We start from the raw sequence: 56,222 nt of genomic DNA, 5'->3' as shown, positions 1-56,222 counted from the left end.
GGCTCCCCGTACGACACCAGCGGCCTCAGGCGCGCCGGGCGGGAGAGCGCCCGCCAGGTCGGCGGGTCGATCTGGTCGGTGGGAGGCAGCCCGTTCGCCTTCTGGAAGGCCCACACGGCCGCACGCAGCGCGGGATGGTACTCGTCGCCGACCTCTCCCGGCCCGAATCCCAGCCGGTCGAGGCGCCGGTGGACCTCCTGCACCTGGGCGCTCCTGTCGCCGGGGCGCAGGAGGGGGAACCGTGACAGCGGGGTGTGCTCGGCACGGGGTACCGGAGAGCGCTCATGAGGAACGGGCATCCCGGAGGGCCGCGACGACATGACACCGGTGTTCACGACACCGAATGGCAGGCACGCGGTGAGCACGAGGGCCGAGTTCGCGACCAGGAAACACTTGATGGTTCTCCGCATTTTTTGACGCCTATCCGCTCTCGGGCGAAATCCGTTAGAAGGAATACGAGTACGTGCGATCCTCTATCGCCGCGCGCACCAGACCGACGGCCTCCTGGGCGCACCCCCAGGAGAAACTGAATCCGGCTCCGCCGTGCGCGAAGTTGTAGACGACCTGTTCCTCGTCGTCCCACTCAAGGCAGACGTTCTCATTCCTGAACGGCCGCAGCCCCACCCGTACCGGCTCGTCGGGATCCAGCCTGGCGTGTCGCAGCGCGGGCATGAAGGCGAGGCATCGCTCGTACATCTCCCGCACGGGGGCGTGGTTCTCCAGATTGATTCCGGTGTCCCACTCGTCCTTTTCCGCCAGGCCCCCGAGAACGAGGAGTCCCGGATTGCGCGGCACGATGAAGACGATGTCCTGCTCGTCCTTGTTCTCCTCTTCGTGGGAGACGCAGTGGGCCTCGCGGATCCGGCGTCCGCGGAGCCCGTCGTTGCGGACGCGTACCAGCGCGCCGCGCAGCGGGTACATGCCGATGCCGCGCAGCCCGGCGGTGCCGAGACCCGCGCAGCAGACGATCAGCTCGGCGTCGAAGCGGTCGAGCAGTTCCTCCCGCCGCTCGGCCAGCAGTCCCTCGACCCGGTACCGCTCGACCCGCACGCCGTGGATCTTGACCTGCCGCATCAGCCACGCCATGTACTGGTCGGTGTCGATCATGGGCGCCATGTGCGAGTACGCGTCGACCACGCCGTAGTCGGGGCTGACGCCGTTGCGTTCGGCGAGCGACCGGTCGCGGACGAAGCCGCGCACCTTCCCCGCGAGTTCCTGCATCTTGTGGAGATCGTGCGGGCTCTCCTCGACGGGGTGCTTGAAATAGAAGTTGGATCTTCGCATCGCCACCCCGGGGACCTTGGCCCGAGCCAGCTTCTCGAACATCTCGTACGAGGTGACGCACCACTCCTTGGAGCGGGCGAGCGAGATCTGGTCGTGGTGGTAGCCGCACACCGCGGGTGGCCACTCCCACAGCGCGCCCGCGACGACCGAGACGATGTCGGGGGCGAATCTCTCCGCGACGACGGTGACGCGGAACCCCTCCCTGGCCAGGCACAGCGCACTGGTCAACCCGCTTACCCCGGCCCCGACGACAAGTATTTTCTCTGAATTCGCGCGCACCTGGGAACGCCTTCTTTCCGGATCCATCCAGCTCGATCACTCTTCGACGTGACCGGCCGCGGGAGGCCGTCACGACGAACGCCGAAACCCCTCCACAGTAAATCGGGCACCGGCGAATCCCGGAATGGCGGCGAACCGGCATGGGAGAGGACCGGCTCCGGGTCGATGGGAAACCATTACCGATCGTGGAAATAACCTGGATCGAAGGTGGAAAAGCCGCACTCGACCTGAATGCTCCGATGACGAACCTTTGATCGCGTGCCAGATTTTCATCACCAATCCACTGAACGACCCGGGCGAATATTGACACCTCCTTAGTCCGGTCCCGGGTGTCACGACGGGCTGATCGAGGGCACAGCGGGGTGAATTGCCGATTTTGCTCTTGGACTCGCCTATATGCCCCCGGTGGGATTGTTGAGGGCAGGTGGAGGGTCGAGTCTCACTTGTTGTATAACGTGACTACTAAACACCCGTCAGTACCGACATATACCGATGTGTACGCACGCTCCGGTTCACCGCCCGCGGGACGCCCCTCCCCCGGTCACCGGGAAAGGATGTGACAGAGTCACCCCGTGGCGACAGGATGGGACCTCATGACCGACACCCGTGTTGACCCCGCCTTCATCGCCGACGAGAGCACCATGCTGCACTCCTGGCTGGACTGGCACCGGGAGACCCTCGCCGTGAAGTGCGCCGGGCTCTCGGACGAGCAGCTCCGCGTCCGTTCCGCCGAGCCGTCCACGCTCTCCCTGCTCGGCCTGGTCCGTCACATGGCCGAGGTGGAGCGCAACTGGTTCCGCAACATCCTCGACGGCGAGGGCGTCGCCCCGTTCTACTACTCCGACGACGATCCCGACGGCGACTTCGACACCCTGGAGACGAGCACGGCCGAGCAGGCGTTCGCCCGCTGGCGGGGCGAGGTCGCGCACGCGCGCGAGCTGTCCGCCGGGCTCTCCCTGGACACCATCGGCAAGACGCAGCGCCGCGACCATGACGTCTCGCTGCGCTGGATCCTCGTCCACATGATCGAGGAGTACGCCCGGCACAACGGCCACGCCGACATCATCCGCCAGCGGATCGACGGGGTCACCGGGGAGTAGCGCCGCCCGGCCGGGACGGATGCCCCCGTGGAAACCGGGCCGGCCAAGAGGACGACCCGGTCAGCTCGGGGCAGGGGTCTCCGAGAGGGTCTCGGCGATCACCCGGTCGAGGTTGGCCAGGTTCGCCGGACGGGCGATGGCGGCCTCGGCGAACCGGCCGAGAAGCCGGGCGAAGACCTCGCGGTCCGGCTCGTCCCAGTCGGCCATCAGGCCGTCCAGGTAGGCGCGCCGGTGACGGACCACCACCTCCAGCACGCGGCGGCCCCGCTCGCTCAGCACGAGCCGGGCCCGCCTGGCATCCACGGCCGACTCCTCGCGCTCCACGAACCCCGCGCAGACCGCGTCGTTGACCAGCCTGCTGGCGGTGGACGGATCGACGCCCAGCTGCTCGGCGACGGCGCCTACGGTCACCTCGGGCACGTCCAGGCTCAGCTTGTGCACGGCGTGCACGACCATCACGTTCGACATGTGCACCGGCCGCCGTGGCTCGGTGGCCCTGCGCGCGCGCAGTGGCCGCGACCAGATCCGGCGCAGCCGGAACAGGGCCACGTCGATCACCGCTCCGGGTGTCCCCTCGTTCACGGCGCCACCCTAGCCGCTGCGGGCGGGTGCGCCGCGTGTCCCGGCCCCTCCCCGGGCCGGCGGCGGAGGGACCGGTGCGTACGGGAGACGGTCAGCCGGACAGGCGGACCGGGTTGACCAGGTCGGCGTACATCAGCAGGCCCGCCATGATGATCATCAGGAAGGCGATCGCGTAGGTGAGGGGAAGCGCCTTGGCGATGTCGACGTGGCCGGGCGCGGGGCGGCGGGCGACGCGGGCGAAGCCGCGCTTGACGCCCTCCCACAGGCCGCCCGCGATGTGGCCGCCGTCCAGGGGAAGCAGCGGGATCAGGTTGAACAGGCCGATCGCCAGGTTGAAGCCCGCCAGCAGGTTGATGAAGACGACGATCTTGTTTTCCAGCGGGATCGAGGCGGCGGCGATCTCGCCGCCGATGCGGCTCACGCCGATGACACCGATCGGGCCGTTCCTGTCGCGCTCGTCACCGGAGAAGGCGGCGTGCCAGACGCCCACCATCTTCTCGGGGAACCTGAGCAGCGAGGCGGCGGTGGCCGAGGTGAGGTCCCCCATGTGCGCGGCCACGGCGCCGAGGCTCTGCTGCTCGATGACGATCTTCGGGCTCACCCCGAGGTATCCGACACCCTTTTCGATCTTGCCGGGCTCGTCCAGCGACTCGCGGTCCTGGGCGATGAGACTGGCGTTGACGGTCAGCTCCTGACCGGCCCGCCTGATGCCCAGCGCGATCGGACCGGCGCCGTGGTCGCGGATGGCTCGCGTCGCGGCGTCCCAGCTCGCGGCGGGCCTGCCCGCCACGGAGACGATGACGTCCCCCGGCCTCAGCCCCGCCGCGCTCGCCGGGCTGGGCTTGTCGGCCGCGGTGCACTTGGGGTCCTTGGCATACTCGGCGGCGGTCTTCACGCACTGCGGGATCGAGGCGATCTCGGTCTTCTGGGTGGGGACGCCGAACCCCATGAGCACGATGCCGAACAGGATGAACGCCAGCACGAAGTTCATCGCCGGACCGCCGGACATGATGATGACCTTCTGCCACCAGGGCTTGTTGTAGAACACCCGGTTCTCGTCGCCCGACCGTACGTCCTCCAGGGCCACGTCGCGGGCGTTCTCGATCAGGCCCTGCCAGGGGCCGGTGGAGACCGAGCGCACCTTGCCGGGGGCGTCGGTGGGCCGGGGCGGCAGCATGCCGATCATGCGGATGTAGCCGCCGAGGGGAAGCCACTTGATGCCGTACTCGGTGTCGCCCCTGTGCCGCGACCACATCGTCGGGCCGAAACCGACCATGTACTGGGTGACCTTGACGCCGAACAGCTTGGCCGGCACCAGGTGGCCGATCTCGTGCAATCCGATCGACACCATCAGCCCCACGAGGAAGACGACGATCCCGACCACGAAGAGCCAGTCCACAGGTTCATACCCCCATCGCGGTTTCACCGACAATGCCCCATAAGAGGTTAGCCCAAGTATCCGGCCCCCACACCGCCGCGAAAAGCGGTGTTCCCGGCCGCGCTCCCGATCGGGTCGTTCACCCGCCCTTCGCCGATTGAAAACACTCCGTTGACATTCAGCGATCGCACGAACACCCTTTGGTGAAGGTGAGGCGAGAGAGGAGCGTTTTGATCGGGATCCTGGTTGCCGAGCATCTTCCGCTGGTCCGGCGCGGGCTGGTGGCGACGCTGGAGAACGAGAACGACATGGAGGTGGTGGCCGACGTCTCCACCGGAGAGGACGTGCTTCCCGCCGTCCTGCGGCACACGCCGGAGACGGCGGTCATCGGTCTGGGCCTGCCGGACGCCTGCGGTTTCACCACCGCGCTCCGGCTGCACGAGGAGGCTCCCGGCTGCCGGGTCCTCCTGCTGTCGCGCGACCCCAGCCCGGGTCAGGTCCGCCGGGCCTTCGCCGTCCACGCGCTCGGGTTCATGAGCCTGGAGGTCGGCCCCGAACAGCTGGCCGACGGCGTCCGCCAGGTGGCGGCCGGCCGCCGCGCGGTCGACTCCGAGCTCGCGGTGGCGGCGCTGAGGGCGGCGGAGAACCCGCTGACCCGCCGGGAGCTCGACGTGCTCCGGCTGGTCGCGCAGGGGGCGAGGTCCGGCGAGATCGCCGACCGGCTGTTCCTCTCCGTGGGAACGGTCCGAAACCACCTGTCGCGGATCATGTGCAAGACCCAGGCGCGCAACCGTCTCGACGCCGTACGCATCGCCGGCGACTCCGGGTGGCTCTGACCGCCGGAGAAGCCGGGCCGTTCACCGGGGGCTATGACCGCCGAAGGAAACCTGGCCGTTCACGGGTGACTCCGACCGCCGAGGGGAGCCCGGCCGTTCAGGGGCGCCAGATGAGGATGAGGGCGCAGTCGTCGTTGTGGCCCGACGACATGGAGGCGACCAGGTTGCGGGCGCCGTCGCGGAACCCCGAGGGCATCAGGCGCTCGGCCTCTCCCAGCAGGCGGTCGAGGCCGGCGTCGATGTCGCGCCCCGGCTGCTCGATCAGGCCGTCGGTGTAGAGCATGAGCGCGTCGCCCTTGCGCAGCATCCCCTGGTCGGCCTCGCAGTGCAGGTCGGGCACGACGCCGAGGACGACGCCCTTGGCCGTGGAGACCCGCCACGTCCCGGTGCCCGACTCGAACTTGACCACCGGGGGGTGACCGGCCGAGGTGATGACGTACTCGCCCGTCGCGAGGTTGAGCCGGAGGTGGACCGCCGTGACGAAGCCCTCGGCCTCGCGCTGGCGGTGCAGGTAGGTGTTGCAGGCGGGCAGGAAGTCGGTGACCGAGCCGAGCAGCCCGCCGAAGGTGCCCGACAGCAGCAGCGCCCTGGTGCCCGCGTCGACACCCTTGCCGGACACGTCGACCAGGGCGAGCTCCATCGTGTCGCCCTCGCGCATGGAGACCAGGAAGTCGCCGCCGAACGAGGAGCCTCCGGCCTGTTTGAGAACGACCTTGGAGCCCCACCCCTTGGACAGCGGGGGCAGGTCGCTCTGGCTCTTGAGACGGTCGCGCAGCTCCAGCAGCATCGCGTCGCCGCGCAGGCCCTGCACACCGAGTTTGCCCCGGGTGCGGGCCATCAGCGCGGCCAGCACCGCGGTGAAGCCGAAGGTGACCAGCAGACCGGGACCGATGTATCCCACCCCCCGCACCACGGCCACGTAGGTCAGGGAGACCGCCACCGCGCACAGCAGCTTGACGAGACTGTTCAGCCTGAGCTGGAGCCCCGCCACGAGGGTGATCGGGATCATGAGCGCCGGGGAGAACCACTCCATGGAGACCCTCGCGGCCAGCCCGCCGATCAGCAGGGTGAGCAGGATGAGGGTGACGAGCAGGTTCCGGTCGCGCGCCAGGGGGCCGCGCCGCAGGAAGCGCACGATGGGAACGAGCAGGGGAACGCGGACCAGGAACGCACGGAGCGCCGGAGGAAGCAGCGGCACCGGACGAGAACTCATGATGCGCTCGACTGTATCTGGCTATCCCCCCTTTGGGCAGCCCACTTGACCAACGCCTTGATCATTAAGCAGGGATATTAGATGGCCGGAACCGTTTGTCCCCTACTACCGTTTGGAGGATGACTCTCAGCCTGCGTCCGATCAGCGAAACCGAATGGCCCGCCTGGAACACCCTGGACGAAGAGGCGTTCGGCACCGCCGTCCCGGAGCATCGGCAGGAGATCTTCAGGCGCAACGTCGAGTTCGACCGCTCGCTCGGCGTGTTCGACGGCGACCTGCTCGTGGGCACCGCCGCGACGTACAGCTTCAGCATGAACGTGCCGGGCGGCCCGATTCCGGTCGGCGGCGTCACCGCGGTCGGCGTGCTGCCCTCGCACCGCCGCCGGGGCATCCTCTCCTCGCTGATGACACGCCAGCTGTCCGACCTCCACGAGCGGGGCGAGGCCGTCGCCGCGCTCTACGCGGCCGAGGCCGCGATCTACGGGCGCTACGGCTACGGCAGGGCCGCCGACTGCCTGGTCTTCCGGATCCCCACCGCGAGCGCGGCCTTCACCCGGCACGCCCCGGTCGATCCCGCCCTGCGGCTGCGCGTCGTCAGGCCCGCGGACGCCAGGTCCGTCTTCGAGAAGATCTACGAGTCGGCGTTCGAGGAGCGTCCGGGACTGTACGCCCGCCCGCCCGCGCGCTGGGACGGGGTGCTGACCGACCGGGAGTCCGACCAGGACGGCGCCGGTCCGCTGCGCGCCGTTGTCGCCGAGGACGACGGCGGCCCGCGCGGCTACGCGCTCTTCCGGATCAGGGCCGCCTTCGACGACCACGACCTTCCCACCGGCGAGCTGCGGCTCAAGGAGCTGTTCGGCCTCGACCCCGCCGCCTACGCGCTGCTCTGGCGGCACGTCCTGGACCGCGACCTGGTCTCGCACGTCTTCGCCCAGAGCCGGCCCTCGGACGACCCGCTGATCCACCTGCTCGCCGAGCCGCGCCAGCTCCACGCGCTCTGGCTGGACGACCTGTGGATCCGCGTCGTGGACGTCGACCGGGCCCTCGTCGCCCGCCGCTACAGCGCGCCGGTGGACGTGGTGATCGAGGTCGAGGACACCGTGTGCCCGTGGAACGCGCGCCGCTGGCGGCTGACGGCCGACGCCTCCGGTGCCCGCTGCGTGCCCTCGGACGACCCCGCCGACCTGGCCCTGCCCGTCTCCGTGCTGGGCGCCGCCTACCTGGGCGGGCGGCCGCTGGCGGCACTGCTGGCGGCGGGCGTGGTGCGGGAGTCGCGCGCGGGGGCCCTGCGGGAGCTGTCCGCGGCCATGTCCTGGGGCCCCGCCCCCTGGGCCGGCCTGGTCTTCTGACGGCTCCTCCGGGCGCGGCGACCGCCCCGGTCCCCCGCTCTCCCCTGGCGGCCGGAGCCGGTCACCCGAGGAGGGCCGGGGCCGGACGGGAGCCGCCGGAGCGGGTTATGGTGGCGGGCATGGCACTGCAGAGCTTGCAGATCACCGCGATCACCGCGATGCGGGCGCGAGACGTCTCACGCCCGTCGCGGGAGCAGCAGGAGGCCGCGGACCGCCGCCCCCTGCGCGACGAGACGCCCCGCAAGGAGCCCGCGCGCAACGGGACGCGCCGCGGCGAACCGGCGCGCGGGGAGCGCGACCGGTGACGACTACGGCAGCGGCGGGAGCTGGCCGATGGTCTCGTACGAGGTGAGCTGCGCGATCCTGCGGTTGTGCCGCTCGGCCCCGGAGTAGGAGGTGCCGAGGAAGGTCTCGACGAACCGGATCGCCTCCTCCGTCTCGTGCATCCGCGAGCCGATGCTGACGACGTTGGCGTTGTTGTGCTCGCGGGCGAGCCTGGCGGTCTCCTCGCTCCAGGCCAGGGCGGCGCGGACGCCGCGCACCTTGTTGGCGGCGATCTGCTCGCCGTTGCCCGAGCCGCCGATGACGACGCCCAGGCTGCCCGGGTCGCCCACGACGCCCTCGGCCGCGCGCAGCACGAACGGCGGGTAGTCGTCCTCCGCGTCGTAGACGAAGGGACCGCAGTCCTCGACCTCGTGGCCGTGCTCCTTCAGCCAGGAGACGACGTGGTTCTTGAGCTCATAGCCGGCATGGTCGGCACCGATGTAGACGCGCACCCGCCCAGTTTCGCAGGTGTGCGCGGGCGGCTCCACCCGGCCCCCGGCTAGAGTAACAGCCGAAGTACTCATGGAACCCTTACAAGAGAGAGCCCCCACATGCGTGACATCCGAGTGGTCGGTGACCCTGTCCTGCGCACACCCGCCGAGCCGATCACCGACTTCGACCGCGACCTGCGGCGCATGATCGACGAGATGTTCACCGTGATGTACGCCGCGCGGGGCGTCGGCCTGGCCGGTCCGCAGATCGGCGTGTCGAAGCGGATCTTCGTCTACGACTGCAGCAACCGCAAGGGCCATGTGATCAACCCGGAGCTGACCGTGGACGACGACGCCGAGGTCCTCGACGAGGAGGGCTGCCTGTCCGTCCCCGACCGAGGGACCGGCAACCCGATCTACGCCAGGACGCCCCGGGCCGCGGGGGTCACCGTGAGCGGCCTGGACCGGCTGGGGCGGCCGATCCGGGTCAGGGCCCGCGGCACGCTGGCCCGCTGCTTCCAGCACGAGACCGACCACCTCGACGGCAGGCTCTACGTGGACAGGCTGGCCAGGGACGCCGCGAGGAAGGTCCTGCTCCAGGCGCCCTGACCCCCGTGGCCGCCGGGCGGCCGTCAGAACTGGACGGCTTTGATCTCCAGATACTCCTCCAGCCCGAACTCGCCCAGCTCGCGGCCGAGGCCCGACTGCTTGTAGCCGCCGAAGGGCGCCCGCGGGTTGAACCGGCCGCCGTTGACCGCCACCTGGCCGGTGCGCAGCCGCCGGGCGACCGCGACGGCCCGCTGCTCGTCGCCCGCCCACACCGCGCCCGCCAGGCCGTACGGCGTGCCGTTGGCGATGTCGACCGCCTCGTCCTCACCCCGGAGGTAGGGGATGATCGTGAGGACCGGGCCGAAGATCTCCTCCTGCTCGATCACCATCCCCGGCTCCACCCCGGCGAACACCGTGGGCTCGACGTAGAAGCCGCGTTCCAGGGGCCGGTCGGCGCCTCCGGCGACCAGCCGGGCGCCCTCCTCCTGGCCCCGGTTGATGTAGCGGACGACCCGATCGCGCTGGGCCGCGGACACGAGGGGACCGAGCCTGGTCGCCTCGTCGAAGGGGTCGCCGACGGTGTATCCCCCGGCGGCCTCGACGGCGAGGCGGACGGCCTCGTCGTACCGGTCGCGGTGGACGATCATGCGGGTCCATGCCGAACAGGTCTGGCCGGAGTTGACGAAGGCGTTGGCCACCGTCGCCTTGACCGCCGCCTTCAGGTCGGCGTCCGGCAGGATCAGGCTGGCGGACTTGCCGCCGAGTTCCAGGGCCACCCGTTTGATCGTCTCGGCCGCGAGCGCGGCGACCCGGCGCCCGGCCCCGGTGGAGCCGGTGAACGACACCATGTCCACGTCGGGATGGGCGGCCAGGGCCTCGCCCACCACCGGCCCGTAGCCGCTGACCAGGTTGAGGACCCCGGCGGGCAGCCTGACCTCGTCGAAGATCCCGGCGAGCGCGAAGGCCGCGAGCGGCGCCACCTCGCTGGGCTTCAGCACGACCGTGCAGCCCGCGGCGAGCGCGGCGCCCACCTTGCAGACGACCTGGTGGAGCGGGTAGTTCCAGGGGGTGATGGCGGCGACCACCCCGACCGGCTCCCTGAAGACGCGGGAGTTGCCGACCTGCCCGCCCTCGAAGTCGTAGGTGCCGGCCAGCTGGGCGTAGGAGGCCAGCACCCCGGCCGGCATCAGCGTCTGCACCCTCATCGCCATGCCGTACGGGGCGCCCATGTCCGTGGCGATGATCCTGGCGATCTGGTCGGAGCGCTCTCGTATCAGGTCGGCGGCCGCGGCGAGGATCCTGCCCCGCTCGGCGGGGGCCGTCGCCGACCAGGAGGGGAAGGCCTCGCGGGCGGCGGCCACGGCGGCCTCGACGTCGGCGGGCGCCCCGGCGGGAACCCTGTCGATCAGCTCCTCGGTCGCGGGATTGACCACGTCGACGCTCTCGCCCGACGCGGACGCCCGCCAGGCTCCGTCCAGATAAAGGTGACGCATGCTCTCATCCTGGCGTGCGTGCCGCTGTTACGCGAGGGCGAGCGGGGCGTGGCTCCCGTACAGAGATGATCTTTGTACGGGAGCACTACGGGTGGACGCGGCGGGGCCGGGCCGTCCGGCGCGGTCGCGCGCGACGGGCGGCACCGGCGGGCGGAGACCGGCGAGGAACGGCTCAGTCGAAGATCGGCGGCCGGGTCCTGGAGCGCTTGAGCTCGAAGAAGCCGTCGGTGCCCGCCACCAGGCGCACGCCGTCCCAGAGTTTGCCCGCCTCCTCACCCTTGGGGGCCGGCGAGATGACCGGGCCGAAGAAGGCGACGCCCTCGACGGAGATCACCGGGGTGCCGACCTCCTGGCCGACCCGGTCGATGCCGTCGTTGTGCGAGGCGCGCAGGGCCTCGTCGAACTCCGTCGAGTCCATCGCGTCGGCGAACGCGCGGTCGAGCCCCGCGGCCTCCAGCGCCTCCTCGACGGTCTCGCGGAGCCTGTCGAGCTCCTTGACCCTGCCCCGGTTGTGGAAACGGGTGCCCAGCTCGGTGTAGAGGCGGCCCACCGTCTCGGAGTCGTACTTCTCCTGCACGGCGGTGACCACCCGGACCGGTCCGATGGCCTTGGCGATCATCTCGCGGTAGCTCTCGGGGACGTCCTTGTCCTCGTTCAGCACGTTGAGGCTCATGATGTGCCAGCGTGGCTCGATCGGCCGCACCTTCTCCACCTCCAGCAACCAGCGAGAGGTCATCCACGCGAATGGGCAGAAGGGATCGAACCAGAGATCAACGGGGGTTCGCTCAGTCATCTTCGTTCCGCTTCCTGGTCGTGAGGCTGCTTCGGTAGCGACAACCCGGACGGCGGAGTTCCCTATTCCACAGGTGGATTAATACCTTGACATGCCTCTTTATTCTCAAATCTGGGTATCGGTCCGCAGGCTGAGGCGAAGCGGCGCTGTGCGGCCTTACGTGGCAGGATTCAGTCACCCCTTAGCAATGGAGCGGGGGAAGTTGTGAAGAGGGAGCGGTAGTGGCAGGCAATCTGACCCGTGACGAGGCGCGCGAGCGCGCACGGCTGCTCAGCGTGCGGTCCTATACGGTGGAGCTCGACCTGACCGAGGGTGAGGAGCGCTTCGAGAGCGTCACCACGGTCCGCTTCACCAGCACCCGGCCGGGTGCGGGGACGTTCGTCGACCTGGCCGGCGCGAAGGTGCGCAAGGCCGTCCTGAACGGCGTCGAGCTGGACGTGAGCGGCTACGACCCGGAGACCGGGCGGCTGCCGCTGCCGGGCCTGGCCGAGACCAACGAGCTGCGCGTGGACGCCGACTGTTCCTACAGCCGCACCGGCGAGGGCCTGCACCGCTTCGTCGATCCGGTCGACAAGAGCGTCTACCTGCACAGCCAGTTCGAGACGGCCGACGCGCACCGGATGTACGCGTGCTTCGACCAGCCCGACCTCAAGGCCACCTTCGAGCTGACCGTGCTCGCGCCGTCCCACTGGGAGGTCATCTCCAACGCGGCGCCCGACACCTCCGAGGAGCTGGCCGAGCACCACGGCAAGCACGGCGCGCAGCAGGCGGCCAGGCGCTGGCACTTCCCGCCCTCCCCGGTGATGTCGACCTACATCACCGCGCTGTGCGCCGGGCCGTACCACAAGGTGACCTCCGAGCACGACGGCATCCCGCTGGGGCTGTACTGCCGGGCCTCGCTCGCCGAGCACCTCGACGCGGACAACCTCTTCGAGGTGACCAGGCAGGGCTTCGACTTCTTCCACCGCGTCTTCGGCGTCCGCTACCCGTTCGGGAAGTACGACCAGCTCTTCGTCCCCGAGTTCAACGCCGGGGCGATGGAGAACGCGGGCTGCGTGACCTTCCTGGAGGACTACGTCTTCCGCTCGCGCGTCACGGACGCGGTGATCGAGCGCCGCGCCGAGACGATCCTGCACGAGATGGCGCACATGTGGTTCGGTGACCTGGTCACCATGCGCTGGTGGGACGACCTGTGGCTGAACGAGTCGTTCGCCACCTACGCCTCGGTGCTCTGCCAGGCCGAGGCCACCCGCTGGGGCCAGGGCGCCTGGACGACCTTCGCCAACGTCGAGAAGGCCTGGGCCTACCGCCAGGACCAGCTGCCCTCGACCCACCCGATCGCCGCCGACATCGTCGACATGCACGCGGTCGAGGTCAACTTCGACGGGATCACGTACGCCAAGGGCGCCTCGGTCCTCAAGCAGCTCGTCGCCTACGTGGGGCTGGACAACTTCCTGGCCGGGGTCCGCGCCTACTTCAACGAGCACGCCTGGGGCAACACCACGCTCGCGGACCTGCTCGGCGCGCTGGAGCGCACCTCGGGGCGCGACCTGTCCTCCTGGTCGAAGGAGTGGCTGGAGACCTCCTGGGTCAACACGCTGCGCCCGTCGTTCACCGTCGACCCCGAGGGCCGTTTCCTGGAGTTCGACGTGCTCCAGGAGGCCCCGGCCGACTACCCGACGCTGCGCTCGCACCGCGTCGCCATCGGCCTGTACTCCGTGCGGGACGGCGAGCTGGTCCGCGTCAAGCGGGTCGAGCTGGACGTCGTCGGCGCGCGCACGGCCGTGGCCGAGCTGGTCGGCGAGGTCCAGCCGGACCTGATCCTGATCAACGACGACGACCTGACGTACGCCAAGGTCAGGCTCGACGAGCGGTCGCTGCGGACCGTGACGGAGGGCGGCATCGGCAGGTTCACCGAGTCCCTGCCCCGCGCGCTGTGCTGGTCGGCCGCCTGGGACATGACCCGCGACGCCGAGATGTCCACCCGCGACTACCTCACCCTGGTCATCTCCAACATCGAGTCGGTCACGGACATCACGGTCGCCCAGACCGTGCTCCGCCAGGCCCGCCTGGCCGTCCAGCAGTACGCCGACCCCGCCTGGCGCCCCGAGGGCCTGGCCCGGCTCGCCGCCGCGCTGCGCCGCCTGGTCACCTCGGCCGAGCCCGGCTCCGACCACCAGCTCGCCTACCTGAACGCGCTGTCGGCCGTGGCCGCCTCCACCGAGGACCTGGCGTTCCTGAAGGGGCTGCTGGACGGCGAGACGGTGCTCGACGGCCTCGTCGTCGACACCGACCTGCGCTGGACGCTGACCGGCGCCCTGGTCTCCGGCGGCCTGCTCGGCGAGGAGGACGTCGCCCAGGAGCTGCTGCGCGACGCCACCGCGACGGGCGAGCGCTCCGCCGCGCTCTGCCGCGCCGGGATCCCGACGGCCCAGGGCAAGGCGAACGCCTGGGCCGCGATCGTCGAGGGCAAGCTGAGCGGCGCGCTGCTCCGCTCGACGCTCGTCGGTTTCATGGACCCGCGCCACCCGGACCTGCTGGAGCCGTACGGGGAGAGGTACTTCGAGGAGATCGGCAGGATCTGGAAGTCCTGGACCTCCGACAGCGCCCAGAACTTCGCGAACGGCTGCTACCCGGCGCTGAACATCTCCCCCGGGACGGTCGCCAGGACCCAGGACCTCATCTCGTCCACCCAGCCGCCGCAGGCCCTCAAGCGCCTGCTGCTCGAAGGCGCCGACGGCATCGGCCGCGCCCTGCGCGCCCAGGCCAAGGACGCCTCGGCGGGCTGACCCCGCCTCACGCGAACGTGCCGGGTCTCCGGGCCTCTCAAGAGGCTCGGAGACCCGGCACGCGGACGCCCCTCGCCGTCACAGCGAGGGGCGTGTCTCCCGGTCTCCCCGAGGCGACGCTTTAAGTGGTTTCCGGTAAACACTGATAGAAATAGTCGTCAAGCGTGGGAAGCGTCCCGCGTCTCGCTGTGCGTGGACACCGGTCCCGTCGTTCATGGGTCATGAGAGGGTAAATCACGTGGAATCGGCGCGTGACCTGCTCGTCTCCCTGGCCCGGAGATACGCCTTCGGCGATGTCGGCGCCCTCGCCTCGGGCGTCGTGGCGGACGCGGCCAACATCGAGGCGGCGTGCGAGTTCGGCCAGCGGCTGCTCTCGCTCGACGCGGAGGACTTCGCCGCCGAAGCGCGGGCCGTGCCGAGTGACCTGCGGCGGCGGGCGCGGGCCTGCACGATGCCGCAGACGCCCCGCGAGCAGCCGCGCGGCGCGCTGGAGTCACTGCGGCCCGCGTACGGGCTGCTGCTGGAGGTCATCGCGGTCAGGTGGCACCGCCGCGAGCTGAGCCCCATGGTCGCCGCCGTGCACATCGCCAGCGAGTATCTCCCGCTGCTCGCCTTCGAACCGGTGCTCGGCAACGCCGGGGACCCGGCGCGCTGGCCGGAGGGGCTCACCGCGCCGGGCAGCAGGTTCGGGGTGATCGGCGACCGCGACTGCGACCACACGAGGGCCGAGCAGTCGGCCGTGAACCGGACCCTGCGGGTGGCCGGGGAGCCCGCCGAGGGGTGGCGCGCCTACTTCGACCGCCAGCACAGCCAGGTGGCCGGGGCGCTGGCCACCTGCGTGGCCGAGTGCCGCAACCCCTGCACCGCGATGGACTGGGTAAAGCCGGACCGCCGCGACGACCTCGCGCTGCGTTCCCGGGTGGCCCTGGCCTTCTCGGAGACCCCGCTGGTGCGGTTGCGCCACGCGGCCCCGGTGGGCCACGGGTTCGGCGTGCCCTCCCCCGAGGAGGTCACCGAGGCCTGGGAGCGCAGCCGATCCGTCCTGGCCAAGAACGGCGTGGGCGGCGAGGCGTCCGACGACGACGGCTTCCCACTGCCGGGGTTGCCGGCCCTGTTCTCCGCCGTCGCGGGCGCCCCGGTAAAGCCCTCGACGCTGCTGGCGGACATCAGCACGTACCTGGTGAAGCTTCTCCAGCCCTGACCGGGCGGGCCCGGAGACTCAGAGCCGGCCGTCGACGAACACCGACAGCGCGCAGCAGGCGACGGAGACCGTCATGAGCAGGACACCCCGGCGGACGAAGCGCCGCTTGGCGTCCCCGAGGGCGTTGAGCCTCCTGATCTCCAGGACGAGCAGGTCGACCCCCGCGCTCGATCCCACCTCGTACCCCAGCCGGGGGTCCGGTCCCGGCGTCGGGTCCCCGGCGAACCCGCCGGGGTAGAAGCGGCGCCGCTCCAGGGCCCTGGCCGCGAGCCCGGCGGTACGGCGCCAGAGGGCTCCGGCGAGCACGAGGATCCCCATCAGCCAGAAGAACATGCTCGTCCACCAGAGCCACTCGACCTTGCTGGACAGCTCGCCGGGCCTCCAGTGGCCGTTCAGCAGGCCGACGACGACGACGCCGGCGGCGGCCCCCGTCGTGAACAGCAGGATGGCCGCCGTCTCGTCCTCCCCGCGGACCCTCCGGCGGGCGTCCGCGAGCGTCGCCTGGACGTAGTCGAGGATCCTGCCGGGCTCCCGTTCCGCCGTGAACCTCCTGCGGGAGCGACCCCGCAGCGCGTCCCACCTGATCCTCAGCACGAGCCGATTATCCGGGAAAACCACCCTCGTCCCGCCCGGAAGGACCGCCTGCGCGATCATTCTGTCCGGCGGGGCCGGGCAGGATCATCGGCGGCGCGACGCCTGGTCCGCGAGCAGCAGGACCCCGGTGACCAGCCCGCCCACCAGGTCACCCAGGCCGAACATCGCGGCCATCGACGTCGCGGCCACGCGGCACTCGGCGTCGGGCAGCCACTTCCCGGCCAGGGAGCCCGTGACGATCTCCAGGGCTTTGCCCCGCTGGTCCACGAAGACGAGCACGGCCCTGTCGGCGTCGGCCCCCAGCGCGGCGTGCAGCCGCTCGGAGAAGTGGCGGCGCGGCCCGATCGCCGGACCGAGGTAGGCGGCGAAGCGCAGGCCGGTACGCCGTTCCGCCGTCCGCAGGGCCTCGCGGACATCGTCCCCCTGTGTCGAGGTCAGGGTGAGCATCTCCGTCACCTCGCCTTCACCGGTTCGGCGATGGTCTCGCGACTCATCGACCGAGGTCACCAGGCCGCCGACGCCCCGCCGGTGTGCCGTCCGGGCTCGGAGGTCTCCGCGAGCGAGACCCAGTCGACCTCCGGCGCCGGGGGCCGGGCCGGACGCCGCTCGGTGAGCACCAGGACCGAGTCGGTGATCCCCCGCTCGCTGCCCAACGGGCCACCCAGCCAGACCGCGCCCGCCGAGGTGCTCCTCGCGGCGTGGTCGCGCATCCTGCCGGGCATCGTCACGAGCAGGACGATGAGCACGAACAGACCGCCGGAGACTCCGACGAGAAAGCCGAAGACCTCGATCGCACTGTCCACACCTCAAAAGTAACCCGGCGCCGACCACCCGTCGAGGGCTACCGGGCGGCGGGCCCGCGCTCGCCCCGGAAACCCCCTTCTGGCGGCCTCGATCCGCGACGACGCGGAGATCAGGGGACCCTCGCCGCCGAACCCCCGGGTCGGCATCACGCCGATCGGCAGACCCTCGGCGCTCCGGTGCGGCGGGAGGTTCACCGCCGGCCGGCCGCTCCATGGCGTTAAGATCGTGAACGTGGGTCACGCCCCGCGCGGCAGGCGCAGAACACCCGGTCGTCCAGAACGAAAAGCCCTAGGCTACCCGGTTCATAGCAGCGCCAAGCGGGTGACGGCGGTCACAAAAGTATGAGATACGCAATACTAGGCACCCCCAAGGACGTCAGCTACCGTGAGTTACGTGGATTCCGGTCAGGTACCAGAAGACGGTAACACTACGTCACCGATTTGGGTCAGTGACCGACAGGCCGAGGACCGGCCGACGTCTCGACCCGCCGCGCCAGCGTCTACGTACGCACCCGTCGAGCGCGCCTCGCTGCGCGGCCTGCTCGACCACCCGAAGTACCGCCATCTGCGCCGGCGCGCCCTCATCGCGGTCGGCGTCGGCGTGCTCGCGGGCATCCTGCTGGCCAGCTGGCCGCTGGGCTTCACCGCCGCCGTGGTGGCCGCGATCGTCGACACGGTGCTGCGCGCCCGCTCCAACTCCTCGGTGCCCGCCTGGCGGCGCGCCTCGGTCGCGGAGCGGCGCACGGAGATGCAGCTGAAGCGGCTGGAGCGCGGGGGTTACCGCACCCTGCACGCCCGTGCGATCCCCGGCAGCGAGGCCCAGATCGACCATCTGGTCGTGGGCCCCACCGGCGTCTACGCGGTCGACTCCGAGAAGTGGGACAAGCGCCTGCCGGTCCGCGTCCAGTCGCACCGCAAGCTCTTCCACGGCCCGTTCAGCCAGAAGCCCCGCCTCGACGAGGCCCGCTGGGAGGCCTCCCAGGCCGGAGAGCTGATCGGCGCCGAGCTGGGCCGCGAGGTCACGATCGTGCCGTCCCTGGCGATCTACGGCCCGGCCATCCCCTGGAAGGTCCTCAACGTCCGCGAGGTCGACGTATTCGACGGCAGTCGTGTCCGTAAATGGATCACCAAGCGGGAACGCTCACTCACCGACGCCGAGATCGACAGGATCTTCGAGGCCGCCGAGCAGGTGCTGCCCGCCCGCTACCCGGAGAACTGATTCCGGACGTCCCGCAGGCCCGTTCTCGCACGACCGCTTCTCTCCCGCCGGGACCGACGGGAGTCAGCCCCGCTCCGGCGCCCCGGCCCGGCGACTCCCGTCTCCCCCTTCCCGCTCTCCCCTTCCGCGCGGGCGCCCGTCGCGGGCGACGCGTCGGGTGACCGAGGCGGGTGGCCGGGGAGCCGCCCCGGGTGCCGCTCGCCCCGGGTTCGCCGGGCGCGGAGACCTTGGTAGTGTCGGAGAACACCCTGGGCCCGTATCGGGCCCGCCGGCCGCCGCCCCGGTGCCCACCCCGTGCCCCGTCGGCGTCCCGGAACCGTCCCGACGACCTGCGCGTGACCTGCGCGGCGCCTCGCCGCCCCCCGCCTCGTCACCGCCGCGTCACCTCGTCCGGTACGCCGATCGTGCCCGTGCGCTGTTCACGGAACGTGTGGTCACGAGCCGGATGTCTCGCGGCATGGACAGGCGTCTCACGCACCGGGCGGTAGCCGTACCATTTGTAGACACGGTTTCGATGATGGGAGAAGCCTCATGCCCGCCCTCAGGTCGCGTACGGTCACTCACGGCAGGAACATGGCCGGGGCCCGGGCCCTGCTCCGGGCGACGGGTGTGGCCGGTGAGGACTTCGGGAAACCGATCATCGCCGTGGCCAACAGCTTCACCCAGTTCGTTCCCGGGCACGTCCACCTCCGTGAGGTCGGCGACGTCGTCGCCGGCGCGATCCGCGAGGCGGGCGCGATCCCGCGCGAGTTCAACACGATCGCGGTCGACGACGGCATCGCGATGGGCCACGGCGGCATGCTCTACTCGCTGCCCAGCCGGGAGCTGATCGCGGACGCGGTCGAGTACATGGTCAACGCGCACTGCGCCGACGCCCTGATCTGCGTCTCCAACTGCGACAAGATCACCCCGGGCATGCTGCTCGCCGCCTTCAGGCTCAACATCCCCACGGTCTTCGTCTCCGGCGGGCCGATGGAGGCGGGCAAGACCCCCAACGGCAAGCTCGACCTGATCGACCCGATGATCGCCGCCGCCAACGACGCCGTCTCCGACGCCGAGCTGCTGGAGATGGAGGAGAACGCCTGCCCGACCTGCGGTTCGTGCAGCGGGATGTTCACCGCCAACTCGATGAACTGCCTGGCCGAGGCCATCGGCCTCGCGCTCCCCGGCAACGGCACGATCCTCGCCACCCACAAGGCGCGCAGGAAGCTGTTCGAGGACGCCGGGCGCCAGCTGGTGGAGATCACCCGCCGCTACTACGAGCAGGACGACGAGACGGTCCTGCCGCGTGCCATCGCGACCAAGGACGCGTTCGAGAACGCCATGGCGCTGGACGTGGCGATGGGCGGCTCGACCAACACGATCCTGCACATCCTGGCCGCGGCCCGCGAGGCCCGGGTCGACTTCGGGCTGAAGGAGATCAACGAGATCTCGCTGCGGGTGCCCTGCCTGTGCAAGGTCGCCCCCGCCACGGCGAAGTACCACGTCGAGGACGTCCACCGCGCGGGCGGCATCCCGGCGATCCTGGGCGAGCTCGACCGGGCGGGCCTGATCCACCGCGACGCGTACACCGTCAACGGCGGCACCCTGGGCGACTACCTCGACGGCTGGGACCCCCGGTCGCCGCAGGTGCTGCCCGAGGCGCTGGAGCTGTGGCACGCGGCCCCCGGCAACGTCCGTACCGTGAAGCCCTTCTCCCAGGGCGCCCGCTGGGAGGAGCTGGACCTCGACCGGTCCGAGGGCTGCGTCCGCGACGCCGAGCACGCCTACACCCGCGACGGCGGCCTCGCCGTCCTGTACGGCAACGTCGCCACCGAGGGCTGCATCGTCAAGACCGCTGGGGTCGACGAGTCGATCTGGAGGTTCGAGGGCCCGGCCGTGGTCTTCGAGTCGCAGGACGACGCGGTCGAGGGCATCCTCAACAACAGGGTCAAGGCCGGCGACGTCGTGGTGATCCGCTACGAGGGGCCGAAGGGCGGGCCCGGCATGCAGGAGATGCTTTACCCCACCTCGTTCCTCAAGGGCAAGGGGCTGGGCAAGGACTGCGCGCTGGTCACCGACGGCCGCTTCTCCGGCGGCACGAGCGGGCTGTCCATCGGCCACGCCTCCCCCGAGGCGGCCGAGGGCGGCACCATCGCCCTCGTCGAGGACGGCGACCTCGTCGCGATCGACATCCCCGGCCGTTCGATCGAGCTGAAGGTCTCCGAGGAGGAGCTGGCCGCCCGTCGTGAGAAGCTCCTGGCCGACCTGGGCGGCTACCGGCCGCGCGACCGCCAGCGCCAGGTGAGCGCCGCGCTCCAGGCGTACGCCGCGCTCACCACCTCGGCCTCCACCGGCGCCTCGCGCGACCTGTCGCAGCTGTCCCGCTGACCTGGGCTTCCTGTCGGGTAGAGATGTCTTACCCGACAGGAAGTTCGAAAAAATGTCGGTACTCGGCCGTATTATCAGGGTATGGCTGATGTCATGAAGCTCACCGCCCCGCTCACGGCCGCCGAGATCGCCGCACTCGCCCTGTCGATGGCGCATCTGGGGTCGGGTCCGCAGGCCAACGCCGCCCGCAGCGGTCTGCGCCACGCCTTCGAGCAGATGGAGCTCGACGACGACGTCGTCGCCACCACCCTGGCGACCCTCACCGAGCCGATGTCCGCCCCTATCGCCGACCGAGCCCGGACGATCGCCAACGCCATCACCTCAAACCTCGTCATCCGCCTCCACTACCAGGACGTCTCCGGGCGGGTCACCGTCCGCGACGTCGACCCGGTGACCTGCATGGTCCACCGCGAATACTGGTATCTCGTCGGAATGTGCCGCATGCGCGGCGCGATCCGGGCCTTCAGGTTCGACCGGATCATCGCCACCGAGCCCACCTTCGTGCCGGCCCGCCCGCACCGGGCCGAGGCGTTCCTGCCCTTCCAGGGCAAGCGCGCCGCCTAGCCGGACAGCCGGTCGGATTCGTTGGATCTGTCACCCGGCGGCGCGAGCCGATCCGGGTGACAGACCCGGATGCGCGGGCCTAGCCGCAGCAGCCGCCCCCGCAACACCCGCCACCGCCACCGCCGGAGGGCTGGGGCGCGGCGGCGGAGGAGCCGCCGGTCACGGCGACCGTGGAAAGCAGTTTGACGGTGTCGTCGTGGCCGTCGGGGCAGAGCGCCGGATCGCCGGAGCGGGCCATCGGGCGGGAGATCTCGAAGGTGGACCCGCAGGCGCGGCAGCGGAAGTCGTATCGGGGCATGACCCCAAGGTTACCCAGGTCGCCCGGATCTCTCACGCGAAGGTGATCGAGGCGTAGTCGCTCACCGGCCGGTAGCCGATCGCCTGGTAGATCGAGTTGGCCGTGGCGTTGGACAGATCGGTGAAGAGCAGCACCTCGGCGGCGCCCTCGGCCCTCACCTTGGCACTCACCGCGTGCGAGATCGCGCTGCCGTAACCCTTCCCGCGAAACTCCGGGGGCGTGTAGACCGGGCCGATCCGGGACATCCCGCCGAGGGACGCGGAGGCCCCGGCGAACGCTACGGATCGCCCGCCCGCCTCCCACACGACCAGTTCCCGTCTGGCGATCCGGCTGGCCACCAGCGCGGTCAGGTCGACGTGGGCGACCCCCTCGGCCTCGGCCTGGAACTCCTCCCCCCACCGGACCAGGAGGTCGAGATCGGTGGCGACGGCGACACGAGAGGCCCCGTCCACCGGGGGCGCCGGGGAGGCGAGCGCGTCGAGCCGGTAGAGGCGCTCGGCGCGGCGCCCGGCCTCGGGCCGCCACCAGGATGCGGCGAACGTCTCGGCCAGCGGGAGCGGCCCGTTCACGCCGGAGATCGCCCGCTCCGTCTCGATCAGGCGGGTGGCGAGCTCCGGCACGGTGTCGGCGGGGATCTCGGGGAGCAGGAGGGCGTGGGGAGGCGTCTGGATGGCCGCCGCCACGACCCGGCCGTCGCGCTCCAGCCGCCCCAGCAGCACGTCGTCGCCCCACAGGCCGCCGCGTATCGCACGCAGGACCGTGAGCGGGACGGTGTTGCGCACCGGATCGCGCAACAGCCACGGCTCCGCCACGCCCGTGTACGCCTCGGCATCGGAGGTGAAGATCCATGTCATGGGGTGATTGTGCCGATCGTGGATCCTCCGTGCCGGCGGGTGGCGCCCGGCACGCGGGCGTGACAGGGCGGCCGGAGCCGACGAGGCCGCCGCGGCCGCGTTCCGCGGGGTGGCCGCGTCGGCCCCGTCATCCGGACACCGGCCCTCAGGCCGCGCTCTCCGCGAGGTAGGGCGCCCACTGGGGATCGCCGACGATGTGCGCGCCGATCAACCTCCAGTGGACGCCGCGTGGCACCACCGGGGCGACGTCGAGCGTCCACCCCAGCTCCTCCAGCATGCGGTCGGCCTTGCGGTGGTTGCACGTCGTGCACGACGCGACGCAGTTCTCCCACGTGTGGGGGCCGCCTCGGGAGCGCGGGATGACGTGGTCGATGGTCTCGGCCCGCTGGCCGCAGTAGGCGCACCGGTAGTCGTCCCGGCGCATCAGCGCGGTCCGGGTCAGCGGGATCCGCGACCGGTATGGGATCCGGACATATCTCCGAAGCCTGATCACCGAGGGAACGTCGAGCGTGCGGCTCGCCGAGCGGAACACGGCGCCCCGCCCGTCGCGGTGCACGACGTCCGCCTTCTCCCTGAGGACGAGCACGACGGCTCGGTGCAGGGAGAGTGTGGTCAGGGGTTCGTAGGTGGCGTTCAAGAGCAGGACTTGGCGCATCAGCGGGCCTCTCCCGCCGTGCGACGCGTCGATTGAGGGGGCACGCCACTGCGTGCCCCGGCTGGCGGCCCCTCCTGGGGCCCGGGCGCTTCCGTCACGAGGACCTCCGCCGGACGGCCCAGCGGATGCTCACCACGGCACCGTCCTTCACCAAGTTTGGCTGCTGCAACCTGGTTCTCGCCACCCATAAATGACTGGAGAGACACCTGATACGTTTTATGCCCGCATTACCAGTTCTTAACTCCTCCTGCCGTAGATCAGATACGCCCCCCGCGCAATGCCGCCGTCCCGCGGCCCCGAGGTCGTAGTGTTCGAGCCATGACGCGACAGCCTTACCCTCCAGCCAGCCGCCTTGAGCTCGTCGACGAGCTCCACGGTGTGCCTGTTCCCGACCCCTATCGATGGCTTGAGGACCCGGACGATCCGGCGACGAAGGATTGGCTGGTGGGGCAGGAGAGACTGCTGGAGAGCGAGCTGGACGCCCTTCCCGGCCGTGAGGGCTTCAAGGCCAGGATCGCGGAGTTGCTCGGATCGGGGTCGATCGGCGCGCCGACGTGGCGCGGGGAGCGGCGTTTCTTCATGCGGCGCACCCCCGGGCAGGAGCACGCCGTCCTCTACACCGTGGACCCCGGCGGCGCCGAGCGGGCGCTGCTCGACCCGATGACGCTCGACCCGACCGGGCTGACCACCCTCGACTCCTGGCAGCCCGACAAGGAGGGCCGCCTGCTCGCCTACCAGGTCTCGGTGGGCGGTGACGAGGAGTCGAGCCTCTACCTCATGGACGTCGCGTACGGTGACCGGATCGAGGGGCCGATCGACCGCTGCCGCTACTCCCCCGTGGCGTGGCTGCCGGGCGGCGAGGCCTTCTACTACGTGCGCAGGCTGCCCGCCACCGAGGTGCCCGAGGGTGAGGAGCAGTTCCACCGCCGTGTCTACCTGCACAGGGTCGGCACCTCCACCGCCGAGGACGTCCTGATCTTCGGCGAGGGCCTGGAGAAGACCAATTACTACGGCGTGGCGGTCTCCCTCGACGGCCGCTGGCTGCAGATCTCCGCCTCCAGGGGTACGGCCCCGCGCAACGACCTGTGGGTCGCCGACCTCCAGGCGTCCTCCCCCTCCTCGCCCGACCTGGTCGTCGTCCAGGAGGGCGTCGACGCCCAGAGCGCCCTGCACTTCGGCCGCGACGGCCGCCTGTACGTCTTCACCGACCGGGACGCCCCGCGCGCCCGCGTCTGCGTGACCGACCCGTCCGAGCCGTGGTTCGAGAAGTGGCGCGACCTGATCCCGCAGGACCCCGAGGCCGTGCTGACCGACTTCGCGATCCTCGACGATCTCGACCGGCCGGTCATGCTCGTCGCCTGGACCCGTCACGCGATCAGCGAGATCTCGGTCCACGACCTGGTCACCGGCGAGCGTGTCGGCGAGGTGCCGACCCCGGGGCTGGGCACCATCGGCGGCATCAGCGAGCGCCCCGAGGGCGGCCACGAAGCCTGGTTCGGCTACACCGACAACACCGTGCCGCCGAGCATCCAGCGCTACGACGCCCGCACCGGCGAGACGACGCTCTGGGCGGCCTCCCCCGGCGCCGTCGAGGTCCCCGCCGTCAAGACCGAGCAGGTGACCTACCTCTCGGCAGACGGCAGCGAGGTCCACATGCTGGTGATCTCCCCGCCCGGCGCCGAGGGCCCGCGCCCCACCATCCTGTACGGCTACGGCGGCTTCGGCATCTCGATGACCCCCGGCTACTCGGCGTCCATCCTGAGCTGGGTCGAGGCGGGCGGCACGTACGCCATCGCCCAGCTGCGCGGCGGCGGTGAGCAGGGCGAGGAGTGGCACCGGGCCGGGATGCTCTCCCTCAAGCAGAACGTGTTCGACGACCTGCACGCCGCGGCCGAGCACCTGATCGCCACCGGGGTGACCACGTCCTCGCGGCTGGCCATCTCCGGCGGTTCGAACGGCGGCCTGCTGGTCGGCGCGGGCCTGACCCAGCGCCCCGACCTGTACGCCGCGGTGGTCTGCTCGGCACCGCTGCTCGACATGATCCGCTACGAGCTGTTCGGCCTGGGCGCGACGTGGAACGTCGAGTACGGCTCCGCCGAGAAGCCCGACGAGTTCGCCTGGCTGCACTCCTACTCCCCGTACCACCACGTGCGGGAGGGGGTGTCCTACCCGGCGACGCTGTTCACCGTCTTCCAGTCCGACACCCGGGTCCACCCGCTGCACGCCTGGAAGATGTGCGCCGCCCTGCAGCACGCCCAGGCCTCGGAGCGGCCGATCCTGCTCCGCAACGAGGCGGAGGCCGGTCACGGGGCCCGCGCGGTGAGCAAGACCGTCGAGCTCGCCGCCGACCAGCTCACCTTCCTCGCCCACCACACCGGGCTGACCTCCTGAGGGCGTGAGCTCACAGAGCCTTCGGTCGAAAGGGGCGCGTCCGGGAGTCCGGAGGCGCCTCCTCGACGGGCGCGGCGGCCGGGCTGTCGGCCCGCCGGGGGCGGCGCGCCGCTCACGCTGAGCGGCCCCGGGGCCCCGGCGCGGCTGCCGGGGTGCGGTGGATCCGGTACGGCGACGCGCCTGCCTAGTGCTGCGTTCCTCACTGGAAGTGCAGATCCCCACCGGCCCAGGAGGTTGTAGACGGGAAGGATCACCCCAGCGACCTTGGGTTCTTGATAGCCCGTTCTCGACCTGCTTTGAGGAACGTCGCACTAGGGGAGGCCGGACGTGCCTGCTTAGGGGAGGCCGAGGGTGTCGCGGGCCGCGGCCACGGCGGCCTGGCCGAAGCTGACGCCGCCGTCGTTCGGGGGGACGGCGCGGTGGGTGAGGACCCGCAGGCCGCGGAGCCGGAGGGCGGTGGTGAGGCCGTCCAGCAGCAGCCGGTTCTGGAAGACCCCTCCCGACAGGGCGACCGTGCCGAGGCCGGTGTCGTCGCGCAGCCGCGCGCACACCCGGGCGGCGGCGACGGCGAGCCCGTTGTGGAAGCGGGCCGCGACGCGCGCCGGGACCGCCCCGGCACGCGTGTCCTCGACGACCGCGCGGACGAGGTCCGCGGCCCTGATCGTCACGAGCGGCCCCTCGTCGGCGATCCGTGCCTGGTAGGCGCCCTGCTCCGTCGGGTCGGCGCACTGCTCCAGGGCGATCGCGGCCTGCCCCTCGTATCCGGCGGTGTCGCGGAGCCCAAGGATCGCCGCCACCGCGTCGAACAGGCGTCCGGCGCTGGAGGTGAGCGGGGAGTTCGTCCCGGCCCTGGCCACCGCGACCACCTCGTCCCAGCGGTGCCCGTGGCGGGCCCTGACCGGCAGGTCCTCCGGGAGCCCGTCCCCGTACGCCGCGTGCAGGTGCGCCGCCGCCATCCGCCAAGGCTGCCTGATCGCCGCGGTGCCGCCGGGCATCGGCACCGGCGCCAGGCGCCCGGCACGGGTGAAACCCACCAGGTCGGCCACCAGGAACTCGCCGCCCCAGATGGTGCCGTCGGTGCCGTAACCGAGGCCGTCGAAGGCCACCCCGATGACCGGGCCGCTCTCCCGGTTGTCGGCGAGGCAGGAGGCGATGTGCGCGTGGTGGTGCTGGACACCGGTCAGGTCCACCGATCCCGGCGTCTCCAGGCCGAGGGCGTACTTGGTGGACAGGTATTCGGGGTGGAGGTCGTGGGCGACGAGCCCCGGGGTGATCCCGAGCAGGCGCCGGAGATGCTCGATCCCCTCGGTGAAGGAGCGCAGCGTCTCGTAGTTCTCCAGGTCGCCGATGTGGTGGGAGACGAAGGCGTGCCCCTGCCTCGCGAGGCAGAACGTGCTCTTCAGCTCGGCGCCGCAGGCGAGCACGGCCCTCCTGGCGGGCGGTGAGAGCCGCAGGGGCTCCGGGGCGTACCCGCGTGATCTGCGCAGCGGCAACGCCCCGCCCCGCGCGGCGAGGAGCACGGAGTCGTCGGCGCGGACGTGGATCGGCCGGTCGTGGGTGAGGAAGGCGTCCGCGACCCCGGCGAGCCGGGCGAGCGCGTCGCCGTCGCGGTAGGCGATGGGCTCGTCGGAGAGGTTCCCGCTGGTGAGCACGCACGGGCGGGCGAGTTCGGCGGCGAGCAGGTGGTGGACCGGCGTGTACGGCAGCATCAGGCCGAGGCGGCGGTCGCCCGGCGCGACGGCTCCGGCCACCTCGGCGCCGGGGCGGCGGGGCAGCAGCACGATCGGGCGCTGGGGGCCGGTGAGCAGCCGCTCGGCCTCGGCGTCCAGCTCGCACAGCGCCCGCGCGGCACGCAGGTCGGGGACCATGACCGCGAACGGCCGCTCCTCGCGGTGCTTGCGGGAGCGCAGGACCCGGGTGGCCTCCTCGTCGGTGGCGTCGACCGCCAGGTGATACCCGCCGAGTCCCTTGACGGCCAGGACGCCGCCCGCTCGCAGCACCTCCACCGCCGCCCCGATCGGATCGGCGCCATCGCCCGGACCGCGTGCGTGCGCGCCATCGCTACGAGGACCGCCGCCGTCCAGGCTGTCACCGGGGCCCCGAGGGGGCGGATCATCGTCGTGGAGGCCGCCGTCCAGCAGGCGGAGGACCGGGCCGCAGGCCGGGCAGCAGATCGGCTGGGCGTGGAACCTGCGGTCCGACGGGTCGAGGTACTCCCTCTCGCACTCCCCGCACATGGCGAACCCGCCCATCGTGGTGGCGGGCCGGTCGTAGGGGACGTCCCGGATGATGGTGAACCTCGGCCCGCAGTTGGTGCAGTTGACGAAGGGGTGGCGGTGACGCCGGTCGGCGGGGTCGAACAGTTCGGCCAGACAGTCATCACATGTCGCGACATCGGGTGAGACAAGGGTGACGCGGTGGTTTCCCCCTTGGCTGGCCGCGATGCGGAACCCCCGGTCCCCGCGTACCGGTATCGCGGTGGTCGTCACGCGGTGGATCGCCGCCAGCGGCGGGGCCTGGTCCCGCAGGCCCTCCCGGAAGCACGCGACGTCGCCGGGCTCCCCCTCGGCCTCGATGAACACGCCCCGGTCGTCGTTGCCCACCCACCCGGACAGCCTCAGCCGCCGGGCCAGGGAGTGGACGTGGGGGCGGAATCCCACCCCCTGCACGATCCCCTCGACCCTGATCCTGACCCGGATCCGCGCCGGTCCCCGTCCCGTGCCCATCCCGCCATCCTTCCCGCGCCCGGCGGGGATGCCTCGGGGGCTCGCATGATCTGGACGGGAAGGTTACGTCAATGATCAGAGCTTTGCCGTTGGTTGTCGAGCCGGGGGTGTCGAGCCTGAAACGGCCAATCGTAATGTGGCGACTACCGTGAAAAATACGGAGCGTCGACATGCCTGGCACACCGAGTACGCAAACAGCGCCTCTCTCACCACCGGCCGTCATACCGGTCACGGAGGCGGCGGTCGTCGCGGCCTTCGCGCGCCGGGACCACGCCGGGCGTGCCCTGGCGGGTGACGTGGGACGTGTCGCGAGTGCCGCTCGGGCCATGGCCGCCAGGTTCCACCTCGGCGGCAAGCTGATCGTGTTCGGCGACGCGGGCGCGGACGCCGCGCACGTCGCGGTCGAGTTCATGCACCCGGTCATCGTGGGCAAGAGGGCGCTCCCGGCGGTGGCGCTGAGCACCGACGCCACGACGGCCGGCGGGGTGAACGACGAGGACGGCGACGAGGTCCTCGCCCATCGGGTGCGCCACTGGGCGGACGCCGCGGACACGGCCCTGGGGATCTCCCGGGACATCCGGTGCCCGAGCGTCCTGCGGGGGCTGGAGACCGCCGGGGAACTGGGGCTGCTGACCATCGCCCTGACCGGCGCCGGGGACCACGGAGCCGGGGGCGGTGAGGGGACCGGCCCTCTCCCGGCCGGGCACACCACGACCGAGCACACCACGACCGAGCACACCTTGACCACACACAGTACGACCACGCACAACACGACCACGCACGGCACGACCGCGCACGGCACGACCGCGCACACCGTCACCGCGCACCCCCTGACCGGCCGCCTTCCGGCCGACCACGTCCTGGTCGCCGCGTCCGACGACCCCGCCGTGGTCAAGGAGGTCCACGTCACCGCCTACCACCTGCTGTGGGAGCTGGTCCACGTGTTCCTCGACCGGCTCGGCCCGCCCGCGCGGGGGGCGGAGCGATGAACGGGCCCGAGGACTGCACCGACGGTGTCTGCGTCACCTGCTCCGACCAGGCGCTGCCGATGAGCGTGGTCAGGCTGCTGGAGGGAGAGCTCGCGATCGTCGACGCGGGCGGGGTCCTCGAAGAGGTGAGCGTGGCACTGGTCGACCCGGCGGTGGGCGACATCGTCCTCGTCCACGCCAGGGAGGCCATCGCCGTGGTCGGGCACGGGAACCGCAGGGGGAAGGACGGCGATGAGCGCGCTTGACGAAACGCCCGCGGAGGGCATACGCGGCCTGTACCCCTTCCTGTACGACCGCACCGAGCACGATGCGCACACCGACCGGCCCGACCGGCCCGGCTTCGGAACGGCGGAGCTGGAAGCGGAGGCCGTACGGTCGGCCGTGGAGAAGACCGGCGAGATCGTACGGCTGCGCGGGCGGCTGGCCGAGGAGTCGGCGGCGGAGCTGGCGGCGTGCGCCGAGGAGATGGCCGCGCGGTTCGTCGCGGGCGGGCGGCTGTTCAGCTTCGGCAACGGCGGGAGCAGCACCGACGCCCAGGAGGTCGCCACCGCCTTCCTGCACCCCCGCCTCGGCCCGGCCCTGCCCGCCCTCTGCCTGACCGGCGATGTCGCCGTGGTCACCGCGCTCTCCAACGACGTCGGCTTCGAGGTGGTCTTCGCCAGGCAGCTCGCGGCGCTGGGCCGTCCGGGGGACATCGCCGTCGGCCTGTCTACGAGCGGCGGGTCGGCCAACGTCGTCCGGGCGTTCGAGGAGGCGGCCCACCGGGGCATGCTCACCGTCGGACTGGCCGGGAGCGGGGGCGGCAGGCTGGCCGAACTGTCCGAACGGGGTGTCCTGGACCACCTGTTCGTCGTCCCCTCCTCCTCGGTGCACCGGATCCAGGAGGCTCAGACCACCCTCTACCACGTGCTCAGGGAACTCACCTGGCACGCGCTCGGATCGCCGCCGACCCCTCGGGCGCCCAGCCCCGGGTGAGGAGAACCCGTCATCCGCGCGTTTCGTCCCCCTTCACGTTCCACAGACATCCACGAGGAGGGGAGGCGTCATGGCAGCGCCGACGGACACAGTGAGCGACAGACCTCAGGAGCGGGAAGAACCCGTCGTCCACATACTGTGGATCAACGCCGGACTGAGCTGCGACGGTGACTCCGTCGCGCTCACCGCGGCGACCCAGCCGAGTATCGAGGACATCGTGCTCGGCGGGCTTCCCGGGCTTCCCAAAGTGGCCGTGCACTGGCCACTGATCGACTTCGAGTCCGGGCCGATGCAGGGCGCCGACGTCTTCATCGAGTGGTTCTTCAAGGCCAAGCGCGGCGAGCTGGACCCGTTCGTACTGGTCGTCGAGGGCTCGATCCCGAACGAGGCGCTCAAGCAGGAGGGCTACTGGTGCGGGTTCGGCAACAACCCCGAGACCGGCCAGCCCATGACGACCAGCGAGTGGCTGGACCTGCTCGCGCCCAAGGCGACCGCGATCGTGTGCGCGGGCACCTGCTCGGCGTACGGCGGCATCCACGCCATGGCGGGAAACCCGACCGGGGCCATGGGCGTCGCCGACTACCTGGGCTGGGACTGGACGTCCAAGGCGGGGCTGCCGATCGTCAACGTGCCGGGCTGCCCGGTGCAGCCGGACAACCTCTCCGAGACGCTCCTCTACCTGCTCTACCAGGTCGCCGGGCAGGCGCCGATGATCCCGCTGGACGAGTCGCTGCGCCCGACGTGGCTGTTCACCCAGACCGTCCACGAGGGGTGTGACCGGGCGGGCTACTACGAGCAGGGCCAGTTCACCACCGAGTACGGCTCCCCGAAGTGCCTGGTCAAGATCGGCTGCTGGGGGCCGGTCGTCCGGTGCAACGTCCCCAAGCGCGGCTGGATGAACGGGATCGGCGGCTGCCCGAACGTCGGGGGCATCTGCATCGCCTGCACGATGCCGGGCTTCCCCGACAAGTTCATGCCCTTCATGGACGAGCCACCCGGCGCCCACGTCTCCTCGACGGTGAGCGGCGCGTACGGGACCGTCGTCCGCGCGCTGCGCGGCATCACCCTGCGGACCGTCGACAAGGAACCGAAATGGCGCCACAAGGGGCGCGAGCTGCTGACCGGCTACAAGGCGCCCTGGAGCTGACATGACCACCTCGGAGCAGAACCCCGACCTCGTGGAGATGGCCTGGGACCCCATCACCAGGATCGTCGGGAGTCTCGGCATCTACTGCAAGATCGATTTCAAGAACCGGCGGGTCGCCGAGTGTCACAGCACCTCGTCGATCTTCCGCGGCTACAGCATCTTCATGAAGGGCAAGGACCCGCGCGACGCCCACTTCATCACCAGCCGCATCTGCGGGATCTGCGGCGACAACCACGCGACCTGTTCGGTCTACGCGCAGAACATGGCGTACGGGGTGCGGCCTCCGGCCCTGGGCGAGTGGATCCTCAACCTCGGTGAGGCCGCCGAGTACATGTTCGACCACAACCTCTACCAGGAGAACCTGGTGGGGGTCGACTACTGCGAGAAGATGGTCCGCGAGACCAACCCCGGGGTGCTGGCGATGGCCGAGCGCACCGAGGCGCCGCACGCGGGCGACCACGGCTACAAGACCATCGCCGACATCATGCGCTCGCTGAACCCGCTGGAGGGCGAGTTCTACCGCGAGGCGCTGGTAATGAGCCGCCTCACCCGCGAGATGTTCTGCCTTATGGAGGGCAGGCACGTCCACCCCTCGACGCTCTACCCGGGCGGGGTGGGCACGGTCGCGACGGTGCAGCTGTTCACCGACTACCTGACCCGGCTGATGCGCTACGTCGAGTTCATGAAGCGGGTCGTGCCCATGCACGACGACCTGTTCGACTTCTTCTACCAGGCGCTGCCCGGCTACGAGGAGGTCGGCCGCAGGCGGGTGCTGCTCGGCTGCTGGGGAAGCTTCCAGAACCCCGAGCACTGCGACTTCACCTACCAGAACATGAGCCACTGGGGTCGCGAGATGTACGTCACGCCGGGGGTGATCGTCGACGGCAAGCTGGTCACCAGCGACCTGGTCGACATCAACCTCGGCATCCGGATCCTGCTGGGCAGCTCCTACTACGACGACTGGCAGGACCAGCAGCCGTTCGTCACCCGCGACCCGCTGGGCAACCCGGTCGACATCCGGCATCCGTGGAACCAGCACACCATCCCGCACCCACAGAAACGCGACTTCAGCGACAAGTACAGCTGGGTCATGTCGCCCCGCTGGTTCGACGGGGAGAACGCGCTCGCGCTCGACACCGGCGGCGGGCCCATCGCCAGGCTCTGGTCGACGGCGCTGTCCGGCAGGGTCGACATCGGCTACGTCAGGTCGACCGGCCACAGCGTGCAGATCAACCTGCCGAAGACGGCGCTGCGGCCGGAGAAGACGTTCGAGTGGACGATCCCCGAGTTCAAGGGGCAGCCGCTGTCCAACGCCCTGGAGCGCAACCGGGCCCGCACCTACTTCCAGGCCTACGCGGCGGCCTGCGCGCTCTACTTCGTGGAGCAGGGCCTGGCCGAGGTACGGGCGGGCCGGACCCAGACCTGGGAGCCGTTCACGGTTCCCGACGAGGCGATCAGCTGCGGATTCACCGAGGCCGTGCGGGGCGTGCTCTCCCACCACATGGTGATCAGGAACGGGAAGATCGCCAACTACCACCCGTACCCGCCGACTCCCTGGAACGCCAGCGTCCGCGACGTGCACGGCACGCCGGGGCCGTACGAGGACGCGGTGCAGAACACGCCGATCTTCGAGGAGAACCCGCCCGAGGACTTCAAGGGCATCGACATCATGCGCACCGTGCGGAGCTTCGATCCGTGCCTGCCGTGCGGGGTGCACATGTACCTCGGTGGCGGCGACGAGCTTCGCAGGGTGCACACCCCCCACGCCTTCGGCACCCCGTGAGCCGGCCGTTTCCCGGCACCGGTCCCGGCACCGGTCCCGGCACCGGAGAGGGGGGCCGGGCAGATGCCGCGAGCCCATGACGTCCGGGCGACCGGCGATCGCGTCGAGGCGCTGATCGCCGATCTCGGCGCGCTGGGCGACGCCGTGACGCGCGCCAAGGCCGAGGACCTCGTACGGGCCCTCGTCGAGCTGTACGGCGCCGGTCTGGAACGCGTCGTCGAGATCGTCGTCGAGGCCGAGGCCGCCGAGGTGCTGGGCCGCATGACCGGCGACCCGCTCGTGTCCGGGCTGCTGGTGCTGCACGACCTGCACCCGCTGAGCACGGCCGAACGCGTCCGCGACGCGCTGGACACCGTACGCCCCCACCTGGGGTCGCACGAGGGCGGCGTGGAGTTGCTCGGCGTGGGCGAGGACGGGATCGTGCGGCTCCGCCTGGAGGGCACCTGCAACGGCTGCCCGTCCTCGCGGATCACCGTGACCGACGCCATCGAGCGGGCCATCGCCCAGGCGGCGCCCGAGGTGGCCGGGGTGGAGGTCGAGGGGGTGACGGGTGGGCGGCCGGAGCTGCTGCAGATCCAGCGCCGCGCGCCCGGCCCGTGCCCGGTGCCGGAACCGGTTTCGGACCTGGTTTCGGAACCGGGACCTGGACCGGTGTCGGTGTCGAGACCTGGACCGGTCTCCGAGTCGGAACCGGTCCCGGTTTCGGAGGTGGCGCCGTGACGGCCACCGGGCTGCGCAGGTTCCGCGAGCCGCCCCGGACGGACCGGCCCGCCGGGTCGCCGGTGACGCCATCGACACCGGTGACACAGGTGACGCTGTGCGAGCTGTGCGCGGTCCCCGCGGGTGAGGACCACGGCCACGTCGTGAACGTCGAGAGCCGGGGACTGCTGTGCGCCTGCCGGGCCTGCTACCTGCTGTTCACCCGCGACACGGACGGCCGGGCACGCTACCGGGCCGTCCCGCGACGCTACCTTCACGCCCCGGACTTCCCGCTGGACGCGGCCGACTGGGACGAGATGCAGATCCCGGTCCGTACGGCCTTCTTCTTCCGCAACTCCGCGATGGACCGGACCGTGGCGTTCTACCCGAGCCCGGCGGGGGCCACCGAGTCGCTGCTGCCGCTGGAGACGTGGGAGCGCGTCCTGGCGGCCAACCCGGCGATGGCCGACGTCCGGCCCGACGTGGAGGCGCTCCTGGTGGACCGCCGTCCCGACGGCGGCTTCACCTGCCACCTGGTGCCGATCGACGCCTGCTACGAGCTGGTCGGCCTGGTGCGGCTGCACTGGAAGGGCTTCGACGGCGGTCAGGAGGCGCGGGAGGCCATCGAGGGTTTCTTCGCCGACCTGCGCGAGCGCGGGCGTACCGTGCCGCCCGCCCAAGGTGGTGACGACCGTGGATGAGCCCGCGTTCACCGACCCGCGCGGACACACGGCGCCCATTCAAGGTGGTGACGACCGTGGATGAGCTCGCGTTCGACTGCGTGGGGGTGCGGGCGGAGGCGTACGCAGCCTTCCCGACGCTGGTCTTCCGGCTGCGCGTCACCGACCCCTCCCCCGGCGGGGTGCACACCATCGCGCTGCGCTGCCAGATCCGGGTGGAGCCCCACCTGCGGCGCTACGGCGACGGCGAGGCGGAGCTGCTCGGCGACCTGTTCGGGGACCCGGCGCGATGGGGCGACACGCTGAAACCCCTGCGGTTCGCCGACGTCTCCGTCATGGTCCCGGCGTTCACCGGGAGCACGGAGATCGACGTACCGGTGCCGTGCGGCTACGACCTGGAGGTGGCGGCCGGCCGGTACTTCGCCGCTCTGGACGACGGCGAGATTCCGATGATCATGCTCTTCGGCGGCACGGTGTTCGCCAGGGCGCGGGACGGCTTCTCGGTGAGCCAGGTGCCGTGGCACCGCGAGGCCCGGTGCCGGCTGCCGGTGGCGGTGTGGCGGGAGCTGATGGACCGCTACTTCCCCGGTTCGGGGTGGTTGCGGCTGCGCCGCGACACGCTGCGGGAACTCAGCAGGTTCAAGTCCGGGCACGCCCTGGCGACCTGGGACGAGACCCTGGAACTACTGCTCAAGGAGACGCGGCCATGAGCGTGCCGATGGACATCGCGCGGCGGGTGGCGGACGCGGTGCTGTACGAGGGCTACCTCCTCTACCCCTACCGCGCCTCGGCGACCAAGAACCAGGTGCGCTGGCAGTTCGGGGTGCTCGTCCCGCCGGGGTTCACCGCGACCGCCGAGCATCCGGCCAGCGTGACCGAATGCCTCCTCGAAGGGGCCGTGTACGCCGTGGCGCACCTGAACCTGCGTTTCCTGCACGTCAGGACGCGCGGCGTCGAGCGCGCCGAGGACGACGGCTACTGGCCGGTCCAGCAGTTGCGGAACGGCCATCGGACCTACCTCGCCTTCGACGAGGCGACCGAGCGGGAGGCGGAGGTGACACTCCCCGTCGCCGGTCTGCTCGACGCCCCCGAGCGGGTGATCGAGGTACGGATCCCCGGAGACCGGGTGGTCGAGCCGATCGTGGCGCCGTCCGGAGAGGTGATAGGGCGCCTCGTCTCCGAGCACCTGCCGCTGCACGCCGCGCTCAGGGTCTCCGCCGAGCGGGTGCCCGGACCGTACGAGCTGGTCAAACTGCGCGCCCGGGTGGAGAACACCGACCCCTGGAAGCCGCTGGGCGCGCCGCGCGAGCAGGCGCTGCGACACTCGCTGGTCTCGGCGCACCTGCTCATCGCGGTGAACGCCGGGGCCTTCGTCTCCCTGCTCGACCCGCCGGAATGGGCACGGCCCGCCGTGGAGACCTGCCGCAACGAGCACACCTGGCCGGTACTCGTGGGCGAACCCGGCCACCGGGACGTGGTGCTCTCCTCGCCGATCATCCTCTACGACCACCCGGACATCGCGCCGGAGAGTCCCGGGGCCCTGTTCGACTCCACGGAGATCGACGAGATGCTCCACCTGCGCACGCTCACCCTCACCGACGAGGAGACGCGCGAGGCGCGGGAGACCGACCCCCGGGTGGCCGAGCTCATCGACATGGTCGGCAGCATGCCGCCCGAGCTGCTGGAACGGCTCCACGGCGCGATCCGCTCGGTGGAGGCGGCCACCGACCACACCTGTCACACCGACCGCACCGACCGGCTGCCTCCCGCGTCCCCGGAGACGGGAGATTCCCCGAGCCGGGAGCGGCCGCCCACCCCCTGGTGGGATCCGGCCGATGACGCCACGGTCTCCCCGGAGACCGACAGCGTGACGATCGCCGGGGTGGCCGTCTCCAGGGGCAGCAGGGTCCGGCTGGTTCCCGGCAGGCGGCGCGCCGACGCCCACGACATGTTCCTCGCGGGCAGGACCGCCCACGTCGAGGCCGTGCTCCTCGACCTCGACGGCACCCGGCACCTGGCCGTCACCCTCGACGAGGACCCGGGCGCCGACCTGCACCGATCGCACGGCCGCTTCCTCTACTTCGCCCCCGACGAGGTCGAACCGCTCACGGACGGCTCACCGGCGGGCGATCCCGCCGCCGACGGGGAGGTGGGCGCGTGAGGATCCTGGTGGCCGGGGTGGGGAACGTCTTTCTCGGCGACGACGGCTTCGGTGTCGCGGTGGCCAGGCACCTGGCCCGCGCCGACCTGCCCGGCGAGGTCGAGGTCAGGGACTTCGGCATCCGGGGCGTCCACCTGGCGTACGAGCTGACCGGCGGCGGGTACGACACCACGATCCTGGTCGACGCGGTCTCCCGCGACGGCCCGCCCGGCACCCTGTACGTCCTCGAACCGTCGGCGGGCGACGTGCCGGGATCCTTCGCCGACGCGCACTCGATGACGCCGGAGACCGTGCTCTCGCTGGTGGGCGTGCTCGGCGGCGAGGCCGGTCACATCCTGCTCGTCGGCTGCCAGCCCGCCGACACCTCGCCGGGCATGGAGCTCAGCGCGCCGGTCGCGGACGCCGTCGGCAGGGCGGCCGACCTGGTCGTCGAGCTCGCGGGGCAACAGATCGCGATGGCACTCGCCAGCGCGGGCCACGAGGAGGAACGGACATGCTGAAACGCCTGCTGGCCGGGGCGGTGCTGATGGGGGTGGCCATGCTGGTCTACCGGTCGCTCCCCGACATCAAGCGCTACCTGAGGATGCGGAACATGTAGCGGGCCCGCGCGCCCCGGGGAACCGAGGACACGCGGCTCGGCGGACCGCCCGGCGGCTCCGTACATCCGTGCGGGCCACCCGGGCGGACCACGTCCGGTCACGGCACGCCAGAACTCCTGAACACCATGAAAAGGATCAACCAATGCATGAATTCGGGATCGCCGAGGCGATCCTCACCGCGGTGGAGAAGCGCGCGGACGGCAGACGGGTGCGGCGGGCGCGAGTCCACGCGGGCGCCCTGCTCCGCGTCACGGAACCGGCGATCAACCAGGCGTTCTCCTCGATCGCCGACGGGTCCGTGGCCGAGGGCGCCCATGTGGAGCTGGTCATCGTCCCAGTGCGGGTGACCTGCCGCTCCTGCGGGAGCACGTCCACCTCCACCGACCCCTTCGCCGTCTGCGCGGGGTGCGGCGACACCGATCTCGACACCGAGGGCGGCGACGACCTCGTCCTCGAATCCATCCAGCTGGCGGAGGCCTCTCATGTGCCTGGGAATTCCCGGCGAGATCGTGGAAATCCTGTCGGACCGTCCTGATCTGGCCATGGTCGACGTCTGCGGCGTCAAACGCGCGATCAACATCGGCCTGATCGAGGACGAACACGTCGTGCCCGGCGACTGGATCCTCATCCACGTCGGGTTCGCGCTGTCGAAGATCGACGAGGTGGAGGCCAGGGCCGCGCTCGACTTCCTCGAAAGCATCGGCCAGGCGTACGAGGACGAGATCGCGGCCCTCCGAGAATCCATGATCGAAGAGGGGTGAGGGCTGATGCGTTTCGTCGACGAGTACCGCGACGCCGAGAAGGCCCGGACGCTCGCCGCGCGGATCGCCGCGCTGTGCGAGCCCGGCCGCGAGTACAAGTTCATGGAGGTGTGCGGCGGGCACACCCACACGATCTACAAGCACGGCCTGGAGGACTACCTGCCCGAGGCCGTCACCCTGGTGCACGGTCCCGGTTGCCCGGTCTGCGTCATCCCCATGGGACGGGTGGACGACGCCATCCACATCGCCGAGCAGCCGGACGTGATCATGACGTCGTTCGGCGACATGATGCGGGTGCCCGGCGGGAACGGCTCGTTCCTGGACGCCAAGGCACGGGGGGCCGACATCCGGATGGTCTACTCCCCGCTGGACGCCCTGAAGATCGCCCGGCAGAACCCCGGCAGGCGGGTGGTCTTCATGGCCATCGGGTTCGAGACCACCGCGCCCTCGACGGCGATGACGGTCCTGCGGGCCGAGGCCGAGGGGATCGAGAACTTCTCGATCTTCTGCAACCACGTGACGATCATCCCCGCCATCAAGGCGATCCTGGACTCTCCCGACCTGCGCCTGGACGGGTTCATCGGGCCGGGCCACGTCTCCACGGTGATCGGCTGCCGGCCGTACGGGTTCGTCGCGCGCGACTACGGCAAGCCCATGGTGGTGGCCGGTTTCGAGCCGCTGGACGTGCTGCACACGGTCTACCGCGTCCTCCTGCAGCTGTCCGAGGGCCGCTCCGAGGTGGAGAACCAGTACTCCCGGGTCGTCCCGTGGGACGGCAACCTCAAGGCCCTGCGCGTCATCGGCCAGGTGATGGAGCTGCGGCCGTACTTCGAATGGCGCGGGCTGGGCTTCATCTCGCAGTCGGCGCTCAGGGTCACGGAACGGTACGCCGCCTTCGACGCCGAACGGATCTTCCGGATTCCGGGCGGACGGGTGGCCGATCCGAAGGCGTGCCAGTGCGGCGAGGTGCTCAAGGGAGTGCTCAAGCCCTGGGAGTGCAAGGTGTTCGGCACCGCGTGCACCCCGGAGACGCCGATCGGCACGTGCATGGTGTCGTCCGAGGGCGCCTGCGCGGCCTACTACAACTTCGGCCGGTTCTCGCGCGAGCGCGTCAAGGAGGCGACCCGGAGGTGAACGGCGGAACGGGCGGCACCGGACGGGCCGAGGAGCACGGCGTGCGGGAGATGGATCCGCCACGATCGCGCGGCGGGGAACGACAGGTACCCGGCTTTGAACACATATCGGACCTGGAAGAGGCGGTACGCCGCCACGAACACGTATCGGACCTGGAAGAGACGCGCGGCCACGGACCGGACGAAGAGGCGCGCGGCCGGGAGCGGCAGGTGCTGGACCGGATCGAGCGGGTGCGGCGACGCGGGGCGCGGGTGCGGGAGGACCGCATCACCCTGGCGCACGGCGCGGGCGGCAGGGCCACGCACACCCTGATCGAAGCGGTGTTCCTGGAGTCGTTCCGCAACCCGATGCTGGAGACCCTGGAGGACGGCGCGGTCGCCGACGGGCTCGCCTTCACCACCGACGCGTTCGTGGTCACGCCGCTGTTCTTCCCGGGCGGCGACATCGGCGACCTGGCGGTCAACGGCACCGTCAACGACCTGGCCATGTGCGGGGCCCGCCCCCGTTACCTGTCGGCCGGGTTCATCCTGGAAGAGGGCTTCCCCGTCGCCGACCTGCGGCGCGTCACCGCCTCGATGGCCGAGGCGGCACGACGGGCGGGCGTGTGGATCGTCACCGGCGACACCAAGGTCGTGGAGAGGGGCAAGGCGGACGGCTGCTACATCACCACCTCCGGCGTCGGGACGCTCGACCGGCCCGTCCGGCTGAGCGCCGCCTCCGCGCGGCCGGGAGACGCGGTCATCGTGTCCGGGCCGATCGGCGAGCACGGGATCACCGTCATGCTCGCCCGGGGAGAACTCGACATCGAGGCCGACCTGTGTTCCGACACCGCTCCGCTCAATGCCCTCGTCGACGTGCTGCTGGACGCCTGCGGTGGCGGTGAGGGCGGCGACGGCGGCGCGGTGCGCTGTCTGCGCGACGCGACCCGGGGCGGGGTGGCGACGATCGTCAACGAGATAGCGGAGGCCTCGCGGGTGGCCGTCGTCCTCGACGAGGACGCGGTGCCGGTCCGTCCCGCCGTACGGGGGGCGTGCGAGCTGCTGGGGATCGACCCGCTCTACGTCGCCTGCGAGGGCCGGATGGTCGCGGTGGTGGCCGGGGACTCCGCCGAGGCGGCCCTGGCCGCCCTCCGTTCCCATCCGCTCGGCTCCGACGCGGCGATCATCGGGCGGATCAACGACGACCCGCCGGGGTTGGTCCTGCTCAGGACCTCCTTCGGCGGTACCCGCATCGTCGACCTGCTGGTCGGCGACCCACTACCGAGAATCTGCTGACCACCGAGCGAATCCAGAGGTGCTGGACATGAGCGAAAAACGCAAATCCGGAGAAAAGGGTCGGAGCGGCAAGGACAAGCAGGGGGAGCACGGCTACTCCCGCGACGTCGGCCACGCCAGCGAGGAGGTCGTGCGGTCGGGCAACCTGGCCTTCGGCCCCCCTCCGGACGACAAGGGGCCGCCTCGCGTGGTGTCCAGTGCGGAGCGCAAGGGCGTCCCCGCCACCGACACCGAGGCCCGGTCCCCTCTCGGCGTCGGCACCAGCGAGAACCGTGGCGCCGAGAAGATCGCCTCCCGGAAGAAGGACGCGGGTCGCGAGAAGGTCGGCACCGACGAGGCGGGACGCCCCTACGGCGTCTCCCACCCCGAGGACGTCACCGGCATCAGCCCCGGGAAATCCGGCCGCAGACCACGGTGACCGGTCACGGACCACGGTGACCGAGCGCGAGCAGCGGTGACCGGCTATGGGCCACAGTGACCGGCCGCGGACCGCGGTGACCGGTCGCAGGTCGCGGTGACCGGTCGCGGGCTGCGGTGACCGGTCGCGCATCACGGTGACCGGTCGCGGGCTGCGGCGACCGGTCGCCGCGTCAGCGGGGGAAGACGATCGTCTTGTGACCGTCGAGCAGGACGCGCTGCTCGGTATGCCAGCGGACGGCGCGCGCCAGGGCCTGGCACTCGACGTCGCGGCCGATGGCGGCGAGGTCGTCCGCGGAGTGGGTGTGGTTGACCCGGGCGACCTCCTGCTCGATGATCGGGCCCTCGTCGAGGTCGGCGGTCACGTAGTGCGCGGTCGCGCCGATCAGCTTCACGCCGCGAGAGTGCGCCTGGTGGTAGGGCTTGGCGCCCTTGAACGACGGCAGGAACGAGTGGTGAATGTTGATCACATTACCCGCGAGCTTGACGCAGAGATCCTCCGACAGCACCTGCATGTAGCGGGCGAGCACCACCAGGTCGGCCCGGTAGTGGTCGACCAGGGTCAGGATCTCCGCCTCCTGCCTGGGCTTGGTCTCGGGGGTGATCGGCAGGTGGTGGTAGTCGATGCCGTACGACTGGGTCAGCGGTCGCAGGTCCGGGTGGTTGGAGACGACCGCGACGATCTCGATGTCGAGCAGGCCGGAGCGCATCCGGTAGAGGAGGTCGTTCAGGCAGTGGCCGAACCTGCTGACCATCACCAGCACGCGCGGCTTGACGGAGATATCGCGCAGCTTGAAATCCATGCCGAGCTCGGGGGCGAGCGCGGCGAAGGCCTCGCGCAGCTCCCCGTCGGGCAGCGGAGAGGCGAACTGCACCCGCATGAAGAACCGCCCGGCCACGACGTCACCGAACTGCTGGCTCTCGGTGATGTTGCATCCCCGCCCGGCCAGGAGGCCGGAGACCGCGGCCACCACGCCCGGACGGTCCGGGCAGGACAGCGTCAACACAAACTCGGCCCTGGAACTCATGCCTTCACCCTTGAGCTTGAGAGGTCGGATCGCCCGGTGCTTCCACCTGACCTGGGCAGAGTACAGCGAATCCCAGCGCCGTACCCGGCCGTCCGGCACGTGGCGGACCAGAAGCCACGAAGGCCCCCGGGGCCACCGGAACCCACCACAGGACCACCAGGCCACCGGAACCCACCGGAGACGCCACGGGGGCGCGGACCCGGTGGGTGGAACGGCCGGGGGACGGCCGGGGGACGGCCGGGGGGGACGGCGCTGCTACCCTCCCTGCCCTATGGGCGACCCTCAGCCGAACGACCGGCCCGCGGCCCGGGTGATCTGTGTGGACGGATCGGGCCGGGTGCTTCTCATGCACTGGCGCGACCCCGTCGGCGGCCAGACCCTGTGGGAACCGCCGGGCGGCGGGATCGATCCGGGTGAGACCCCCCTCGACGCCGCGCGGCGCGAACTCACGGAGGAGACGGGCCTGCCGGGCGAGGCGGTGCTGGACCGATGGGTGCCGGTACGCCGGGAGTTCCACTGGATCGGCGTCCACTACGCCAAGACCGAGCGGTTCTATCTGGCCAGGTTCGAGGGCACGCCCGAGGTGGGCGCCGGGTCGTTCACCGCGGAGGAGGACATCACCCACCTCGGCTCCGGCTGGTTCTCACCGGCGGAGATGGCCGGTCTTCCCGGCTTCCTGGAGCCCCCGGACCTGCCGGAGGTCGTCTCCCGCGTCACGCGGCTGGGATGAACCGGCCGCTCCGCATAAAACGGGCGCGAACAGGGATGAACACGCGGAGACGGATAGTCCGCGCGGCCCTCGATCTCGCGGATCGAGGGCCGCGACCGTCAGAGGAGGATTCTTCCAGCGGCGAGGAATCTCATCCCTTGTGGATGGCGCCGGCGACGCCGCCGAGTCTTGACACGCCGATCTTGTGGACAATGATCTTTTTCATCGCACTCACCAGGGAATAGCGGTAGGTACGAAAAACAATTATTCGGATATCTCCGAAACAGGCAACACTAAGTAGTGAAATAGTGCGAAATAGAGATCATTTGGTTAAGGAGGACATAGCGGCTATTAGGTCTTTTTCTCCGTAAATCACCACACACCCCCCTCGTTCTTCCCGGCGGATCTCGCGCCAGCCGAACGTGCGATAGAGCTCCATCGCCGCGAGCTGATTCATGGTCGTGTCACCACGAAGGCGTACATAACCGAGTTCTATCGCCCGCGCCTCCAGTGCGAGCACCATCTGGGCACCGAATCCGCGACGCTGGAACTCCGGATGGACCCGCATGCGGCACATCTCGGCGGTCTGGTCGTCGACGCGGCGGAGACCGCCCATCGTGACGACACGTCCGTCGGACATCTCACCCACGAGGAACTCGCCCCGGTCGGCGAGGTAGATCTCGTGGATCTTCGGGAAGTCGTCCTCGTAGTAGACGCCGTCCCCGGGCGCGAGACCGACCTGGGCGAGACAAATCTGGTGGAGCGCCCAGACGGTCTCAAGGTCGGACCAGCGATAACGCCGAAGCCTCGGCTTCAACTGCCACTCCTGTCGGCCACTGGATTCTCCGTCGACGCGCCACGGTTGCGCAGCGACTCCATGTAGGTCTTGAGCTTGGGATGGTCGGGAGCCTTCACCTCGACCTGCTTGCCCACCTCGTGGGCGCGCTGCATGAGGATGTCGGGCCGGCACGCCTCGTCAAGGCCCAGGACCGTACGCTGGGCGATCTCCAGCGCCTCGTCCACGTCACCCTCAAGGATCTTGCACTGGGCCCGGTCGAACCTGATGAAGGTCGGGTCGAGCCAGTCGGTCGGACCGTACTTGGTGAGCGCCTGTTCCAGGATGAAATCGGCCTCCATCGCCTGCCCGAGCTTGACCAGCGCGTCTCCCTGGTGGAAGTAGAGCTGGCGCTCGGTGTAGCCGAAGGTCGAGTCGTCCTGGTCCGCGGCGGTCATCTGGGAGAAGGCGGCCCTCGCCCTCGACAGCGCCCGCTTCGCCTGGTCGACCACGTCCTTCTTGCCGGAACCCGACATCATCGCCAGCGCGCGGGCCTCGACCACCGGGGCCATCGCCTGGGCCGCGCAGGGCGTCTGCCCGGCCAGGTCACGGCTCTTCTTGGCGAGGTTGAGAGCTTCGCGCGGGTCACCGTAGTAAAGGGGGACCAGGGCCTCCCTGGCGATGACCCACGCCCTCAGCGCCCGGTCGCCGGTCTCGTCCGCCGCGGTCCTGCCGGTCCTGAAGAAGGACCGCGCGAGCCGGTGGTCACCGAGATTGACCATGATCATGCCGCTCAGACCGGCGAGCTGCGCCGCCATGCGGCACAACCGTTCTTGCAGGTCGACCGGCTGGTGATGCTCCATGGCCTTGCGCACCGCGCCGAATTCGAGCATCACGTCGCACAACAGCCTGAGCGGGGGGGTGTTCATGTACTGGCGGCCGAAGCCGATGGTGGATTCCTCCCACTGATCGAGCATGGCGGGCGAGACGGTGGCCGAAACCAGCGTGTCGTCCATCCTCTTGCGCAAGCTCTCCACCGATCCGAGCACCTGCCCGTCCAGCGCGATGCCGCCGCTGCCGGCCAGGAGCTGTAAAAGTGTCCTCCGTAGCACGTTCTCGTCCTCCTCACCCCCGTCCGCGGAAGGGTCGACGCCGATCGGCTGGATCAGCAGCTCACGCGGACCAGAGGAAGTGTCGGGTTTTCCATCCTGGAGATCACCTCGGACGACACCGGGCATCTTGTGGCCGTGGCCGCAGATGCACGGGCCGTCGTACCCGAGGGAGACGGGCTCGACCCGGTAGGTGGAGCACAGGTAGTGCAGGTATTCGGGACCGGGCCGCTTCAGCCCGCTCTCGTACGCGGACAGGAGCGTCTCACCGATGCCGGGGGCCGACTTGCCGTCGCGTTCGAACAGCGCCCGTATCTGTTCGATGACGTCCGCGAGAGCGACGCCGTGCGCGAGGCGGTGACCTTTAATCCGGGTGGTCCCGAATTGCGAACTACACTTTTCGTAGATTTCCCTGGCTATCTGCGCCGAGGACTTCCCGGCTGCCAGGCCACGGGCCCGGACCTGCCGCGCTAACTCTGTCTCCCTGTGCTGCCTGCCGGACATACCGGCCCCTCTCTCGTGGCCGGCCGGGCTGGCTGGCACACTTGTCCCGACCGGTCCTCAATCTCCCTTGACGCAGTGTGATCTTTCGGTCGCACTGCGCCTACCGAGAATGATGGACCACGTTTGACTCATCCGGAACACACTAATAAAGCCGCTGGCTAAGAATCGTCCTCCGAAGGACTGTTTCTTTCAACCCACTTGGCACATCGCCCACCCTGAACTGGGTTTTCCCCGAATTGACCCATGGGGCCACCGTGAGTCATCTTTGGCGAGCGGCACCGGAAGCGTGATCGGACGAACACGATTCGGCGCCGACGAGCCGAGACCACGAGGAGGGACGAGGTGGGTGAAGACGATTTCCGGCACCTTGAGCGACTGGTGACGGAGCTTGACTGCCGCGGGCTGCACGCCCGTGTGGTGCGGACCCACTCGGGCCGTGCGTTCGTGCGCGTGATCAATCCGAAGGCGACCAGCCTGGCGGAGAACGTCACCTGCCGGGCACAGGCCGCCCCCAGCCATCGGGATTGGTACTACTGGTGGTCCTGGGGTGAACGGATGCACACGGTGGAGGATCCCGCCGGTGCCGCGACCAAGGTCGCACGCGTACTCGCCGCGGTAGGAGAGTGAGGTGAGCGGCACAACGGGCCTTCGCCCGGTGTGCCGCGTCTGCCGCGGCTCGGCGGAGCCGGTGGGGTGACCGGTGCGGAGCGTCCTCGGACGCTGGGCACCCCGCCGGCTCCGAATCGCCGGACCCGCGCCCGCGGGCTCCCATCGGCGGAAACGCGGAGGCTCTCGCGAGCCGAAGCCCGCGAACCGTTGTGAAGCACAGGCTGCCGTCCGGTCTCTCGTCCGGGCGGTGACCGGATGGATCCCTCTCGGGAACGGAACGGGACACGCTTCCGGGTGCGTGCCCCGTTCCGGGCCACCCCGTCACCGGGGCATCCGGGTCCGCCCCCGCGGCCCTGGACCAGGATGTCCCCGTCTTCCCCGGCGTGATGTGACGGAGGCCGGTTCGATCGGCAATATGGGTAGGTCGCATGACTCGCCCAGCCCGCCTGTCGATCCGATCCGAGAGGGATCCACTCCGTGTCCTTGCTTTCCCCCACGCCCGTCCCCACCCCCAGCGTCACCCCGTCCTCCGATCCGGGAGTCGTCGTCGAGAACCTTCTCGACGCGAGTGCGGGCTTAATACAGGGGTGCGGGAACGGCGGTGGGGTAATCTGCGACTTCGTGAAGATGCTCGTGCCCGCGGCCGTCGACTGGGTGGCCCCCGCGATCGCGGGCCTGATCGCCATCACACTGGTCGTGGTCATCGCGCTGATCCTGCGCAACGTGGCGCATCGGCTGATCGGCCGGGTGGTGCGCCGGGCCTCCTCCGAGCGCGCGTCCCTGGCGGGGCGGCTGCGCGGCAGGGAGACGGTCACCCCCGAGGGCCTCGACGCGATCGTGGCCGAACGGCGCAGGCAGCGGGCCGAGACCATCGGCTCGGTGCTCAGGCACATCGCCTCGATCATCATCCTGGGCACCGCCGTGCTGACCGTCCTCGAACGCCTCTCCGTCCCCATCGCCCCCCTGCTGACCAGCGTCGGCATCCTGGGCGTGGCGATCGGCTTCGGCGCCCAGGAGCTCGTCAAGGACTTCATCGCCGGGATGTTCATGCTCCTGGAGGACCAGTACGGCGTGGGTGACGTGATCGACGCGGGTGCCGCGATCGGCACCGTGGAGGCGGTCACCCTGCGCATCACCCGCCTGCGCGACGCCGACGGCCGGGTCTGGTACGTCCGCAACGGCACGATCACCCGGGTCGGCAACGAGTCCCAGGGCTGGTCGCGCGCCACGGTCGACGTACCGGTGGCGTACGCCTCGGAGATCCCCGTGGTCCGCGACCTCCTCAAGGAGGTCGCCGACGAGATGTGGAACGAGCCCGCCTTCCGCGACTCCATCATCGTCGAGGAGCCGCAGGTCTGGGGCATCGAGCAGATCTCCGACACCGCCGTCATCTTCCGGGTCAGCGCCAAGACCATCCCCTCCCGGCAGGCGGAGGTCGCCCGCGAGCTGCGCCTGCGGATCAAGTCCGCCCTCGACCGGGCCGACATCACGATCGCCGCCTGACGTCAATTAGGCTGGAGCACGTGTCCGTTACCCCCGAGGAATCCCAGTCCTTCTACGACGCCGTCGGCGGCGAGGAGGCCTTCAGGCGTCTGGTGCACCGCTTCTACCAGGGGGTGGTGACCGACCCGATCCTCATGCCGCTGTACCCCGAGGACGACCTCGAAGGCGCCGAGGAACGGCTCCGCATGTTCCTCATCCAATACTGGGGCGGCCCCAGCACCTACAGCGCGCAGCGGGGCCATCCCCGGCTGCGGATGCGGCACAACCCGTTCGTCATCCGCTCGGCCGAGCGCGACGCCTGGCTCCGGCACATGCACGACGCGGTGATCTCCCTGGCGCTCCCCGACGACCTGGAGAAACGCCTCTGGGACTACCTCGTGTACGCCGCGCACAGCATGGTCAACGCCCCCGAGGTATAAACCACGGTACGGCCGGGGGGCGCGACGCATAAACACCGCCGAGCGGGGGCAATCCATGCACATGGAAACCCCCTGGTGGCGTGACGCCGTCGTCTACGAGATCTACGTTCGCAGCTTCGCCGACGCCTCCGGAGACGGCGTCGGCGACCTGCCCGGCATCAGGCAGCGCCTGCCGTACCTCGCCGAACTCGGCGTGGACGCAATCTGGCTGACCCCCTTCTACCGCTCCCCCATGGCCGACGGCGGCTACGACGTGGCCGACTACCGCGACGTCGACCCGCTCTTCGGCACACTCGCCGACTTCGACGAGCTCGTCTCCGAGGCGCACCGGCTCGGGCTGCGGGTGATCGTCGACATCGTCCCGAACCACAGCTCGTCGGCCCACGAGTGGTTCCAGGCCGCGCTGCGGGGCGAGGGACGCGACCGCTACGTCTTCCGCGACGGCGGGGAGCTGCCGCCCAACAACTGGCAGTCGACCTTCAGCGGCCCGGCCTGGAGCAGAACGCCCGACGGGCAGTGGTATCTCCACCTCTTCGCCCCGGAGCAGCCCGACTTCAACTGGCGCAACCCCGAGGTGCACTCGGAGTTCCTCGACGTGCTGCGGTTCTGGCTGGACCGGGGGGTGGACGGGTTCAGGATCGACGTGGCGATGGGCCTGTACAAGGCCGAGGGGCTGCCGGACACCCCGCCGGAGGGGCAGGCGTTCAAGGCCGAGTCGCCGATCTGGGGACGGCCGGAGGTGCACGAGGTCTACCGCGACTGGCGCAAGGTGATCGACTCCTACGAGGGCGAGCGGATGGCGATCGGCGAGGTCTGGACCGACTCCGCCGAGGACCTCGCGCTGTACGTCCGCCCCGACGAGCTGCACCAGAGCTTCAACTTCGCCTGGCTGGAGGCGCCCTGGTCAGGGCCCGCGTTCAAGAAGGTCATCGATGACACGCTGGCCGCCGTCACCGCCCCCACCTGGGTCCTTTCCAACCACGACGTGATCCGCCACGTGACCCGGTACGGCGACGGCCTGGCCAACTCCACGACGGGCCTCGCCCGCGCCCGCGCGGCCCTGCTCGCCATGCTCGCCCTACCGGGTTCGGCATATCTCTACCAGGGGGAGGAACTCGGCCTCCCCGAGGTGAAGGATCTTCCCCCGGAGGCCCGCCAGGACCCCATCTTCGCCCGTTCCAAGGGGGAGCTGCCCGGCCGCGACGGCTGCCGGGTCCCCATCCCCTGGTCCGGCGTGGCCGAGCCCTACGGCTTCTCTCCCGACGGAAGTCGGCCCTGGCTGCCCCAGCCGGTCGAGTGGGTCGTGCTCTCCGCCGAGCGCCAGTCGAACGACCCCGGCTCGACGCTGAGCTTCTACCAGGACGCCCTGCGCGTCCGCCGCGAGCTGCGCGGCACGCTGCCGGACGAGATCACCTGGCTGGACGCCCCCGAGGACGCCCTCGTCTTCAGCCGGGGTGCCCTGACCTGCGTCATCAACTGCGGTTCCGAGCCGGTCCAGCTGCCGCCGCACGACCGCGTCCTGATCGGCAGTGCCCCGGTGGACGGCCACCTGCTCCTGCCGGACACCGCGGCCTGGCTGCACACCCCCGAAGCCTGAAGGCTCCCGGTACGCGCCGTCCACCACCGGCGGGCGGCGCGCACCGGACGGGCGGCGGGTGCACTCGCGGGGAGGGCAGACTCCGGGAGCTTCACGGTGAGGGGCGGCGGCGCTCCACGGACGGGCGGCGCGCACCGCACGGACTCAGTCCGTGACGAACCTGCCCAGGTAGGCGAGCTCGTCCTGGTTCAACCGCCGGGGGGAGGCCTTCGCCACGTCGTAGGCGACGAGCGTCGAACGGGCCTTGACGAAGATCTCCTCGTCGTCGCGGATCTCGTACGCGAGGGTGAACCGCACCGGCCGGATCTCCGTCACCCATGACTCCACCCGGACCGGGTCGAGGCGGAGGGTGAGGGGACGCAGGTAGTCGACCTCGTGCCTGGCGACCACGAGCCCCTTGAACGGCTCGCCGCCCTCGCGGTGGGGGTCGACATGGAACAGCGCCAGCCGCGCGTCCTCCAGGTAGTCGAGAAACCGCACGTTGTTGACGTGTCCCAGCGAGTCGATGTCGGCGAACCTGACGGCCCGGGGGAACACATGCCGGTGGCCACGGCCGACGCCGTCCACGATGCTCTGTCCAACCACACCCAGAACCGTAGCGAGCCCCCGGCCCCCGTCGTACGGCGGGGCGTCGGGGGCTCGTCGGTCACCCCCCGGCCGGAACCGCGCCCGTCGCGGGCGGGCCCCGCCGGGCGCGGTGGCCGGGACCGGAGACCGGACCGGTCTCCGGGACCGGGATCAGTCGCGGGTGAGCTTGCGGTAGGTGACGCGATGCGGCCGGGCCGCGTCGGCACCCAGGCGCTCGATCTTGTTCTTCTCGTAGTCGGCGTAGTTGCCCTCGAACCAGAACCAGTTGGAGCCCTCTTCCCACGCGAGGATGTGGGTGGCGATGCGGTCGAGGAACCACCGGTCGTGCGAGGTGATGACCGCGCAGCCGGGGAACTCCAGCAACGCGTTCTCCAGGCTGGAGAGCGTCTCGGTGTCGAGGTCGTTGGTGGGCTCGTCGAGCAGCAGCACGTTGCCGCCCTGCTTGAGGGTGAGCGCCAGGTTGAGCCGGTTGCGCTCTCCGCCGGACAGGATGCCGGACTTCTTCTGCTGGTCCGGGCCCTTGAACCCGAACGCGGCGATGTAGGCGCGGGACGGCATCTCGACCTGGCCGACCTTGATGTAGTCGAGCCCGTCGGAGACGACCTCCCAGACGTTCTTGGCCGGGTCGATCCCGCCCCTGCTCTGGTCGGCGTAGGAGATCTTGACGGTGTCGCCGATGACGATCTCACCGCTGTCGGGCGTCTCGCTACCGGTGATCATCCTGAACAGGGTGGTCTTTCCCACACCGTTCGGGCCGATGATGCCGACGATGCCGTTACGCGGGAGGTCGAAGGAGAGGCTCTCCATCAGGACCCGCTCCTCGAAGCCCTTGGTGAGCTTCTCGGCCCGGATGACCGTGGTCCCCAGGCGCGGGCCCGGCGGGATCTGGATCTCCTCGAAGTCGAGCTTGCGGTGCTTGTCGGCCTCGGCGGCCATCTCCTCGTAGCGCTGGAGACGCGCCCGGCTCTTGGTCTGGCGGGCCCTGGCGTTGGAGCGGACCCACTCCAGCTCCTCTTCCAGGCGCTTCTTACGCTTGGCGTCCTTCTGGCCCTCAAGCTTGAGCCGCGCCGCCTTGGCCTCCAGGTAGGTGGAGTAGTTGCCCTCGTACGGGTGGCAGCGGCCCCGGTCGAGCTCCAGGATCCAGTTGGCCACGTTGTCCAGGAAGTAGCGGTCGTGGGTGACGGCCAGGACGGTGCCCGGGTATTTCTCCAGGTGCGACTCGAGCCACTGGACACTCTCGGCGTCGAGGTGGTTGGTGGGCTCGTCGAGCAGCAGCAGGTCGGGCTGCTCCAGGAGCAGCTTGCAGAGAGCGACCCGGCGGCGCTCGCCACCGGAGAGCTGGGTGACCTCGGCGTCCGGCGGGGGACAGCGGAGGGCGTCCATCGCCTGCTCCAGCTGGCTGTCGAGATCCCAGCCGTTGCGGTGGTCGAGGGCGTCCTGAAGCTTGCCCATCTCGTCGAGCAGCTCGTCGCTGTAGTCGGTGGCCATCAGCTCGGCGATCTCGTTGAAGCGGTCGAGCATCGCCTTGGTCTCGGCGACACCCTCTTCGACGTTGCCGAGGACGGTCTTGGATTCGTTGAGGGGGGGCTCCTGCTGAAGCATGCCGACGGTGAAGCCGGGCATGAGCCGGGCGTCGCCGTTGGACGGCTGCTCCAGGCCCGCCATCATCTTCAGCAGCGTCGACTTTCCGGTGCCGTTGGGGCCCAGGACACCGATCTTGGCGCCCGGCAGGAACGACAACGTCACGTCGTCGAGGACGACCTTGTCGCCGTGCGCCTTGCGCACGCGCTGCAGTGTGTAGATGTACTCCGGCATGCCTTTAGTTTAGGGCCTGGGGAGTTCAGCTAGGGGCGGCCCGGGATAGGGGCCGGGAGTCCAGCCGGGGACGGCCCGGAACAAGACTCGGGAATCCAGTTGAGGGCGGCCCGGGAGTCCAGCTGGGGACGGGCCGGGACAAGGGCCGGAGCTTCCCACCGAGGGCGGCCCGGGACAGGGCTCGGGAGGTCAGCTGGGGGCGGACTCGGAGCCGGGCCTGCGGGCCGGGGGCACGACGGTGGCCGGAAGGCAGATCTGGTCGCGGCCGAGCTCCTTGGCCCGGTAAAGAGCGAGGTCGGCCGCCGCGAGCAGCTCGATCAGGTCGTCCCCGTGCACACTCATGATCGCGACACCGACCGAGATGGTCACGGTGATCATGTTGTCGTCGGCGGGGACCGCCATCCGCCCCACCCGTGAGCGCAGCCGTTCCGCGACCCTGCGCGCCTCGGTCACGTCGGCCCTGGGCAGCAGGACGACGAACTCCTCGCCGCCGAACCGGCCCACCACGTCGTAGTCGCGCAGCTGGCTGCGGATGGTGTCGGCTACCCCGACCAGGACCTGATCGCCGATCAGGTGGCCGTAGGTGTCGTTGACCCTCTTGAAATGGTCGATGTCGACGATCAGCAACGCGAGCGTCTCCCCGGTGCGACGCGCCCTGACGATCTCGGTGTCGGCCTCCCGCTGCCAGGCCGCGGCGTTCAGCAGGCCGGTCTTGAGGTCGGTGCGGGCCGCCGCCTGGAGCTGGGCGTGGAGCAGGCTGCGCTGGAGCAGCACCACCGGAGGCAGCGCCAGGACCAGCAGGGCGAGGTTGAGCCCGCAGGTGATGGAGACGAGGACGCCGAGGCAGAGCTCGACGACGTCGAGGAGCAGGTTCTCCCGGTTCCACAGGACCTCCCGCCAGCGGCTCTCGGGGTCGGCGGTGTGCGCGGCGACGGCGATCAGCGCGGTGTTGATCACTGTGAACAGGACCGCGCAGCCGATGGCCACGAGGATCGGCACTCCTTCCCCCCTGGTCAGCGCGCCCAGGTCGCCGACCGCGGCGTGGAAGAGCAGGGAGGCCGCGCATCCGGCCAGGCCGATCGCCGCCGAGCTGACGACCCGCCGGTAGACCACCGTCGCGCGCACCCGCTTCTGCAGCAGGAACTGGAGCGGGATGGGCGCCAGGAGCGCGTAGAGCGGCGGGAGGAGCAGCGCGGCGGGCAACCACCAGGCGGAAAGCAGGTCGCGGTAGACGCCCGCGGGCATGCCGAGTCTCCGGGTCGCCTCGATGCACACGGCTCCGCACATCATCAACGCGGTGAACGTCAGCACATCGGACCAGCGGAAAACACCGGTGATCGAGAAGAAAACGATCGCGGCAAGATCCAGCGCTACTATCCCGCAGAGGTAGCCGACCAGCGGGCGACGCTGCCCCAGCAGGGGCCACCGATCGACCAAGGGTGTTATGCCGTCGCGCGGTTTGACCGACGTGTGACTGGGAGCCGCCATGTCGTCCCCCTCTCCGACTAACGATGTGTAACACAATAGTTGCGGAGTGTGCGACGCGCGATGGTAACCGCTACCTTTGGCGGAGTGAGTCAGCCCACCGGTTGACCCACGACTTGGAAACCGCTCGCTCGCGAGCGGGCCGTGGTGGGAAAGGAGCAAGCCATGCTGCGGGGCGTGACCTGGACCTAACAGGTGTCTCGGCATCTGACACGGGCAAGACCATCGGCCGGTTATCTCGGCGTCACCGCGTCATCGCGGCGAGACACCGACCGCGTCCGGCCGATGCCCCCTCACTCCGCCCGCACCCAGGCTCCCTCTCCGTGCGAGGCCCCTGCCCGTCAGACGCCCTGCCCACGCGAACCTCCCACCCCCCGCCTCCTCAGACACCCCGCCCACGCGAACCCCCTCGACCCCCACCTCCACCCCCGGTTTCCCCACCCTCATCCCTCTGTCCAGACTTCCCCATTTCTCCGTCTCGTTTTCCTTTGCCGTGCCGGTTCCTCTGACGCGCCCTCCTCCAGACTCCGGCACGCCTTCCTCCGGCTCGCGGTCACCTGGCCGCGCTCCGGCGGCTCACGGTGCCTGCTCTCCGTCGCCTGCTCTCCATCGCCTGCTCTCGGTCCGGCCTTGAGCCCCCGGCAGGCTGGGAGGCCCGCGGCCCGGACCTCCCAGACTCCCAGCGGGAAACGGCTCAGGCCGCCACGGGCTCCCGGGTCGGCCAGGGCACCTCATCGCTCGCCCTCGGGTGGACCTTCATCGCACCCGGCCCGCTCCCTGCCGTCTTCTCCTCCCCCGCGCCCACGCCTCTCGTCCCCCTCGCGTCCCGCCGCCTCGTCGTCGCGCTTCTCGCCGCTCTCCCCCTCCCGGCCACGACCTCCCTCTCTGCCGCTTCCGCCCCGGCAGAACCGTGATCTCCCCCGGCGGACTCGTGATCCGCCACAGTGGACTCGTGGTCCTCCCCGGCGAGCTCGTGATCCGCCACACACGGCGCGGCCTCGGCGGCGTCCCAGGGATCGGTGGTGTCCCCGGGATCGATGGTGCCTCCAGGGGCGGTGGCGTTTTCGGGATCGGTGGTGTCCGGGCGATCGAGGGTGTCCGCGGAAGCGGAAACCGCCTCGCCCCGAGCCTCCGTACCACTCGACGCGGTCCCCACCGCATCACCCGGCGTGATCCCCGCCTCGCCTGGAGCGGGCATCTCGTCGTCGAACCCGGTCTTCAGCGGGGACAGGGCACCGAACGCCCCGGCCGTGACGGGAGCGCCACCGCTCATGGCCCAGTCGGAGGTCTCACGGTCAAGCTCGATCCGCTCCGCGCTGCCGAAAGCCGCGACCGGCCCGCTGCGCTGCGGCTTGGTGAACCTCCCGAGCCCCCAGCGCAGGTCGTGACCGAGCGAGTTGGCCTCCACCTCGGGCATGAACCGGCGCTCCCCCTCATGGGTGAACTCGCGGATCCGCAACCGCCCCTGGACCACGACCGGCTGGCCCAACTGGACCGACTGTGCGACGTTCTCGGCGAGCCCGCGAAAGCAGCGAACGCCGAAGTAGGTCGTCTCGCCGTTGCGCCACTGCTGGTTCTCCCGATCGAAGTAACGGCTGGTCGAGGCGATCTTGAGTGAGGTCACCCGAGAGCCGTCGGGGAAGGTGTGCTGGCGCGGCGGGGCCGCGACGTTACCGGTCAGCGTGACGTAGATGTCGTTCATCTACCGACCTCTCAGTTAGCACATCAGGTTTGACCTGGTCAAATTTCTGCCAAAGTCCCAGCTCAGGGACTTTGGCAGCCTTTTGGCTTTTCGGGTTGATGTCGGTTGTTCCGGGTTGTTGTCAGTACCGGTGCTGACATTGTGCTGACCCTCGACGCCCTGCAAGCGCGCGGACCGGGCCTGAGAGTCCGCCCGATAGATAGGTGAACGGGGAGGGGAAGTAGATCTCTCCCCCCTCGACTCGTTCCGGCCCCTTCCAGGAAAGTCCGCCCGATACCTGTGGGGAAGGGGGTAGGGGGTTGGGGTTCCGCTCCGCCCCTACCGGTTGAGGAGTCCTCAAGACTCCTACCTACTGGTTAGTCCTACGAGCCGCCTTGAAGCGGCTCTAGTCGACAACTACCACTCCTTCGGATCGGCCTACAGGCCGATCCTCTGAGGGGATCGAGGGGCCTACAGGCCCCCTAGGGATACTTCTTCCTTCCCCCATCGCGTCTCCGACTCCTGGGGGTGATTCGCCATGCCCAGGGCTCCCAAGAAGTGCCTGGAGGATGGCTGTCGTAGGCCAGCCATCACCAAGGGGCGGTGCGACGGGCACTACGTGCCCTGGGCACAGACGAGTCCCCGAAACCTCACGCGGCCGAGTAACGCCGCGACCTTGATGCGCCGCGCGAGGCACCGAGACCACGACCGCTGCTACGTCTGCGGCGGCCCTGGGCAGATCGTCGACCACGTCAAAGCCGTCGCTGACGGTGGCTCCTGGGAACTGTCGAATCTCGCCTGCATCTGCCCCGCCTGCCACAACTTGAAATCCAGTGAGGAGGCCGCGCGGGGGAGGGCGCGTCACCGATGAGCAATGGAAATTACCCCTCGGGCAACTGCCCAAGCAGCAGCTGCGGTTCTTGTACCGCTCCTTGCCAGCCTCTTGATTCAGATTCCTTCGACGCCCTCGTCGCTCGCGGCCCGCTCGACTTCGACTACGTCGGCCTCGCCGACGCCCAGTTCGACTCCGACGCCGTCGCGCTCGGCTGTGCGCGCTGGGACGCCCCCTCGGCCGAGTGCGACGTCGAATCGTGCATCAGCAACTACTTCTGCTTCGAGAAGTACTCCAGCTACGCCGACCTCGAAGGCGTCCCCTGGCCCGAAGACGGCGACGCCTACTTCTAAGCCGTCCACGAAGCCGACGCCCAAGCCAACGCCGAGGCCGACTACGGCGACGAGCAGCGTCAGTACCTTCCTCCGCATCGCCGCTGGGGAGATGGGCACCTCCGGGGTGCCCAACAAGTACACGCAGTGGTACGCCTCCAGTCTGGGCAAGGGGAGCTACTTTCTCACCGCGCCCTGGTGCGCCATCTACGTGGCCTGGGTCGCGGAGCGGGCCGGTGTACGGGCCAAGGTTGGCACCGACGCCTACACGCCCACCTGGGCCGCCTGGTACGCCGGCAAGGGCCGTTGGGGCATTGCGCCCCGGCCGGGGGCGATCGTCTTCTTCGACTGGAGCAGCGGCAAGAGCCGCAGCGGGATCGACCACGCCGGCATCGTCGAGAAGGTCCACAGCGATGGCTCGATCACTTCGATCGAGGGCAACTCAAGCGGCCGGGTGCAGCGGGTCCACCGGACCAGCAGCATCGTCGGCTACGGATATTGGGCCTGAGTCCCCTACTCCTGGACTCAGTCTCAGCAGCAAT

57 protein-coding genes (1 of these 57 running past the window's edge) are annotated in these 56,222 nt (G+C 70.3%); 35 read left to right on the top strand and 22 right to left on the bottom strand.

Features of this window, described 5'->3' with window-relative positions:
- Together ABD817_RS37915 and ABD817_RS37910 are read right to left on the bottom strand one after the other, a co-directional pair.
- Positions 1–410, bottom strand: the beginning of a protein-coding gene (locus ABD817_RS37915; protein ID WP_344923299.1) for a L,D-transpeptidase family protein. 460 nt of this gene lie to the left of the window's left edge; the window shows 410 of its 870 coding nt (coding positions 1–410); it begins with the start codon at positions 408–410; its stop codon lies beyond the left edge, outside the window.
- Between the two features lie 34 nt (positions 411–444).
- Entirely contained in the window at positions 445–1,590 is a 1,146-nt protein-coding gene (locus ABD817_RS37910) for an FAD-dependent oxidoreductase (protein WP_344923298.1), read from the bottom strand.
- Positions 1,591–2,156: 566 nt separating this feature from the next.
- On the opposite strand from ABD817_RS37910, the gene ABD817_RS37905 reads away from it, so the two are divergent.
- A complete protein-coding gene (locus ABD817_RS37905; RefSeq protein ID WP_344923297.1) occupies positions 2,157–2,663 on the top strand; it encodes a DinB family protein in 507 nt (168 codons plus the stop codon).
- A gap of 60 nt (positions 2,664–2,723) precedes the next feature.
- On the opposite strand, the gene ABD817_RS37900 is transcribed toward ABD817_RS37905, so the two are convergent.
- The gene (locus tag ABD817_RS37900) at positions 2,724–3,245 is read right to left on the bottom strand and encodes a MarR family winged helix-turn-helix transcriptional regulator (protein ID WP_344923296.1); all 522 of its coding nucleotides are present in this window, start codon (positions 3,243–3,245) and stop codon (positions 2,724–2,726) included.
- A 91-nt stretch (positions 3,246–3,336) separates the two neighbouring features.
- Positions 3,337–4,644 carry a M50 family metallopeptidase gene (locus ABD817_RS37895; RefSeq protein ID WP_344923295.1) on the bottom strand — a complete coding sequence of 436 codons (1,308 nt, stop codon included), beginning with the start codon at positions 4,642–4,644 and terminating at the stop codon, positions 3,337–3,339.
- A gap of 209 nt (positions 4,645–4,853) precedes the next feature.
- Between ABD817_RS37895 and ABD817_RS37890 the strand changes: the two genes are divergently transcribed.
- Positions 4,854–5,459 (top strand): response regulator transcription factor, encoded by a 606-nt coding sequence (locus ABD817_RS37890; protein ID WP_344923294.1) that lies wholly within the window; start codon positions 4,854–4,856, stop codon positions 5,457–5,459.
- Between the two features lie 97 nt (positions 5,460–5,556).
- On the opposite strand, the gene ABD817_RS37885 is transcribed toward ABD817_RS37890, so the two are convergent.
- Positions 5,557–6,672 carry a PP2C family protein-serine/threonine phosphatase gene (locus ABD817_RS37885; protein WP_344923293.1) on the bottom strand — a complete coding sequence of 372 codons (1,116 nt, stop codon included), beginning with the start codon at positions 6,670–6,672 and terminating at the stop codon, positions 5,557–5,559.
- A gap of 119 nt (positions 6,673–6,791) precedes the next feature.
- Here ABD817_RS37885 and ABD817_RS37880 point away from each other — a divergent pair, with 119 nt between their 5' ends.
- Positions 6,792–8,021 carry a GNAT family N-acetyltransferase gene (locus ABD817_RS37880; protein WP_344923292.1) on the top strand — a complete coding sequence of 410 codons (1,230 nt, stop codon included), beginning with the start codon at positions 6,792–6,794 and terminating at the stop codon, positions 8,019–8,021.
- Between the two features lie 119 nt (positions 8,022–8,140).
- On the top strand, positions 8,141–8,326 hold the full coding sequence (locus tag ABD817_RS37875) for a hypothetical protein (RefSeq protein ID WP_344923291.1): 186 nt from the start codon (positions 8,141–8,143) through the stop codon (positions 8,324–8,326).
- 3 nt (positions 8,327–8,329) lie between these two features.
- Here the strand turns inward: ABD817_RS37875 and ABD817_RS37870 are convergent, their stop codons facing one another.
- A complete protein-coding gene (locus ABD817_RS37870) occupies positions 8,330–8,797 on the bottom strand; it encodes a ribose-5-phosphate isomerase (protein WP_344923290.1) in 468 nt (155 codons plus the stop codon).
- Between the two features lie 99 nt (positions 8,798–8,896).
- On the opposite strand from ABD817_RS37870, the gene def reads away from it, so the two are divergent.
- Positions 8,897–9,385, top strand: coding sequence for a peptide deformylase (def, locus tag ABD817_RS37865; protein ID WP_344923289.1), 489 nt, complete (start codon positions 8,897–8,899; stop codon positions 9,383–9,385).
- A gap of 23 nt (positions 9,386–9,408) precedes the next feature.
- On the opposite strand, the gene ABD817_RS37860 is transcribed toward def, so the two are convergent.
- Both ABD817_RS37860 and ABD817_RS37855 read right to left on the bottom strand, forming a co-directional pair.
- A complete protein-coding gene (locus ABD817_RS37860) occupies positions 9,409–10,818 on the bottom strand; it encodes an aldehyde dehydrogenase family protein (protein WP_344923288.1) in 1,410 nt (469 codons plus the stop codon).
- Between the two features lie 172 nt (positions 10,819–10,990).
- The gene (locus tag ABD817_RS37855; RefSeq protein WP_344923287.1) at positions 10,991–11,611 is read right to left on the bottom strand and encodes a mycothiol-dependent nitroreductase Rv2466c family protein; all 621 of its coding nucleotides are present in this window, start codon (positions 11,609–11,611) and stop codon (positions 10,991–10,993) included.
- 221 nt (positions 11,612–11,832) lie between these two features.
- Between ABD817_RS37855 and pepN the strand changes: the two genes are divergently transcribed.
- Together pepN and ABD817_RS37845 are read left to right on the top strand one after the other, a co-directional pair.
- Positions 11,833–14,400: an aminopeptidase N gene (gene pepN, locus ABD817_RS37850; RefSeq protein ID WP_344923286.1), complete on the top strand. Its 2,568-nt coding sequence runs from the start codon at positions 11,833–11,835 to the stop codon at positions 14,398–14,400.
- A 238-nt stretch (positions 14,401–14,638) separates the two neighbouring features.
- Positions 14,639–15,601 carry a hypothetical protein gene (locus tag ABD817_RS37845; protein WP_344923285.1) on the top strand — a complete coding sequence of 321 codons (963 nt, stop codon included), beginning with the start codon at positions 14,639–14,641 and terminating at the stop codon, positions 15,599–15,601.
- Between the two features lie 18 nt (positions 15,602–15,619).
- Here ABD817_RS37845 and ABD817_RS37840 read toward each other — a convergent pair whose 3' ends face one another.
- The 3 genes from ABD817_RS37840 to ABD817_RS37830 form a co-directional block, all read right to left on the bottom strand.
- Positions 15,620–16,195, bottom strand: a complete 576-nt coding sequence (locus tag ABD817_RS37840) for a Pycsar system effector family protein (protein ID WP_344923284.1) — start codon at positions 16,193–16,195, stop codon at positions 15,620–15,622.
- 84 nt (positions 16,196–16,279) lie between these two features.
- Positions 16,280–16,651, bottom strand: coding sequence for a DUF5130 family protein (locus tag ABD817_RS37835; protein WP_344923283.1), 372 nt, complete (start codon positions 16,649–16,651; stop codon positions 16,280–16,282).
- A gap of 47 nt (positions 16,652–16,698) precedes the next feature.
- Complete coding sequence (locus ABD817_RS37830; RefSeq protein WP_344923282.1) at positions 16,699–16,998, bottom strand: hypothetical protein; 300 nt, start codon at positions 16,996–16,998, stop codon at positions 16,699–16,701.
- A 394-nt stretch (positions 16,999–17,392) separates the two neighbouring features.
- Between ABD817_RS37830 and ABD817_RS37825 the strand changes: the two genes are divergently transcribed.
- From ABD817_RS37825 to ABD817_RS37815, 3 genes are all read left to right on the top strand, one after another.
- Positions 17,393–18,217: a nuclease-related domain-containing protein gene (locus tag ABD817_RS37825; protein WP_344923281.1), complete on the top strand. Its 825-nt coding sequence runs from the start codon at positions 17,393–17,395 to the stop codon at positions 18,215–18,217.
- Positions 18,218–18,748: 531 nt separating this feature from the next.
- Complete coding sequence (ilvD, locus tag ABD817_RS37820; RefSeq protein ID WP_344923280.1) at positions 18,749–20,587, top strand: dihydroxy-acid dehydratase; 1,839 nt, start codon at positions 18,749–18,751, stop codon at positions 20,585–20,587.
- 81 nt (positions 20,588–20,668) lie between these two features.
- On the top strand, positions 20,669–21,151 hold the full coding sequence (locus ABD817_RS37815) for a helix-turn-helix transcriptional regulator (protein WP_344923279.1): 483 nt from the start codon (positions 20,669–20,671) through the stop codon (positions 21,149–21,151).
- A 79-nt stretch (positions 21,152–21,230) separates the two neighbouring features.
- Here ABD817_RS37815 and ABD817_RS37810 read toward each other — a convergent pair whose 3' ends face one another.
- From ABD817_RS37810 to ABD817_RS37800, 3 genes are all read right to left on the bottom strand, one after another.
- Positions 21,231–21,449 carry an FmdB family zinc ribbon protein gene (locus ABD817_RS37810; RefSeq protein WP_344923278.1) on the bottom strand — a complete coding sequence of 73 codons (219 nt, stop codon included), beginning with the start codon at positions 21,447–21,449 and terminating at the stop codon, positions 21,231–21,233.
- Positions 21,450–21,481: 32 nt separating this feature from the next.
- Positions 21,482–22,303, bottom strand: coding sequence for a GNAT family N-acetyltransferase (locus ABD817_RS37805; protein WP_344923277.1), 822 nt, complete (start codon positions 22,301–22,303; stop codon positions 21,482–21,484).
- Between the two features lie 145 nt (positions 22,304–22,448).
- Entirely contained in the window at positions 22,449–22,958 is a 510-nt protein-coding gene (locus tag ABD817_RS37800) for an HNH endonuclease (protein ID WP_344923276.1), read from the bottom strand.
- Between the two features lie 318 nt (positions 22,959–23,276).
- Here ABD817_RS37800 and ABD817_RS37795 point away from each other — a divergent pair, with 318 nt between their 5' ends.
- Positions 23,277–25,349 carry a prolyl oligopeptidase family serine peptidase gene (locus ABD817_RS37795; protein WP_344923275.1) on the top strand — a complete coding sequence of 691 codons (2,073 nt, stop codon included), beginning with the start codon at positions 23,277–23,279 and terminating at the stop codon, positions 25,347–25,349.
- Positions 25,350–25,684: 335 nt separating this feature from the next.
- Here ABD817_RS37795 and hypF read toward each other — a convergent pair whose 3' ends face one another.
- Positions 25,685–28,075 (bottom strand): carbamoyltransferase HypF, encoded by a 2,391-nt coding sequence (gene hypF, locus ABD817_RS37790; protein ID WP_344923274.1) that lies wholly within the window; start codon positions 28,073–28,075, stop codon positions 25,685–25,687.
- A gap of 170 nt (positions 28,076–28,245) precedes the next feature.
- Here hypF and ABD817_RS37785 point away from each other — a divergent pair, with 170 nt between their 5' ends.
- From ABD817_RS37785 to ABD817_RS37715, 16 genes are all read left to right on the top strand, one after another.
- A complete protein-coding gene (locus ABD817_RS37785; RefSeq protein ID WP_344923273.1) occupies positions 28,246–29,064 on the top strand; it encodes an SIS domain-containing protein in 819 nt (272 codons plus the stop codon).
- Complete coding sequence (locus ABD817_RS37780; protein ID WP_329084487.1) at positions 29,061–29,309, top strand: HypC/HybG/HupF family hydrogenase formation chaperone; 249 nt, start codon at positions 29,061–29,063, stop codon at positions 29,307–29,309. The genes ABD817_RS37785 and ABD817_RS37780 overlap by 4 nt, the downstream gene beginning before the upstream one ends.
- Complete coding sequence (locus ABD817_RS37775; protein WP_344923272.1) at positions 29,296–30,039, top strand: D-sedoheptulose-7-phosphate isomerase; 744 nt, start codon at positions 29,296–29,298, stop codon at positions 30,037–30,039. The genes ABD817_RS37780 and ABD817_RS37775 overlap by 14 nt, the downstream gene beginning before the upstream one ends.
- A 70-nt stretch (positions 30,040–30,109) precedes the next feature.
- Entirely contained in the window at positions 30,110–31,186 is a 1,077-nt protein-coding gene (locus ABD817_RS37770; protein ID WP_344923271.1) for an NADH-quinone oxidoreductase subunit B family protein, read from the top strand.
- 1 nt (position 31,187) lies between these two features.
- Entirely contained in the window at positions 31,188–32,969 is a 1,782-nt protein-coding gene (locus tag ABD817_RS37765) for a nickel-dependent hydrogenase large subunit (RefSeq protein WP_344923270.1), read from the top strand.
- Between the two features lie 63 nt (positions 32,970–33,032).
- Positions 33,033–33,689, top strand: coding sequence for a NifU family protein (locus ABD817_RS37760; protein WP_344923269.1), 657 nt, complete (start codon positions 33,033–33,035; stop codon positions 33,687–33,689).
- Positions 33,686–34,369 (top strand): DUF5947 family protein, encoded by a 684-nt coding sequence (locus tag ABD817_RS37755; RefSeq protein WP_344923268.1) that lies wholly within the window; start codon positions 33,686–33,688, stop codon positions 34,367–34,369. The genes ABD817_RS37760 and ABD817_RS37755 overlap by 4 nt, the downstream gene beginning before the upstream one ends.
- 56 nt (positions 34,370–34,425) lie before the next feature.
- Complete coding sequence (locus tag ABD817_RS37750) at positions 34,426–35,058, top strand: DUF6084 family protein (RefSeq protein WP_344923267.1); 633 nt, start codon at positions 34,426–34,428, stop codon at positions 35,056–35,058.
- Positions 35,055–36,509, top strand: a complete 1,455-nt coding sequence (locus ABD817_RS37745) for a hypothetical protein (RefSeq protein ID WP_344923265.1) — start codon at positions 35,055–35,057, stop codon at positions 36,507–36,509. The genes ABD817_RS37750 and ABD817_RS37745 overlap by 4 nt, the downstream gene beginning before the upstream one ends.
- A complete protein-coding gene (locus ABD817_RS37740) occupies positions 36,506–37,009 on the top strand; it encodes a hydrogenase maturation protease (RefSeq protein ID WP_344923263.1) in 504 nt (167 codons plus the stop codon). Before ABD817_RS37745 ends, ABD817_RS37740 begins: the two co-directional genes overlap by 4 nt.
- A complete protein-coding gene (locus ABD817_RS39720; protein ID WP_425583452.1) occupies positions 37,003–37,107 on the top strand; it encodes a DUF6893 family small protein in 105 nt (34 codons plus the stop codon). Before ABD817_RS37740 ends, ABD817_RS39720 begins: the two co-directional genes overlap by 7 nt.
- A gap of 143 nt (positions 37,108–37,250) precedes the next feature.
- Positions 37,251–37,643, top strand: coding sequence for a hydrogenase maturation nickel metallochaperone HypA/HybF (locus tag ABD817_RS37735; protein ID WP_344923262.1), 393 nt, complete (start codon positions 37,251–37,253; stop codon positions 37,641–37,643).
- On the top strand, positions 37,618–37,869 hold the full coding sequence (locus ABD817_RS37730; protein WP_344923260.1) for a HypC/HybG/HupF family hydrogenase formation chaperone: 252 nt from the start codon (positions 37,618–37,620) through the stop codon (positions 37,867–37,869). Before ABD817_RS37735 ends, ABD817_RS37730 begins: the two co-directional genes overlap by 26 nt.
- A gap of 6 nt (positions 37,870–37,875) precedes the next feature.
- Positions 37,876–39,003 carry a hydrogenase formation protein HypD gene (hypD, locus tag ABD817_RS37725; RefSeq protein WP_344923258.1) on the top strand — a complete coding sequence of 376 codons (1,128 nt, stop codon included), beginning with the start codon at positions 37,876–37,878 and terminating at the stop codon, positions 39,001–39,003.
- A complete protein-coding gene (hypE, locus tag ABD817_RS37720) occupies positions 39,000–40,277 on the top strand; it encodes a hydrogenase expression/formation protein HypE (RefSeq protein ID WP_344923256.1) in 1,278 nt (425 codons plus the stop codon). Before hypD ends, hypE begins: the two co-directional genes overlap by 4 nt.
- A gap of 28 nt (positions 40,278–40,305) precedes the next feature.
- Positions 40,306–40,695, top strand: coding sequence for a hypothetical protein (locus ABD817_RS37715; protein WP_344923255.1), 390 nt, complete (start codon positions 40,306–40,308; stop codon positions 40,693–40,695).
- A gap of 172 nt (positions 40,696–40,867) precedes the next feature.
- Here the strand turns inward: ABD817_RS37715 and purU are convergent, their stop codons facing one another.
- Positions 40,868–41,722: a formyltetrahydrofolate deformylase gene (purU, locus tag ABD817_RS37710; protein ID WP_344923254.1), complete on the bottom strand. Its 855-nt coding sequence runs from the start codon at positions 41,720–41,722 to the stop codon at positions 40,868–40,870.
- Positions 41,723–41,993: 271 nt separating this feature from the next.
- Between purU and ABD817_RS37705 the strand changes: the two genes are divergently transcribed.
- The gene (locus ABD817_RS37705; protein ID WP_344923253.1) at positions 41,994–42,452 is read left to right on the top strand and encodes an NUDIX hydrolase; all 459 of its coding nucleotides are present in this window, start codon (positions 41,994–41,996) and stop codon (positions 42,450–42,452) included.
- Positions 42,453–42,753: 301 nt separating this feature from the next.
- On the opposite strand, the gene ABD817_RS37700 is transcribed toward ABD817_RS37705, so the two are convergent.
- A complete protein-coding gene (locus ABD817_RS37700; protein ID WP_344923252.1) occupies positions 42,754–43,248 on the bottom strand; it encodes a GNAT family N-acetyltransferase in 495 nt (164 codons plus the stop codon).
- Positions 43,245–44,819 (bottom strand): NsdA family TPR-like regulatory protein, encoded by a 1,575-nt coding sequence (locus ABD817_RS37695; protein WP_344923250.1) that lies wholly within the window; start codon positions 44,817–44,819, stop codon positions 43,245–43,247. The genes ABD817_RS37700 and ABD817_RS37695 overlap by 4 nt, the downstream gene beginning before the upstream one ends.
- A 342-nt stretch (positions 44,820–45,161) precedes the next feature.
- Here ABD817_RS37695 and ABD817_RS37690 point away from each other — a divergent pair, with 342 nt between their 5' ends.
- The 4 genes from ABD817_RS37690 to ABD817_RS37675 all read left to right on the top strand — a co-directional run bounded on the left by ABD817_RS37690 (position 45,162) and on the right by ABD817_RS37675 (position 48,947).
- The gene (locus tag ABD817_RS37690; RefSeq protein ID WP_326643182.1) at positions 45,162–45,446 is read left to right on the top strand and encodes a hypothetical protein; all 285 of its coding nucleotides are present in this window, start codon (positions 45,162–45,164) and stop codon (positions 45,444–45,446) included.
- A 459-nt stretch (positions 45,447–45,905) separates the two neighbouring features.
- Positions 45,906–46,931 (top strand): mechanosensitive ion channel family protein, encoded by a 1,026-nt coding sequence (locus tag ABD817_RS37685; RefSeq protein ID WP_344923248.1) that lies wholly within the window; start codon positions 45,906–45,908, stop codon positions 46,929–46,931.
- 20 nt (positions 46,932–46,951) lie between these two features.
- On the top strand, positions 46,952–47,350 hold the full coding sequence (locus ABD817_RS37680) for a globin (RefSeq protein ID WP_344923246.1): 399 nt from the start codon (positions 46,952–46,954) through the stop codon (positions 47,348–47,350).
- Between the two features lie 55 nt (positions 47,351–47,405).
- Positions 47,406–48,947: a glycoside hydrolase family 13 protein gene (locus ABD817_RS37675; protein ID WP_344923244.1), complete on the top strand. Its 1,542-nt coding sequence runs from the start codon at positions 47,406–47,408 to the stop codon at positions 48,945–48,947.
- A gap of 144 nt (positions 48,948–49,091) precedes the next feature.
- On the opposite strand, the gene ABD817_RS37670 is transcribed toward ABD817_RS37675, so the two are convergent.
- The 4 genes from ABD817_RS37670 to ABD817_RS37655 all read right to left on the bottom strand — a co-directional run bounded on the left by ABD817_RS37670 (position 49,092) and on the right by ABD817_RS37655 (position 54,537).
- Entirely contained in the window at positions 49,092–49,532 is a 441-nt protein-coding gene (locus tag ABD817_RS37670) for an acyl-CoA thioesterase (RefSeq protein WP_344923242.1), read from the bottom strand.
- A 153-nt stretch (positions 49,533–49,685) separates the two neighbouring features.
- A complete protein-coding gene (ettA, locus tag ABD817_RS37665; RefSeq protein ID WP_344923241.1) occupies positions 49,686–51,350 on the bottom strand; it encodes an energy-dependent translational throttle protein EttA in 1,665 nt (554 codons plus the stop codon).
- Positions 51,351–51,539: 189 nt separating this feature from the next.
- A complete protein-coding gene (locus tag ABD817_RS37660; RefSeq protein ID WP_344923240.1) occupies positions 51,540–52,787 on the bottom strand; it encodes a GGDEF domain-containing protein in 1,248 nt (415 codons plus the stop codon).
- Positions 52,788–53,529: 742 nt separating this feature from the next.
- On the bottom strand, positions 53,530–54,537 hold the full coding sequence (locus tag ABD817_RS37655; RefSeq protein ID WP_344923239.1) for a single-stranded DNA-binding protein: 1,008 nt from the start codon (positions 54,535–54,537) through the stop codon (positions 53,530–53,532).
- Between the two features lie 517 nt (positions 54,538–55,054).
- Between ABD817_RS37655 and ABD817_RS39715 the strand changes: the two genes are divergently transcribed.
- From ABD817_RS39715 to ABD817_RS37645, 3 genes are all read left to right on the top strand, one after another.
- Positions 55,055–55,387 carry an HNH endonuclease gene (locus ABD817_RS39715; RefSeq protein ID WP_425583451.1) on the top strand — a complete coding sequence of 111 codons (333 nt, stop codon included), beginning with the start codon at positions 55,055–55,057 and terminating at the stop codon, positions 55,385–55,387.
- A complete protein-coding gene (locus tag ABD817_RS37650; protein WP_344923237.1) occupies positions 55,384–55,701 on the top strand; it encodes a hypothetical protein in 318 nt (105 codons plus the stop codon). Before ABD817_RS39715 ends, ABD817_RS37650 begins: the two co-directional genes overlap by 4 nt.
- Before the next feature lie 91 nt (positions 55,702–55,792).
- Positions 55,793–56,188 (top strand): CHAP domain-containing protein, encoded by a 396-nt coding sequence (locus ABD817_RS37645; protein WP_344923236.1) that lies wholly within the window; start codon positions 55,793–55,795, stop codon positions 56,186–56,188.
- Positions 56,189–56,222: the final 34 nt, after the last annotated feature.

Source organism: Streptosporangium oxazolinicum (assembly GCF_039537505.1).
In the GTDB taxonomy this organism is placed as follows: domain Bacteria; phylum Actinomycetota; class Actinomycetes; order Streptosporangiales; family Streptosporangiaceae; genus Streptosporangium; species Streptosporangium oxazolinicum.
This window is presented reverse-complemented; position numbering and strand designations above follow the sequence as displayed.

Coding starts and splice junctions, on each gene's coding strand:
- ABD817_RS37905 (WP_344923297.1), top strand. CDS start 2,157: ATGACCGACACCCGTGTTGACCCCGCCTTCATCGCCGACGAGAGCACC.
- ABD817_RS39715 (WP_425583451.1), top strand. CDS start 55,055: ATGCCCAGGGCTCCCAAGAAGTGCCTGGAGGATGGCTGTCGTAGGCCA.
- ABD817_RS37715 (WP_344923255.1), top strand. CDS start 40,306: ATGAGCGAAAAACGCAAATCCGGAGAAAAGGGTCGGAGCGGCAAGGAC.
- ABD817_RS37760 (WP_344923269.1), top strand. CDS start 33,033: ATGCCGCGAGCCCATGACGTCCGGGCGACCGGCGATCGCGTCGAGGCG.
- purU (WP_344923254.1), bottom strand. CDS start 41,722: ATGAGTTCCAGGGCCGAGTTTGTGTTGACGCTGTCCTGCCCGGACCGT.
- ABD817_RS37875 (WP_344923291.1), top strand. CDS start 8,141: ATGGCACTGCAGAGCTTGCAGATCACCGCGATCACCGCGATGCGGGCG.
- ABD817_RS37860 (WP_344923288.1), bottom strand. CDS start 10,818: ATGCGTCACCTTTATCTGGACGGAGCCTGGCGGGCGTCCGCGTCGGGC.
- ABD817_RS37880 (WP_344923292.1), top strand. CDS start 6,792: ATGACTCTCAGCCTGCGTCCGATCAGCGAAACCGAATGGCCCGCCTGG.
- ABD817_RS37815 (WP_344923279.1), top strand. CDS start 20,669: ATGGCTGATGTCATGAAGCTCACCGCCCCGCTCACGGCCGCCGAGATC.
- ABD817_RS37805 (WP_344923277.1), bottom strand. CDS start 22,303: ATGACATGGATCTTCACCTCCGATGCCGAGGCGTACACGGGCGTGGCG.
- ABD817_RS37810 (WP_344923278.1), bottom strand. CDS start 21,449: ATGCCCCGATACGACTTCCGCTGCCGCGCCTGCGGGTCCACCTTCGAG.
- def (WP_344923289.1), top strand. CDS start 8,897: ATGCGTGACATCCGAGTGGTCGGTGACCCTGTCCTGCGCACACCCGCC.
- ABD817_RS37675 (WP_344923244.1), top strand. CDS start 47,406: ATGCACATGGAAACCCCCTGGTGGCGTGACGCCGTCGTCTACGAGATC.
- ABD817_RS37650 (WP_344923237.1), top strand. CDS start 55,384: ATGAGCAATGGAAATTACCCCTCGGGCAACTGCCCAAGCAGCAGCTGC.
- hypF (WP_344923274.1), bottom strand. CDS start 28,075: ATGGGCACGGGACGGGGACCGGCGCGGATCCGGGTCAGGATCAGGGTC.
- ABD817_RS39720 (WP_425583452.1), top strand. CDS start 37,003: ATGCTGAAACGCCTGCTGGCCGGGGCGGTGCTGATGGGGGTGGCCATG.
- ABD817_RS37770 (WP_344923271.1), top strand. CDS start 30,110: ATGGCAGCGCCGACGGACACAGTGAGCGACAGACCTCAGGAGCGGGAA.
- ABD817_RS37735 (WP_344923262.1), top strand. CDS start 37,251: ATGCATGAATTCGGGATCGCCGAGGCGATCCTCACCGCGGTGGAGAAG.
- ABD817_RS37745 (WP_344923265.1), top strand. CDS start 35,055: ATGAGCGTGCCGATGGACATCGCGCGGCGGGTGGCGGACGCGGTGCTG.
- ABD817_RS37785 (WP_344923273.1), top strand. CDS start 28,246: ATGCCTGGCACACCGAGTACGCAAACAGCGCCTCTCTCACCACCGGCC.
- ilvD (WP_344923280.1), top strand. CDS start 18,749: ATGCCCGCCCTCAGGTCGCGTACGGTCACTCACGGCAGGAACATGGCC.
- ABD817_RS37705 (WP_344923253.1), top strand. CDS start 41,994: ATGGGCGACCCTCAGCCGAACGACCGGCCCGCGGCCCGGGTGATCTGT.
- ABD817_RS37885 (WP_344923293.1), bottom strand. CDS start 6,672: ATGAGTTCTCGTCCGGTGCCGCTGCTTCCTCCGGCGCTCCGTGCGTTC.
- ABD817_RS37800 (WP_344923276.1), bottom strand. CDS start 22,958: ATGCGCCAAGTCCTGCTCTTGAACGCCACCTACGAACCCCTGACCACA.
- hypD (WP_344923258.1), top strand. CDS start 37,876: ATGCGTTTCGTCGACGAGTACCGCGACGCCGAGAAGGCCCGGACGCTC.
- ABD817_RS37775 (WP_344923272.1), top strand. CDS start 29,296: ATGAGCGCGCTTGACGAAACGCCCGCGGAGGGCATACGCGGCCTGTAC.
- ABD817_RS37910 (WP_344923298.1), bottom strand. CDS start 1,590: ATGGATCCGGAAAGAAGGCGTTCCCAGGTGCGCGCGAATTCAGAGAAA.
- ABD817_RS37655 (WP_344923239.1), bottom strand. CDS start 54,537: ATGAACGACATCTACGTCACGCTGACCGGTAACGTCGCGGCCCCGCCG.
- ABD817_RS37855 (WP_344923287.1), bottom strand. CDS start 11,611: ATGACTGAGCGAACCCCCGTTGATCTCTGGTTCGATCCCTTCTGCCCA.
- ABD817_RS37695 (WP_344923250.1), bottom strand. CDS start 44,819: ATGTCCGGCAGGCAGCACAGGGAGACAGAGTTAGCGCGGCAGGTCCGG.
- ABD817_RS37765 (WP_344923270.1), top strand. CDS start 31,188: ATGACCACCTCGGAGCAGAACCCCGACCTCGTGGAGATGGCCTGGGAC.
- ABD817_RS37780 (WP_329084487.1), top strand. CDS start 29,061: ATGAACGGGCCCGAGGACTGCACCGACGGTGTCTGCGTCACCTGCTCC.
- ABD817_RS37645 (WP_344923236.1), top strand. CDS start 55,793: ATGGGCACCTCCGGGGTGCCCAACAAGTACACGCAGTGGTACGCCTCC.
- ABD817_RS37795 (WP_344923275.1), top strand. CDS start 23,277: ATGACGCGACAGCCTTACCCTCCAGCCAGCCGCCTTGAGCTCGTCGAC.
- ettA (WP_344923241.1), bottom strand. CDS start 51,350: ATGCCGGAGTACATCTACACACTGCAGCGCGTGCGCAAGGCGCACGGC.